The organism is Enterococcus sp. DIV0756 (genome assembly GCF_051710745.1).
Classification (GTDB): Bacteria; Bacillota; Bacilli; order Lactobacillales; family Enterococcaceae; genus Enterococcus_A.
Window position 1 is genome coordinate 1,136,201 of sequence record NZ_JBIOLF010000001.1, and the last position, 51,300, is coordinate 1,187,500.

The following is a 51,300-nucleotide window of genomic DNA, read 5'->3' on the forward strand; positions in this document are numbered from 1 at the left end:
ATGCCACCACCAGGCAAAATAATGATCCGTCCAGCTGCGTAATCGACTAATTCTTTCAAATGAGGCAAGTTATCCTCGATGGAAGCGGTCAATGGACCGCCATGAGTCAGAATGCGATCAATCCCCAAGCGTGCAAACCAATCGATGGTTTTAAATTGCTCTTCTTTAGAGAGCTCATCAAAAGCCATATGGAACGTTGTTAACAATCCTTCGCTATTGCCCAGCAGCATTTCTAGGGCTTCTTCATCCACCTCATTTTCTTCAGTGAGACAGCCGAAAACAACTCCATCAGTCCCTGCATTTTTTGCATGAATCAAATCATTTTCCATAATCTTTAATTCAATATCATTATAAACAAAATCTCCACCGCGAGGGCGAATCATGGTCATGACAGGTACATGCTTTTCACCAGCATAGGCCAAGACTTCTTCGATTACGCCCATGCTTGGAGTCGTTCCGCCAACAGCGAGATTATCACATAATTCGATTCGTCCAGCGCCAGCTTGGATAGCTTTGGGAATATCGGTATAATTTTCTGCGCAAAATTCTTTAATCATGATTGTATCCTCCAATTTAGCTCATTCATTTTAATAAAAAGTGATGATTACGACGTCTAGTTTAGCACATCTTGACGATAGTAGGAATAGATGAACTATGCTATGATAGGAGAGCGAAAAGGAAGTGAAAAGATGCTTAAAAAAATTGATCGGGGCGCCTTATTTTTGGAAAAGCAGCAAAAGATATTTCGTTGTCCAAAATGCCACCGAGAAATGACTCAAAAGGAAAAAAGCTTGATTTGTGTAAATGGGCATCGGTTTGATCTAGCAAAAAAAGGGACGCTCTATTTTTTGGATCATCAGATAAAAACAGAATATGACAACGAAATGTTTGCTCCCCGTGGACGGATGATCCGGTCGGGCATGTATCAACCAGTGATCGAGAAAATCGCGGACGTGATCCAGCTAGGGAATATGCTTGATGTCGGCTGTGGTGAGGGAAGCTTTTTGCAGCAGATCAATCAATTAAAGGCCAATCCAGTGAATATCGGTTTTGATATCGCCAAAGAGGGAATCTATTTGGCTAGCAATCAACCGGTGGATGCTTTCTGGTGTGTAGCTGACTTGACCAACCTACCTTTTACAGATCAATCATTTGATACGATCTTAAATATTTTTTCTCCTTCACATTACCGTGAATTTAAGCGAGTGATGAAGCCAGATGGATGTGTAGTCAAAGTAATTCCTCAAGCTGGATACCTGAAGGAGCTTCGAGCAGTGTATCATCCTGATGGAGAAGCCTATTCAAATGAAGCGGTAATTCAACGTTTCACAGAAGAACTTCATATTGACCATCGTGAACGTGTGACTTATGAATTTCAGATACCGGAAGAAAATCGTTTAGATCTATTAGAAATGTCGCCCTTGGAATGGCAGGTTTCAGCGGATGTAAAAAGCAATTTAGCAAAAAATCCTTTAAAGACGATAACGGTTGATATTGAAATATTAAAAGGACATTAGAGAATACGCTTTCATTCAAATTACTGAAAATAGAAGGTTGCATTTGTGACTTCGTGATGTTATAGTACAAACAAGTTGTTTTTCATTGGTTTTTATCAGGTTCCTGTTCTGATAAAAGTTAGTGAAAAGTGCTTCACTAACGTAGCGACTCGCCGTGCTAGACACCGAGTTGGTACGTTTTTTTTTTGCGAGTTTCACTTCGCGTCTTTAGCGTGATTAGTGGAATCGTATGCGAAACGGAGCTGGAAGCATTTTTCGTTTTTTTGAAAAATACATCATTACGAAATTGAGGTAGCTGTCAGTTCTGCTTTTTGCAGTTTTGCTTAATTCGAGAAGGATATAAGGTGTGAACGTCTTACCTTTTAACGAGCGGTTTAGCAGAATGATATGCGTACGAAAATCGCTTCATTTTTCCGATCTTTGGAAAAATGATTTCTATATTTATGAGATAGCTGCGAGTTTCACTTCGCGTCTTTAGCGCGATTAGTGGAATCGTATGCGAAACGAAGATGGAATATTTTTCGTTTCTTTGAAAAATACCTCACTATGAAATTGAGATACCTGTCTGTTACACTTTTCTGAATTTAAACTACTTAATAAGAACGTCTTATTGAATGAAATATTTAAACTAGATTGAGGGAAATAATCATGACAAATCATATCGTATTATTTGAACCACAAATTCCCGCGAATACGGGAAATATTGCACGAACCTGTGCGGCAACGAACTCACCGCTACATTTGATTGAACCTTTGGGATTCTCAACGGATGATAAGCACTTAAAACGGGCAGGTCTGGACTATTGGAATGACGTGAATATCACTTATCACAAAGATCTGTCGGCATTTCTTGAATACTTGGGAAATCAACAACTTCATTTGATTACTAAGTTCGCGAATGCGACCTACTCAGAGATTGATTATACAGATAATGCTGATCACTTCTTTATGTTTGGGAAAGAAACAACGGGATTACCAGAAGAATTTATGCGGGAGAATGAGGACAAATGTTTGCGAATTCCAATGAACGATGAGCATGTTCGTTCATTGAATCTTTCAAACACTGTTGCTTTGGTGGTCTATGAAGCGTTGCGTCAGCAAAATTTTCCAAATTTGGAATTGACGCATCATTATGAAAACGATAAGTTAGATTAGATAATAAGGACTTGGAAAGGGATTTTTATGAAACTTTATTTTACTCGTCACGGAAAAACCCGCTGGAATCAAGAGAAACGTTTCCAAGGAATGATGGGGGACTCGCCACTATTGCCGGAAAGCTTAGAGGCAATCAAGGCGTTAGGTATGGAATTAAAGGATATCCCCTTTGAAAAAATTTATACAAGTACGTTAAAGCGAGCGTATTTAACGGCTGAAGGGATCAATAAGCAATTGTCTCATCCGACTGAAATTGTTCGATCAGAGGATTTGCGGGAACTCGGTTTAGGTTCTTTAGAGGGACAATTGATTCCAGTCATTGAAGAACGTTACCCGAAAGATATGGTGAATTTACGCCATCATCTAGAGCTTTACGACCCAACCCCATTTGAGGGAGAAAAGATTGAAGATATGCTGAAGCGAATCAATGATCTAGTCGAAAAAGCGGTGGCTGAAGCAAAGGAAGGCCCATTACTTTTTGTCGGTCACGGTGCCGCCTTAACAGCGGCGATTCAAGCGTTAACTGGAAAACCATTAAGTGAATTACGTGAAATGGGCGGACTATTTAATAATAGTTTAACGATTTTAGAAGCTGATAGCAGCAAGCCACCGTACCAAATGCTACAGTGGAATGATGTGAGTTTTTTAGAAGGTACAGGGACCAAACCAGATTCCTTATTATAGGCAGAAAGGCGGGCGCAAAATGTCAGAAGAACAGCTATACATCGTAGGGACACTAAAGGCGATCTTTTTTCAAAACCCTAGTAATTTCTATAAAGTCTTGCTAGTCAAGGTTAGTGAGACCAATAGTGATTATCTTGAAAAGGAAATCGTTGTTACGGGAAGTTTCGGCGATATGCAGGAAGATGAAGATTATCGCTTCTTCGGACATTTTGTCGACCATCCTCGGTATGGCAAACAATTTTTAGTCGAAAGCTATGAGCAGGCGCATCCGACTTCAGCAAACGGTTTGATCAACTATCTTTCAAGCGAAAAGTTTCCCGGTATCGGCAAGATAACTGCTGAAAAGATTATTGAAGTTTTAGGTGAAGATGCCATTGATCAAATTATGGAAAACCCTGCTGTATTGGCGCAGGTTCCGAATTTGAATGCGAAAAAACAAAAGGTAATTGTTGAAACGATTCGGCAGAATCATGGCATGGAGCAAATTATTGTTGGCTTGAGTCGCTATGGTTTTGGCAGTCAGCTTTCATTTGCCATTTTTCAAACCTATCGAAATGAGGCTTTAGAAGTCATCGCAGAAAATCCGTATCAATTAGTTGAGGATATCGAAGGGATCGGATTCAAAAAAGCAGATAGTTTAGCTGAGCAATTAGGAATTGCGGCAGATAGTCCGCAACGGATTCGTGCAGCGATTTTTCATCAGGTTAATGAGGACGCCAATCAAAGTGGGGATACTTATGTCGAAGCACAACAATTGCTGACCGAAGTTTTGCAGCTTTTAGAAACGACTCGTCCTGTTGAGATTGCGCCGGATCAGATTGCCACTATGATTATTCAATTGGTTGAAGAAGAAAAAATTCAACAAGAAGCAACAAGGATTTACGAAAATACCTTGTTTTATAGTGAGTGGGGAATCGCTTCTTCGATCGAACGTTTATTGGCGCGAAAAAAGGAAATTAATTATTCGCAAAAAGCGATTGATAAGAATCTAAGAATCATTGAAAAGCAATTGAAGATCACGTATGGAGATTCACAGGATCAGGCAATTAAAGAAGCAATTCGTTCTCCGCTATTTATTTTGACAGGTGGTCCTGGGACGGGGAAGACTACCGTCATCAATGGCATCGTTAAACTATTTGCAGAGTTGAATGATCTTTCGCTAGATCCAAAAGATTACACGCAGGCTGTTTTTCCAATTCTATTGGCGGCACCGACAGGACGTGCTGCAAAGCGGATGAACGAAACAACAGGACTACCAGCAAGCACGATCCATCGCTTGCTGGGATTGAATGCCAATGATGAAACACCCGATATTGATGCTAAAGAACTGGATGGCGGTTTGCTGATCGTTGATGAAATGTCGATGGTGGATACATGGCTAGCGAATACTCTGCTAAAAGCCATCCCTGATAATATGCAAGTCATTTTTGTAGGGGACAAGGATCAGCTGCCATCAGTTGGACCGGGGCAGGTTTTTCATGATTTACTGCAGATCGAAGCCATTCCTAAGATGGAATTGACCGATATTTATCGGCAAGGGGATGGGTCATCGATTATTCCTCTAGCCCATGAAATCAAAGACGGAAAACTGCCACAGGATTTTAGAAAGAATCAACAGGATCGTTCGTTTATTGCCTGCCATGCTTTTCAGATGGAGGAAGTGATCAAGCAGGTCGTTGAACGTGCGAAGAAAAAAGGTTTTACCGCCCAAGACGTACAGGTCTTAGCACCAATGTATCGCGGACCAGCCGGAATCGATGCCATCAATAAAATGATGCAGGAAATTTTTAATCCCAATGACGGCAGAAAAAAAGAAGTGCAGTGGAACGATGTTGTCTATCGAATTGGTGATAAAGTCCTACAGTTAGTTAATAACCCCGAGTTAAATGTGTTTAATGGCGACATGGGGATCATTGTCGGAATCATTCCAGCAAAGGAATCTGAGGATAAAGTCGATGAACTGGTGATCCAGTTTGATAGCAATGAGGTCAGCTATAAGCGCACAGAATGGAATAAGATTAAACTTTCCTATTGCTGTTCAATTCATAAGTCACAAGGCAGCGAATTTAAAATGGTTCTTCTACCGATGGTTAAACAATATTCGCGAATGCTGCAACGAAACCTATTATATACAGCTGTTACGCGAAGCAAAGATTTATTAATCTTGTTGGGAGAAGAAGAAGCCTTTCAAGCCTGTGTCACCCGGGAATCAGCCGTAAGAAAAACAACATTGATTGAACGAATCATGAAAGAAAACAACGGAATTCCGGAAAAGCCAAAAGCGGAACCGTTTGAAGCTGTTAAAGAGAAGCAACCGACGATAAATGAACCGACAATTCTGACCCCTAAATTAATTGCCGCTCAAACAATTGATCCAATGATCGGAATGGAAGATGTTACACCTGCGATGTTCATGTAAAAAAGGACTGAAAAATAAATCCGCGGATTTATTTTTCAGTCCTTTTATCTGCGTACCAAATATATTGTGTGGCTGTAGAGAAGTTCATATCAAAAGAGCGTTCTCCCATGTCTTCGCCGTCTGCTTGACCATGCTGAGGAACGACGGAGACGATTCGTATTTTACTGCTAGTAAAATGCTGATAGTGTTTATTTCCCATATGTTTTTTTCGAACAAGCTGAATTAAAAAGCGCAGGATAGCGAGAAGATTTGGTTTCTCAACAACGACCAAATCAATCGTGTCTTTTTTAGGATCAGCCATTGGTGCGATCGCCACTCCGCCACCGAAATAAGGAATATTTGTTGTCGTGCATAAAAAGGTTCGTTCAAAACTCAATGACTGGCCGTTTAGTTCTACTAGAATAGGGAACGTCTTTTGTGTAAAGATCGCTTTGACTAAATACAGTGCATAAGAGGCAGATCCTAGATGATATTTATTCAACACCTTTTTTGAGGTAGAGGCATTCGTCGTTGCAACAATCAATGCATCTAAACCAATTCCAACATTGTTTAAAATGATTCCATGCTCTTCACGAATTTTTTCCTCGTAATGAAAAACATTGATCGGTTGTGGTTTTAATGCCGTCGTAATTTGCTCGAAGGCTTTCTCCGGTTCACGTGACAGACCAATTCCTCTTGCAAAATCATTTCCAGATCCGGCCGGAATATAGCTGACAGGGAGTTGAAGATCTAAAGCAAAAAATTCATTCACTACTTGATGAAGTGTTCCATCGCCACCGATCACCACCAATAAATGAAAGGAATTATCAATATGATCCTTCTCACAGGTATCTGACCATGGGCTTAGCAATTCTGCGAGACGGTCTACGATGGCTCTTTCATCGCCAGGTTCTTCAGTATAGTAAGGGGTATATGTATAATCTCCGTCATCAAGCAACTGGATAATTTTTTCTGCTGTCTTTGCCGCGTTTCCGCTACCTGCAGCAGGATTGATTAAAATGTGATAGTGAAAATTCATGTCCTCGATCCTTTCAAAAACTGATTATAACAGAGTCACGAAAGGAACAGTAGAAAATTGATCATTTTTTTCGGAAAGCTGATTTGCGTACATCTATTTCCACACGAGTATGGCTAATTTTCGTAAATATTCTTTGCTTCATTATTTTGGTGATACGTGACTAATGAAATGCTCTCGATAGTTTATCAAAATTGTATCCTTTGAGCCTCAGATGATACAATTAATTTGTAAAACCGTTTTGTAAAAAAGGAGAATTAGCAATGCGATTAGGAATCGATGATGAATTAGAACTGCTCTATAAAAAGGCAGAGTTGGAAGGGGAGGCGATTATTAGGGATCGATGGACTTCTGGGAACTACGGATGTTGTAGTACTCGAGCACCATTGATTGAAAAATATAAGATTAAAAATGAAAGTAAGGAAATATCACTTTATCTATGGGGGAATCAAGTGGTGAAAGTAAATCCTAAAAACCAAAGAACAACTGTAAACACTGAGTATGAATCGACGAACTATGAAAAAAAGATCATTGAATGGTTTGTTCAAAAAGCACAAAAAGCTTAGAAGTTTCCAGTATCTATTCATCTGTTAAGATATTTTATAGTGCACTTTCTTTAGAGTGAGCAAGTAATTATGGGCAGTCTAATTAACAAGTTGATCCATACTTAAAAATAGTACTTTCAATTTAGTAGGGGTTAAAGTAGCTATAGTATTCTAAATGCCAAAAATATCGTGTAAACGTTTTTATAAAATTTGATTAAGAAAATTTATGATGTTATCATTTTATTAAGCAGTAAATAATTATTTTTTGAATATCTTTAGGGTTATGCATAGACTAGGAAAAATGAAAAATGTAGGGGGCAGTATTATGAAAAGAAGAAGGTTTTTGGTCATAGTTTTAGTTATCTATTTAATGTTTTCTCAGTTGGCGGGAACGGTTGCTTATGCAGTCGCAAAAAATGATTCACAGGGATCGTCAGCAAGTAGTACAGTAATCGATTCTACCGATTCATCAACGGCAGATATCTTACAAACAGTACCTGAGAGTCCCACTTCAACTGAAAAGACGGAGGAATCCATTCTCACTGATGAGTCGACAGGAGATACGGAACAGACGAAAGATTGGATTGCTGAAGGAGAGTTTGGTAATAGTGCTTGGCATATTACAAGTGATTTTACCTTAGTTATTCAAGCTGGAAAACTTGCTGATACGGAAGGTGAATCTCCATGGGTATCTTATAAAGATAAAATTCAGAAAATTCAGATCGAAGGTGAAGTCACTCTAGGAAGCGAGTCGAGCCATTTATTTCAAGGGTTAACGAAGCTTGTTGAAATTGATTTGATTGAAAATCTGAAAGTCGCACAACCGACAAAGATGAATCATTTTTTTGAGGGCTGTGAATCACTAAAAGAGTTAGATTTTTCGAAATGGGATACGAGAGAAGTAACGGAGAATGAAGCTTTTCTAAACAAATGCGACAAACTAGATACTATTGTTATAGGTGTTGATTCGATTTTTCGACCTTACGAAGAGGAAGCGCAAGAAGAATCAGAGCAAGGCTCATTTATCTGGAAAGGACAACAACAGGGCAAAACATTTAAAAGTATTCCGGAGTTATTAACTAATACCGATGGGGATTCTGATGTTTATTCGAAAGAGCCTGCTCCAGAAAAAGCAGAGATCACTCTAAAATACCTAGATGAAAATGAGAAAGAAATCCACGAAAGTAAAATAGTAACCGGATTAATTGGAGAAAGCTATGATGTTGGTAACGAAGAGTATCAACTAAAAATTGATGGCTATTTACTGGATGATAGTCGATTACCGAAAACAAAAGGAACATTTCAAGAAACAGAACAGACCATTGTTTTCTATTATAAAAAAGTCGCTTCACGTGCGAAAAAAACCGTTGATAATCCAAGTGTTCTTTATAAGTCTTACGTTCAGAAGACAGGTTGGCAAGATTTTGTGAAAAATGGTGAACTATCTGGATCTACAGATCAAAAGAACACTATAGAAGCAGTAGAAGTCAAGTTAGAGGACATTGATGAAAATAGTGGAATCGAGTATCGAACAGCTACAAAACAAGATGGCTGGGAAAAGCAATTTACAACTGATAGTCAAATGAGCGGAGTACCAGAAAGTGGAAAAAAACTTGAAGCGATTCAACTTCGCCTTACAGGTGAAATTGCCAAGACCCATGATGTTTTTTATCGTGTAACTTCCGAAACTCTTGGGAAGCTTGGTTGGGCAAAAAACGGGGAAAGTGCTGGAACGGAAAACCTAGACTATGGTTTACAATCCATCGAAGTTAAATTAGTTGAGAAAGGGAAGAATGAGTTAGAGAGTAGCCCTAAAGCATTTGTCCGCCTGCCGTCAGTAGCATATCGTTCACATGTAGAGTCGATCGGATGGCAGAACTATGTTAAGGATGGACAGCAATCAGGAACAAGCGGTCAAAAGAAACGTTTAGAGGGTGTTCAGGTTCGAATAGAGAATACTAGTTTAGATGGCGGCATTCAGTATCGAACACATATCCAAGATATCGGTTGGGAATCCTCATTCAAGTCAAACGATGCAGTCTCTGGGACGACAGGTAGAGCTAAGAGATTGGAAGCGATACAAGTTAAACTAACAGGGGATATCGCCAAGTATTTTGATGTTTACTATCGTGTGCATGCTCAAGGGTTTGGCTGGCTTGATTGGGCGAAAAATGGAGAAAGTGCTGGAACAGAAGGATTGGCCTATCGCTTAGAATCGTTGCAGATTCGCTTGATAAAAAAAGGCTCTAATGAATTAACCAGTAGTCCAAAAGCCTTTGTGAAGAAGCCAGTATTGTCTTATCGTTCACATGTAGAATCCTCTGGTTGGCAAAAATATGTAAAAGATGGGCAAATTACTGGGACGAATGGACAAAAGAAAAGATTAGAAGCAATTCAGATCAAACTGGAAAACAGCGGATTGTCCGGCAGTGTTCAATATCGAACGCACATCCAATATGCTGGTTGGGAATCTTCTTTTAAATCCAATAATGCTGTTTCTGGAACAACTGGTCAGGCAAGAAGATTAGAGGCTGTTCAAATAAAACTAACTGGAGACATTGCTAACTATTTTGACATCTATTATCGCGCTCATGCACAATCACTGGGCTGGCTTAGTTGGGCGAAAAATGGAGAAAGTGCTGGAACAGAAGGAATGGGTTGTCGAATGGAAGCACTGGAAATCAGATTAATGCCAAAAGGTTCCAATCAATTAACAAGCAATCCAAAAGCATTCGTACGAGCACCAACAGTATCTTATAGAACACACGTGCAAGGCATTGGTTGGCAGAATTATGTGAAGAATGGTCAAACGGCGGGGACTAGCGGTCAAAGGAGACGGGTAGAGGCAATTCAGATTCGAACGGAAAATACAACCCTTACAGGCGGTATTCAGTATCGAACACATATCCAAAATATTGGCTGGGAGTCTTCCTCTAGGTACAATAATGCCGTTTCTGGAACGACGGGACAGGCTAAGCGACTGGAAGCAATTCAAATACAGCTTAATGGAGAAGTTGCTAAGTATTTTGATGTCTATTACCGAGTGCATGCGCAAAACTTTGGTTGGTTAGGTTGGGCGAAAAATGGAATGAACGCGGGAACGGAAGCATATGGTTATCGCTTAGAAGCGATTCAAATCAAATTAGTACCTAAATGGGGCACACCACCATCGCCGACATCAAATACTTACAAAAAGAAACCATCAAAACCTACTCTTTCCAGTTTTCTAGGAACAACAAAAAGTAGAGTTTTAAACGAGTTATTGAGGCATCAAAATGATTGGTATTACCTTACAACTCCTTTCGTAGGTACGCTAGGGAATAATGCATCTGTAATGAGTCCACGAGGAAATCCGACAAGTTATGGTCCTGGAATGAACTGTACCGGCTTTATTGCTACTGTGACAAGAAATGGTGGCGGGAACCTTTCAAATATTACACGGAAATCCAATAGATATGGCGGACCTTGTAATGGCTATAATTGGCGTGATGCGTTAGTACCAACTGTTCAATACCATAGTTATCGAACAGTCAGCGACATGTTAAGAGGAGGGAAAGCAGAAAAAGGGGATTTGATTTATTTTGAAGCAGATTTTTCTCGACCAAATCCTGACTGCCATCTCGGATTTTTCTGGGGAAATTCTCCTTCTCAGGATCGTTTTTGGCATCAAACGTTCCCAGCAAATAAAATGTCAAACATTTATTCAGCAACACCTTATTCAAAAGTTTATCTTTTCAAATTGTAATAACTCAAGAAAAGCAGCTAAAAAAGGGCTGCTTTTTTTGTTGTCTGGATTTTTTTGTGTGGGCATGCTGAAAGTTGACTTCTTTGAGTAAACACCGTATGCTGTAAAAGGTTCTCAGCGGTTCATCAACCATCCCGCTTTAAAAAAACTCGGAGAAAGAAGGACAATTATGAATATGGTAGAAAGAAAACGCGTCACTTTAGTAGTGACCAATGGTATTATTATGGCGCTCTATTTAGCGCTAACGATTTTAGTGTCACCAGTTGCATCAGGAGCGATTCAATTTCGTATCTCAGAAAGTTTAAATCACTTAGTTGTATTTAATCGAAAATATTTATGGGGCATTTTTGGCGGAGTTGTCGTTTACAACGCGATCTTCGGTATGGGCTGGCTCGATGTCGTTTTTGGCGGCGGGCAAACCTTACTAGCGTTAACATTGACAGCTGTTTTACAAAATGTCATTAAAAATACAAAGGTTCGTTTGGCTTTGAATGTGGTATTCTTCAGTGCCAGCATGTTTCTAATAGCCTTGATGTTGAATCTGACAGCACAGCTACCTTTTTGGCCTACGTATGGTTGGACGGCCTTAAGCGAAGCGATCATCATGACGATTTCGGCACCAATAATGTACTATCTAGATAAGCGTTTGAATTTTGCAAAACAAATATAAAAAAAGCGGCGGTCCTAAATTTTAGGACCGCCAACTTCTATTTTAAAAGATTAATCTTGCATGGATAGCGCTTCAACCTCTTGGATTTCAAAATGTTTGCGTTCAAGATGGTCAATAATTTGATTCATTTTATTCTCATCTACACCAGCGGGTAAAGTGAAAAGAGTGCGCCGACCTTTGAAATCTTTACCAACATCTAACGTGATGCAGCTGGCGATTGTCGTAAACTTCGAGATGATCTTTGCCATTGCGGCTAAGTCACCACGTTTGCCAGTAGAAACAACAGTGATCACATAACTCCCGGTTTGAATATTCCAAGATTGAGAGAGCATATTTAATAGTGTACTGTGAGTTAAGATACCATAGAAATGATGATCCTCATCTAACACAGTAATATATGGTAATTCTTTAATTGTGAAAAAGATTTTGAAAAAAGAAGTATCTAATGAAATAAATTTTGTTGCGTTTTTCAGCAAATGAGTAACAGGCAGATCCATGTCGCCACCATTTGCTTTGTGCCGGTAAATGTGCATTTTGTAAATATTGCCTCGGAAAATTTGATTGCTTTCATCAAGGATTGGAACACAGCGAAAACCGGTGCCTTCTAATATGTCCAATGCCTCTTGCAACGTCGTTGACTCATTGATCGTTGTCAAATTCTCTTTGGGATAAACGAGACTTTTTAATAACATCCAATAACCCTCCAATAAAGCGATTCATTCTTTCATCATATTATCATATTCTGCTAGAGAAAGAAATTTATTTTAGCAACAAATCCAATCCATAAAACGGGTGCGAAAGAAACGTTTATTGTTGGAATGGAAGATTGACAGACAAAAGGATAGATGATAATGTAACTATGTGACTTTGTGAGGATGCGAAGTCAATCTAGCTTAGAATACATTAATAGGAATTAGGATGCCAGTCCAACTTTTAGCAGGAGGCATCGTGTCATGACCTAAAGGATCAAAACTAAGGTGATTAAGGGATGCTTCACTTAGTTGGATGGTATACGGCATGACAAACAAACTCATTTTTTATTAGAAAAATGAATACATCAATAGGAATAAGGATGCCAGTCCAACTTTTAACAGGAGGCATCGTGTCATGACCTAAAGGATCAAAACTAAGGTGATTAAGGGATGCTTCACTTAGTTGGATGGTATACGGCATGACAAACAAACTCATTTTTCATTAGAAAAATGAATACATTAATAGGAATTAGGATGCCAGTCCAACTTTTAGCAGGAGGCATCGTGTCATGACCTAAAGGATCAAAACTAAGGTGATTAAGGGATGCGCCACTTAGTTGGATGGTATACGGCATGACAAACAAACTCATTTTTCATTAGAAAAATGAATACATCAATAGGAATTAGGAGTAGATCGCTATGGCAACGAAGAAAGCGGCTCTAGCCTGCACTGTTTGTGGTTCGAGAAACTATACAAAATCAGTGAGCGAAGGCAAACGCGGAGAGCGTTTAGAGATTAATAAATTTTGTAAACATTGTAATCAATACACGATACATAAAGAAACGAAATAGGGGGATTATCAATTGAACTTTTTACGCAGTGTCAGAGAAGAAATGAAGCTTGTTTCATGGCCTTCAAAAAAACAATTACGTCATGATTCATTGGTCGTTATCGAGACAGCGATTATTTTTGCTTTGATGTTTTTCATCATGGATACAGCGATTCAAGCACTGATCAATTTGATCATTCGCTAGTAGCCAATTCAAAAAAAGCATGTTATACTGTTTGAGAGAAAAAACCTTGGGATTGCTGAGGTTTTTTTATTTTAGAACGAGGAGCCGATGGCGAAAATGGAATCTTTTGAAAAACAATGGTATGTGTTGCATACTTATTCCGGCTATGAAAACAAAGTAAAAGCAAACTTAGAATCACGTGCACAAAGTATGCGGATGGAAGACTATATTTTCCGTGTAGTTGTCCCAGAAGAAACAGAAACGGAAGTAAAGGGCGGTAAGGAAAAAGAAATCGTCCATAAAACGTTCCCTGGCTATGTCTTAGTAGAAATGGTCATGACCGATGATTCATGGTATGTGGTTCGTAATACACCAGGTGTAACAGGATTCGTTGGTTCTCACGGTGCCGGAAGCAAGCCAGCGCCATTGATGCCAGAGGAAATTAACCATATTTTGCGTTCGTTAGGTATGAGCACACGTCAACATGATCTAGAAGTTGAAGTTGGGGAAACGGTGAAAATCATCGAAGGTGCTTTCGCTGGTCTTGAAGGTGTGATCACTGAAATCGACGAAGAACGTGACAAGATCAAAGCGAACATCGATATGTTTGGTCGTGAGACAAGCACTGAATTAGACTTTGATCAAGTCGATAAAATTTAAGTATCTATTCGCCGAGGTGGCTGCCTCGGCTTTTCTTTTTTTGCCAGTTATGCTTTTCGCAGTTGTTGAATGCTGAGCTATAAGTATCAAATATTGTAGTAGTTATGGTACAAGTTGTTTAGCAAAATGGTATGCGTGGCGAAAATCAAAATCATTTTTCTGGTCTTTATAAAATGAATACCTCGAATCGAGATAGCTGCTAGTTATGCTTTTCGCAGTTTATGAAAAACAGACTTGAAATAAACGTGTTGCTAAATTTCTACAAAGTTCTTAGCTTACAGTTGAGTTGTTCAATGGTTGTGCCTATAGTAAGGAGAAATACAAGATATAGATAGTGAAGTGAGGTAAAGCAGGATGAAAAAAGTATTTTTTAGTCTTTTTGCATTAGCGACAGTCTTATTACTTGTTGGCTGTGGTAACAATCAAACGAAAGACGCAGAAAAAACATCAGCTTCTGCAGTAACTGGCCAGAAGGTTAAGGACACCTATTCGAAAAGTAATGTTCCAACAGTCTTTATTCACGGGTATGGCGGAACCCTCAATTCTTTTGGTGGGATGATCCAACGATTGTCTAGTGAAGGAAAAACAAAGAAAGAAATGGTGATTACGGTTCAGCCAGACGGAGCATTGAAAGTCGATGGACAGTTAAGCAAGAAAAAGGACAATCCGAGTATTCAAGTTTTATTTACCGCAAATAAGGATACTGAATGGAATCAAACGGAGTGGATTTATGGCGTCCTAAAATATTTGAAGCAGCAAGGTGTAGAGCAGGTAAATTTGGTTGGACATTCAATGGGCGGAGTTAGTTCTTTACGCTATTTGACGACCTATGGTCAACCAAACGATGCGTCAACCATCAAGAAATTTGTCTCGATTGGTGCGCCATTTAATGACTTTACAGAATCATCTGAATCAAGGGATGATGTATTGAACAAGGGTCCGAACGTACAATCCAGTCGATACACGGATTATCGAAATGGGATTACCAACGTTCCTAGCACCCTACCGGTATTGTTATTGGCAGGAAAATTGGATGCCAGCACAGCGTCTGATGGCACTGTCCCGCTTAATAGTGCGCTGGCAACCTATTCGTTATTGAAGGCACACGGAAATCCTATTACGTATCAAGTTTTCACTGGTGCCAATGCACAACACAGCCAGTTGCATGAAAACTCTTCTGTTGATAAGGCAGTTGCAAGTTTTTTGTGGGAAAAATAGTGCCTGATTATAGCAATAAAATAGGACGTTATCGTTCAGAAGACAAATTACTTGCTTACTTTTTGTAAGAGTATTAAGATAACTCATGTATTCAAAAGAAAGAAGGATTTATCATGACTTATCAAGCAAGTAACGAAGAACATCCAATTGAAATTGTAAACATTGCTTCACTTGAAGGACGCGTAAAAGAGCGTATGGAAAAAGGTGCGTTTGGTTATATTCGCGGCGGTTCTGAAGACGAATGGACAATGAAAGAAAATACTTCTTCATTTAATAATAAAACGATCATGCCGCGGGTTCTACGTGGAATTGATCATGCTGATTTGAGCACAAAACTTTGGGATATTGATCTTGCAACACCAATTATTCAAGCACCATCGGCCGCACAAGGCTTAGCTCATGAAAAAGGCGAAGCGGATACTGCTAAAGGGGTCGCTGATGCTGGTTCGATCTTTTCGATTAGTACCTACGCTAATACAACGGTTGAAGATGCGGCTGCCGCAGCACCAAATGCACCACAATTCTTCCAATTGTATATGAGTAAAGACGATGGATTTAATGAATTTATTTTAGATAAAGCTGTTAAAGCCGGAGCAAAAGCCATTATTCTAACTGCAGACTCAACACTTGGCGGATACCGTGAAGAAGATATTATCAACAACTTCCAATTTCCGCTACCAATGCCAAACCTAGCTGCTTATAGTGCACAAAGTGCTAGCGGTGACGGTGAAGGAAAAGGCATTGCAGAAATCTATGCGGCAGCGAAACAAGGTTTAGTTCCAGAAGATATCAAGAAGATCAAAGACTTAACAAATTTACCCGTTTTTGTTAAGGGAATCCAATCACCTGAGGATGCGGAAGTGGCGATCGCAGCTGGTGCGGATGGTATCTGGATCTCAAATCATGGTGGTCGTCAATTAGATGGTGGCCCTGCATCATTCGACGTGTTGCCATTAATTGCTGGTGTCGTGAATAAGCGTGTGCCTATCGTCTTTGATAGTGGTGTACGTCGCGGCGAACACGTCTTTAAAGCCTTAGCCAGCGGTGCTGACTTAGTTGCTATCGGACGTCCGGTGATTTATGGATTGAATCTTGGCGGAGCGGAAGGGGTAAAATCGGTCTTTGATCATTTGAACAAAGAACTGTCTATCACGATGCAACTTGCAGGGACAAAAACAATTGAAGAAGTAAAAAATACCAAACTTCATAATGCATAATAGTTTTTCAAAGACTTTATCAAGAAATTCGTTTTTCTTGATAAAGTCTTTTTTTTTCATTTTTCTTGCGCGCGCTTTCTTTTTCGGTTATTATGTATATAATATTTAGGCTAACCTAAAATAGAAAGAAGGGATAACTATGAATAGGATTCGGGTAGAAAATTTATCCGTTGCTTATCGCGGGAAAATCGCTTTGCGGCAGATTGATTTTGAACTAGTGCCTGGAAAATTAACGGGGATTGTAGGTCCAAATGGGGCCGGAAAATCTACCTTGATGAAGGGAATCTTACAACTAGTAAACATTCGGTCAGGAAAAATTTCGTATGGTGATCAGCCGTTAGCAAAACAAAGAAAGAAGATCGCTTATGTGGAGCAACGACAAGATATTGATTTAAGCTTTCCTATTGATGTTTTCGGAGTGGTATTGTTCGGAACCTATCCGCATTTAAAGATGTTCCAACGCCCAGGAAAAAAAGAAAAAGCTTTTGCCTACGAATGTTTAGAAAAAGTAGGTTTAACAGAATATGCCGATCGTCAAATCAGCGAATTATCTGGCGGACAGCTTCAACGTGTCTTTATTGCACGAGCGCTGGCGCAAAAAGCAGAATGGATTCTATTGGATGAGCCGTTTGCTGGAATTGACGCAACCAGTGAGAAGATCATTATTGAATTATTAAAAGAAATACGTAACGAGGGAAAATCAATTGTGATTGTCCATCATGATTTGCATAAAGTCACCGATTATTTTGACGAAGTAATTCTGCTGAACAAGGGTTTGATTGCCTCAGGACCGGTTGAGCAAACGTATACGACGAGGAATATGGAGAAAACCTATGGTAGTGAAATTACGCAAATGCTAAGAAATGGGGGTGCAAACTTTGCTACATGAATTTTTTAAAGGATTAATCGACTATCAGTTTTTACAAAATGCATTGATCACTTCGATCATGGTAGGAATCTCAGCAGGAGTCATTGGGTCATTTATTATTTTACGAGGGATGTCCTTGATGGGTGACGCCATTTCGCATGCTGTTTTACCAGGTGTCGCGATATCGTACATGCTGGGCAGTAGTTACATCATAGGTGCGACCATTTTTGGGATTTTCTCAGCAGCGTTGATTGGCTTTGTTGGAAAGCATACAAGGTTAAAAAATGATACTGCTATCGGGATTGTTTTTAGTTCCTTTTTTGCACTAGGCATCATTTTGATTTCATTTGCCAAAAGTGCCACCGACCTTTATCACATTCTTTTTGGAAATGTGCTGGCGGTAAGGGATTCAGATATGTATTTAACAGCAATCGTCATGGTAATCGTTGTCTTGGCTGTCGGGATTTTTTACAAACAATTGAAATTAACCTCTTTTGCTCCGACAATGGCGCAGTCTTATGGGTGGAATATTAGTTTGATCAATTATGGCTTGATGTTTCTACTGACGTTAGTGGCAGTTACGTCTCTGCAAACGGTTGGAACGATTCTGGTTATTGCGATGCTGATCACCCCGGCTGCTACAGCCTATCAGTTAACAAACAAGCTTTCAGTAATGGTGGGTTTGTCTACTTTATTTGGCGTTTTAAGTGCCATTATCGGTTTGTATTTTAGTTATAGCTACAATCTTCCTTCTGGTGCAACAATCGTGATGACAGCGGCAGTCTTTTTCATCGCAGTTTTTCTTTTTTCACCTAGCAAAGGTTTGATTCAACAATTACGAAAGGAACGAGCATATGAAGCATAAAAAAATACTTTTCGCAGGGATCATCGGACTATTGCTCCTTGCAGGCTGTGGAGCCAAAAAACATGATAATAGCGAAGCAGGAGACTCAGAAAAACTATCTGTAGTGGCGACAAATTCGATCATTGCGGACATGGTTAAGGAAGTTGGTAAAGATCAGGTAAGTATTCATAGCATTGTACCAGTCGGAACCGATCCTCATGAGTATGAACCGCTGCCGGAAGATATTAAGAAAGCAAGTGAAGCAGAGATCGTTTTCTATAATGGCTTGAATTTAGAAACCGGCAATGGTTGGTTTGATAAGCTGATGGAGACAGCAAAGAAAAAAGAAAACGAGGATTATTTCGCTGTCAGCAAAGAGGTGACACCAATTCATTTAAGCGGCAATAGTAAACAAGAAGATCCTCACGCCTGGCTGGATATTTCTAATGGTATTTTGTATGTGAGGCAAATTCAGGCAGTTTTGAGTGAGAAAGATCCAGATAATAAAGGGAATTACGCCAAAAACGCGGAAGCCTATATCCAAAAGTTGGAAGAATTAGATGCTTCAGCCAAGGAAGAATTCGCGGATATTCCGAATGAAAAGAAATTATTAGTAACCAGTGAAGGGGCGTTTAAATATTTTTCCAAGGCCTATGAGTTAACCGCGGCCTACATCTGGGAAATCAATACAGAAAGTCAAGGTACACCAGAGCAAATGAAACAGATCGTTGAGAAAGTCCGCGCGTCTAAAGTACCTTCATTATTTGTTGAAACAAGTGTAGATAAGCGCAGTATGGAACGATTGTCAAAAGAAGTCGACTTGCCAATCTATAGTGATCTATTTACGGATTCTTTAGCGAAGAAAGGTGAAACAGGAGATAGTTACTATAGCATGATGAAATGGAATTTAGATAAAATTCACGAGGGATTGATGAAATAGAAAAAGCAGCTGATTTGATTTCAGCTGCTTTTATTCTGTTTAAACAGTCGCTTTTTCTGGTTCACCAAAAACTTGTTTTTGCAAACGCAAACCAGTTGGTGTCGTAGCTACTCCGCCTTCTGCGGTTTCCTTGAAGATCTGCGGCATTGCCCGGCCAACCTTGTACATCGCTTCAACGACTTCATCGGGCGGGATGACACTGCGGATTCCGGCTAGCGCCATATCTGCGGAGATAAAGGCTTGCGAAGCCCCCATTGCATTTCGTTTTACACAAGGAACTTCAACTAAACCAGCAACGGGATCACAAATGAGGCCCATAACATTTTTTAAGGTAATAGCAAGTGCATTTGCGGCCATTTCTGGCGTGCCGCCGTTGGCAGTAACTAAAGCAGCTGCTGACATCGCGCTGGCAGAACCGACCTCAGCTTGACAGCCACCTTCCGCACCAGAGATCGACGCGTTGTTTGCCATAACGAGTCCAAATGCGCCAGCGGTAAATAGGAAATCAATCTGTTGTTCATGTGTTAATTCTAGTTTTTCACGGGCAGCCATCAAGACACCCGGCAAGACGCCGGCACTACCGGCAGTAGGGGTGGCACACACTAAGCCCATCTTAGCATTGACTTCATTGACGGCGATTCCGTTACGCACGGCTTTAAGAATCGTATCGCCGCTCATGAATTTGCCGCTTTCGATGTAATCATTCATGCGCTTTGCATCGCCGCCGGTGATTTTCGTTACGGAAGTCACACCTTGGATACCTTCTTCAATGGAGCTTTCCATTACTTCCAAATTGCGTTCCATCAACGCAATGATTTCTTCACGTGTACGATCAGTTAACTCCATTTCGGTCGCGATCATTAATTCGCCAACTGTTGGATAATCCTTTGCTTGCTCTACCAGCTCCTGGATTGAATAAAACATGACAATTCCTCCTATACTATTTGAAATAAGTGACGCTCAGTACATCGTCTTCACGTTTGATCTCTTGTCTTAAGCCTTCTGGATCGTCTGGGGTATCATCGATCTCTAACAGAACGATGCCGTTTTCACCACGTGTTTTTCGTGTCATCGTGACTTTTCCGATGTTCAATCCATGCTTCATGAAAATCGTAGATACCCGAGAGAGCAAACCAGGCACGTCTTTATTGATAATGATATAGGTAGGATTGCCCATGCCAAGCGATATGCTGTAGCCGTTCATTTCTGTAATTTGGATGTTGCCGCCACCAATCGAGACCCCAGTAATTGACATCTCTAGATCACCTTTAATCATACGAAGGGTAACCGTGTTGGGGTGGTCAGAAATTTCTTTTTTTGGAACAAAGAGAACTTCCATTCCTTGTTCGTGAGCGATCTTCAATGAATCGGATAAACGAGGGTCATCTGGTTCCATCCCTAAAATACCGCCAACGAGGGCGATATCTGTTCCGTGTCCACGATAGGTTTTGGCAAATGATTCAAAGAGATCAAATTCGACTGAATCGGGACGCTCCCCAAAGATCATACGACAAACTTTTCCGATTCTGGCTGCGCCAGCGGTATGTGAACTGCTTGGCCCCACCATTACTGGACCAATAATGTCAAAAACACTGCGATATTTTAATACTTCCATTATTTTATACCTCCCTGAATTATCCGATGAAAATCCTCATCAAGTCGATCATAGTGTAACATATACGCTTTCTGAAAATAGGAAGATTAATAATTTATTTTGTTATTCTCATAATAGTTAAAGAGATTGTGAAGCGTTTTATTATTGTCAGAAAAGTTTGAACAGGTGATTTTCGTCTTGCGTTAGCAGAGAAATTCTGGTATGATACCAAAGTGTGTCTTTACGCACATGGTTTTAAAGTGGGAGGAGAAATTTTGATCTCCAATTAACCACATCACGGACTCAAGGAGGTATGTCTCGTGGCAAAGAAAGTAGAAAAATTAGTTAAACTGCAAATTCCTGCAGGGAAAGCAACACCAGCTCCCCCAGTAGGTCCTGCACTAGGTCAAGCGGGTATCAACATCATGGGATTCACGAAAGAATTCAATGCTCGTACAGCTGATCAAGCAGGTTTGATCATTCCAGTTGTGATCTCTGTATATGAAGACCGTTCATTTACATTCATCACAAAAACACCGCCAGCTGCCGTATTATTGAAAAAAGCAGCGAAGATCGAAAAAGGATCAGGCGAACCAAACAAAAACAAAGTTGCAAAAGTTACTAGCGATCAAGTAAAAGAAATCGCTGAGTTGAAAATGCAAGACCTAAACGCAGCTAACGTTGAGTCAGCTATGCGCATGGTTGAAGGAACTGCACGAAGCATGGGTATCACTGTCGAATAATTCTCGATGACCCAAGAAAGTAGCTTCTCAGTTGGCTCCCTATCTAAAGATACGGAACACGTGGGAGGTTCTACCGTTATAACCACATCAAGGAGGAAACAAAATGGCTAAAAAGAGCAAAAAAATGCAAGATGCATTGAAAAAAATCGACGCTACTAAGGCTTACCCTGTTGCGGAAGCTGTAGCATTAGCAAAAGAAATTAACTTCGCGAAATTTGACGCAACGGTTGAAGTTGCTTACAAATTGAACGTAGACCCTAAAAAAGCAGACCAACAAATCCGTGGAGCAGTTGTGCTTCCAAACGGAACTGGTAAAACACAAACTGTTTTAGTATTCGCGAAAGGCGAAAAAGCAAAAGAAGCAGAAGCTGCTGGCGCTGATTTCGTTGGCGACGACGACATGGTTGCAAAAATCCAAGGTGGATGGTTCGACTTTGACGTTGTTGTTGCGACACCTGACATGATGGCTACAGTTGGTAAATTAGGTCGTGTGCTTGGACCAAAAGGTTTAATGCCTAACCCTAAAACTGGTACTGTAACGATGGATGTTACAAAAGCAGTTGAAGAAGTTAAAGCTGGTAAAGTAACGTACCGTGTGGATAAAGCTGGTAACGTTCATGTGCCAATCGGTAAAGTATCATTTGATGATGCGAAATTGGTTGAAAACTTTAACACAATCAACGAAACTTTAGTAAAAGCAAAACCTGCTACTGCTAAAGGTCAATACATTAAAAACATTTCAATGACAACAACATTTGGACCTGGTATCCATGTTGAACAAACAGCTATCTAATTAATTTTAGAAAAGTACTTGACTCGGCTAGCTTATCTATGGTAAGTTAGTCGAGGTTAAATATTAACTGTACCGAAGACAGTAGGTGACGCAAGTCTTAATTTCCTACCGAGGACGTTTATTGAGAACATTCAATAGTCCCTCTATGTCTGCGGTGGCATAGGGTATTTTTTTGCTTCCAGCAAAAAATGCTCTTCCATCAAAATCAGGAGGTGAAATATATAATGAGTGAAGTAGCAATCGCTAAAAAAGCCGCTATCGTTGAAGAAGTCACTGAAAAATTCAACGCTGCAGCTTCAGCCGTTATCGTCGATTACCGTGGTTTAACAGTAGAACAAGTGACTGAATTACGTAAACAACTACGCGACGCTAACGTTGAAATGAAAGTTATCAAAAATTCTATCTTAGTTCGTGCCGCTGAAAAAGCTGGTTTGAACGGATTAGAAGAAGTATTCTCAGGACCTACTGCTGTTGCATTTAGTAATGAGGATGTAGTTGCTCCAGCTAAAATTATCGACGAGTTCGCTAAAACAGCTGAAAAACTAGAAATCAAAGGCGGTATCATTGAAGGAAAAGTAGCTTCTATCGAAGAAATTACTGCTCTTGCAAAATTACCGAACCGCGATGGACTTCTTTCTATGCTATTATCTGTCCTTCAAGCGCCAGTCCGCAACGTGGCTTACGCTGTGAAAGCAGTCGCAGAAAAAGAAGAAGAAGTAGCTTAATCGCTGCATAACATATAAACTAAAAAAAACTTACCTAAAACGGAGGAAATTTAAAATGGCATTGAACATTGAAAACATTGTCGAAGAACTTAAAGGCGCGACAATCTTAGAATTAAACGACTTAGTTAAAGCTATCGAAGACGAATTTGGCGTAACTGCTGCTGCTCCTGTAGCTGCTGCTGGCGCTGCTGCTGGTCCAGCTGCTGAAGAACAAACAGAATTTACTGTTGAATTAACAGCTGTTGGCGATCAAAAAGTTAAAGTTATCAAAGCAGTTCGTGAAGCAACTGGCTTAGGCTTGAAAGAAGCTAAAGCTGTAGTTGATGGCGCTCCTGCACCAGTTAAAGAAGATGTATCTAAAGAAGACGCTGAAGCACTTAAAGCTGCTTTAGAAGAAGTTGGCGCATCTGTAACATTAAAATAATCATTGTTGATTATTCGAAAAAGGACCTAATTATAGGTCCTTTTTTTGTTGTTTAAATATCAATTTGAACTGGTTTGATTTTAAGCATTGTGAAGGGATGAGAATTATTTCAATTGTTCTCATTACTCGAATTCTTTTCAATAATAGGGATTTTAGAATAGTGCGAATAAGTTCATAGCTTGTTTAGATTTGTACTGCTTGAGATAACGTCTTCTTTTCTGTAACTATCGTTATTAATTAACTGATTTAAAGATCTAGAGTAAGTTATTATAAATATCTAAGTTATCATACAGTTTTGTTGTATCACTAAAATAGTATCGTTACTATTATAAGTGAGCTAGCTCGAAAACATGTTTTTTAATAAGTGTTATAGGTTCATAAAAATCTAGGAGGCGTATTATGGAAAAACTGAAACGATTGCTTGCTGTTAGCGTTGTATGTATTAGTATGTTTGGCTTTACTTTACCGGCCTTTGCCCACGGCTATGTGACATCACCAGGAAGTCGTGCTTATTTAGGTACAGCTGCAGGTGGAAATCTCAATCAAAATGTGGGACGAGCGCAATGGGAACCTCAAAGTATTGAAGCAAAAAAGGGGACTTTTATAGAAGGGAAAATAGCTAGCGCTGGAGTCAGTGGCTTTGAGCCTTTGGACGATCAATCCATTAATCGCTGGCATAAAAATCGTATTTCTTCTGGTGCATTGACGATTTCATGGTATCTTACAGCGCCGCATAGAACCAGTACGTGGGATTATTACATTACTAAACCTAACTGGAATCCAAATAAACCATTGAAATTTACTGATTTTGAATTAATAAAACAAATTGATGATCATGGAAAAATACCATCAAAAGTTGTGAATCAGCAAATTACAATTCCAAAGGATCGAAAAGGAGACAATGTGATTTTGGCAGTTTGGAATATCAGTGATACTGTCAATGCTTTCTATCAAGTAGTTGATGTAACTATTCAATAATAATTTCAGAAATGGAGGGAGGGTCAACCGACTCTCCTTTTTTGCGAGGTATTGCCAGAAAGTCTTTAATTTATTCGAAAAGAGTTACTTTGCTTTATGAGTATTATCAGCTGTTAATGAAAATACTTGTATAGACTCTGACTTACAGGGAAATAGAAATAAAAAAACCGAGCACTGAAAATGCTCGGATGGAAAGCTTTTGATAAATTTATTGCAGAACTTCGATCATAACATCTGTTTGGTCGGCGGGCACATTTCCAGCATAGTTTGGTGTCGCTAAGGAGAGACCACCGTGCTTATTATGGAATAAATAGAGATTTCCGGACTGATTGTTAGTGTTCGTGGGACCAGATATTTGAACATCAATCGAAAGCATAGTACTTACCTTAACAGTTCGAATCTCATTAGTATTTGCTGAAAAGATTCGAACGGATTTTTCTGGAACATCTTGCATCGTAAAACTATAAACAGCCTCCCTATTGGTATCTCCATTGAAAGTCATTCGGTTTGTATTTGTGTTAATATTTATTGAATCAGGTACGTTCATACCATTAAAGTAGAATGTCGCGTATCCTCCAAACTCCTCTGCAGAAACGGTATCAACTTCAGATTGTTCAGAAGAAGTAATCGTACTTGAAGACGTTGTTTCAGATGAAGACGACTGACTACTAGAAAGATCGGACGAGGATATTCTTGATGTTTGCTTAAGTCTTGATGAAGCTGATGAGCTCTTTGTACTACTTGTCTCGCGAGTAGATTTTTCTGTTGATTCTTGTGATGGACCACGATTGCATCCGACGAGTAAGAAAGATGCAATGAGACAGATCATAAAGATTTTTTTCAAAGACAATCCCCCCTTCATAATAAAGTATAACACTAAATAATTAGCTTGTAATCGTTTACACGTAGTTTGCTGGTTTCCTTCAAAGATTAGACATTTATCTACCAATCGGCTTCTTTCGTGAGCAATATCTTTGTGCGATCAAATAATAACGCGTAGACTATTAATCAAGAAGAAGAAAAGGACTGATGATTTTTGAAAAAAATGTATGAAACAGCAATGATTAATCATGGCGGACGTACCGGAGATGTGCAGGCGCCAAACGGCAGTATGAGAATGAAGATTGAACCACCTTCTATTCATGCGGAAGGAACGAACCCTGAACAGTTATTTGCGGCGGGCTATGCTTCATGTTTTAATGGTGCCGTTCATCACATGTTAAAAGAGCATAATATCGAATCAGATGCAGAAGTGAAAGCACGTGTGTCTTTGTATCAGTTGGATGACGGTGGTTATCAAATCGGAGTGATTTTAGAAACTTCACTACCTGGTGTAGAAAAAGAAGAAGCACAAAAAATTGTTGAAGAAGCTCATGAGTTTTGTCCATATTCAAAAGCAACTCGCGGAAACATCGATGTAGAAGTTGTATTGGTATAGCCTGAAGATCCCTCGAATGATCGAGGGTTTTTTTCTTTTCATTTTTTTTCATAAGTTATTGCAAATGGATGAAATAACACTCGATATCGAAAAGAATCTTTCTGACAATTAGCAAAAAAGAGAGAAAAATAAGAGGCGTTGCATATCACTTTACAAAAATTTAGGAATTAAATAAACTAAAGTCTCAATTATTTTGTAAGGGATGTGTAATGAAAATGAAAAAATATTTGGCAGAATTTATCGGTACCTTCATGCTTGTTTTTTTAGGAACTGGTACAGTAGTTGTTGCTAAAGGTGGTACGTTGACGATTGGATTAGCATTTGGTTTAGCGATAACGATCATGGCCTACGCAGTGGGAGGCATTTCTGGTGGAAACTTCAATCCAGGTGTATCTATTGCAATGATGATCAACAAACGTTTGGAAGTGAAAGAGGGTATTTTTTACATCATCGCTCAGGCACTAGGCTCAATTGTAGCTTCAGCAATTTTATACATTTATGTTCATGCTTTAGAATTACCTAGCGATGGCTTTGGTCAAACTGATTTCCCAAACATTAGTGTAGCGCAAGCATTTGGCGTGGAAACATTGATCACTTTCTTATTCGTATTTGTGATCTTAATGGTTACGAGCGAAAAATATGGCAACGCACAAATGGCTCCAGTAGCAATCGGCATCACGTTAGCATTCTTAATCATCGTCGCTCTAAACTTAACGGGTGGCTCATTGAATGCAGCTCGTAGCTTGGGACCAGCGATTTTTGCTGGTGGCAGTGCACTATCACATTACTGGGTTTATCTATTAGCGCCAACATTAGGAGCGATTATCGCAGCTTTTGTAGCGAAATATATGGGTAGTGAAGAAAAATAAATGAAGTAATACGAAGAAAGAGCAGAAAGTCGATTTCTGCTCTTTTTCTGTATTATTAGCTATAATGATTTTTCGATTTTTGAGCGATGATAGATGGAATAACCAATGACAAATAAGTAAGCTATCACCATTGGGATGATAACAGTGAAGGTGATGCCCATCAACGCGAAAGTTAGCAATAGCGCAGAATAGACATAAAGCATCATATCAAAGGCTTTTGCCTTAGCCATATTACCGATCATGACATTTCGTTCGTCTTTTGTATCGATCTCAATTTGTTTGGCCAATTGGGGATTACTTTCAATTGTCTTTTTACTGATAAACTCGCCAAAACCATATCCAAATAAACCACATCCCAACCCTAGGCAAAGATAAGGCAGGCTGGTCATAACCGTGTGGGAATCACCTAATGTTTTTATCAAATAGAACCCGACCCCGATCAACAACACACCTAAAAAGGCAATGAGCAGTTCTTTTGTCTTAGTTTTCTTCATTTTTACTCCCTCCATTTCAGATATTCTCTTCATTAACTAAATTCTTAATTTATCAATTTTTACAGAAACAGGGTTGATTTAATCTGTTAACGGAAAGTTTACTTTACATTTATAGTATAGAGTATAAACCGTTTTATGTAAAGCTTGCTTTCCATAATGTAAATAAAAAATCGTACCAATCTAAAAATGATTGATACGACAGGTTTTAAAGTTGTTCGCTTATAGTGTTAATTTGTTTTTTACGATAGCTGAAAAGAATGACTAAATAGATACATGCAGTGAAGAGAGTGACACCAATCGGGTTATTCATCAGAATGCCAATGAAGATCAATCCCAATACCAGAATCACTAAACCACTAAAGAAACGTTCGGTCTGCGTCCCTTTTTTAAGTGCTAGTACAAAGGCTGCTACGCTGATCAGTAACCAAGTCAATAAGACAGAATAGGAGAGAGAGCCGACGAGATAATTAAACAATTTATTCCCTAAGAAGTACGATAGGATGACACCAAGATAAAGTGTTCCGGTACAGAACAAAACTGCCCGTTGCGGTACTTGGTGTTTGTTTAAAACAGCCAACTTAGAAGTAAATCCAGGATTGTCCTTCACTCTGAAGTACAACGTTCTTGATGAGGCATAGACACCAGAGTTTATCGAAGAAAACAGGGCTAGTACGATTACAAAATTTACGATATCAGTAGCAAAAGGGATATGCATTTTTTGGAAGACCATTACGAAAGGGCTAGCTGTTGTTGCTGCCAAAGTATCCCAACGATAAATGATCAAAAGCAAGAACATTGGCACAAGGTAAAAGGAAATGATTCTTCCCATTACGCCCTTAATGGCTTTAGGAATCGCTGTTTTAGGATCTTCAGTTTCACTAACGGTAATCGCGATCAGTTCTGACCCACCATAGGAATAAATAACCACTAAAAGAGAATTAACCAAACCTTTTAGCCCGTGAGGAGTAAATCCACCATGACTGTTCATTCGAGAAATTGTATCAACAAAGCCGATATTGAAAATTTCATGAGCAACTAGATAAGCACTGAAGGCAATCAATAAAATGATTACAGCAATTTTAACAAAAGCTAGCCAATATTCAGTTTCTGCAAACAATCGAACTGAGTATAAATTGATAACAGTCGTCAATAGAGCTAGGATTAAAACGAATACCCAAGATGGCACATGAGGAAACCATAATTGCATAAAGCTGGCAGCCGCCACTGCTTCAGCAATGATGTTGACCATCCATAATGACCAATATAGCCAATCAATAAAATCAGCAGTTCGTTCGCCAAGAAAAGGTTTAATGATGCCAGATAATCCTTGTACATTGTCACTAGCTAGTACTAAACGTCCTAAGCCGTTCATTACGATAAAGAGAACTAAGCCGCCTAGCAGAAATGCGAGAATAACTGAAGGTCCTGCGATACCGATTGCTTCTCCACTACCCTTGAATAAACCTGCACCAATTGCCCCACCTAGCGCAAGCATCATGATATGTCGAGAAGTCATTTGCTTCTGTAATTTATTTTCCATAAAAATTCCTCGTTTCTAAAACAGATAGAATAGTTTGTAGATTTGAAATATTCTGATAATTATTTGACTATAATACCAAAATATTCTGACAATTCCATTTTTGTGAAAAATGTTTCATTTTGTTTTCATCAAAAAGCTATAAAACGTTCCTGTTAGTTATTTTATCGTTCAAATCTAACGGTTTTTGAATAAATAAACGGCAAAAACTTTTTTTGTTAACTTAGTTAGATAAAAATCTTCATTTACTAGTATAAAACTGTTTTTTTACTTCAGAATTTTCCTAACTAAAGAAATTTTTGAAACGTCTTATAGAATGGATTGAAATACCTATAAAATAGGATTTGATACCGATGATCACTGAATCGATCATGAAGTAATGAGCAAGTTAATAGAAAAAAAGGAAGATTATTTGTAACATAATAATGTAATTATTCTATATAGAAAGAGGGAGAGAAGAATGAGTTGGTTATGGACTTTAATCATTGGAGCGTTAATTGGTGTGATTGCAGGAGCGATCACTAAAAAAGGCGGTTCAATGGGCTGGATTGCTAATATCGTGGCAGGTTTAATTGGTTCTGCGATTGGTCAAGCTTTACTTGGCTCATGGGGCCCTAGCTTAGCAGGTATGGCATTAATTCCTTCTATTATTGGTGCTGTGATTGTTGTTGCAGTAGTTTCATTCTTTATTGGAAGAAAGTAACATTTTAACCCAAAATAAAAAAGCGCCTAGGCGCTTTTTTATTTTGCATTCAACAATTCTTCTTTTCCATGAATCAATTGGGTCAAAAAGCTACAATAGGGGGTCTCAATCTGATGTTTCTTCCCTTTTTCCCAAACTGCACCGTTAATGTAATCAATCTCAGTCTTACGATGGTTTCTTATCAGATCTTGGTACATAGATGGAAAATGCAGTCCTTGTGTTTTAATATCATACGTAGCCTCGACAGCTTGAATGACTTGGGGCTGATCAAGCCTGATTCCTTCTGCTTTTGCTACCTCTGCGAATTCTCCAACAATCGCTTCAATCAGATTTTTTGCAACACTTAATGATCCGAAATCAGCGATATTACAATCCAAAATCGTACACAATCCATTCAGCGTACCGTTGATACAAGCTTTTTTCCAAATTGAATAGCGCACGTTATTGCTATAAATGGGGTTTAATTTCGCTTTTTGGAAAACTTCTAATACCTTTAAAGTAAACGCTTTGCCTTTGGGATCTAAATTCTCCATTTCAATACTACCCGAACCGACTAATTTTGCATGACCAGGTCCAGCTAGTCCAGCGGTCCAAGTAGTTGTTCCGAAAATAATATTTTCTTTTGGAACAAATTTAGCGAGTGTCTCTTCATGACCTAAGCCGTTTAGCAGACAAAAAACGAAGGTCTTTTCACCGATGATCGGCTGAATGTCTTGAAACATTGCTTCAAGCTGCATGGATTTCGTTAAAGCAATAACTAATTCAACATTTGCATGATCTTCGACAATCTCTTCTGGTGAATAGATTGGCAGGTGAGCGACTACCTCATGGTCTTCAAACTCTCCGATCAAGCCCTTTTCACGGATCGCATTGATATGATCCGCCCAGCGATCAATTAAAATGACCTCGTTTCCTGCTTGATGAAGCATTAATCCGATGCGACTCCCCATAGCACCAGCTCCAGCAATTGCAATTTTCATAATCAGAATTCCCCTTTCAAGTTCCACAGAACAGTATACCTAAAAAGCTGTAAAATGAGCGCTTAGGTGCTCAGTTAAGAAATGATATTTCATAAAATATAAATTAAACGTGAAATAGTATTGCGTTTTTAAGTATTAGCGTTTATAATCACTTCATAAAGTTGAAACGGTTTCAGAATGGAATCTTTGGTTTACTAAATAACGGGAAACACATCGTTAGTTGAGTTAAAAAAGGAATTCTTTAATAAAGGAGGAAGCAGATGTTTGGCTTTTCAATTTTTTTAAATGAAGGTTTAACAAGTGAAACGATCCATTATATAAAAACAATGTCACAAAATGGTTTTTCAGGTATCTTCACATCGTTGCATATTCCAGAGGATGATGCAGCGCAATATCGTAAGCGCTTGACTGAGTTAGGTGCGATTGCCAAAACCTGTGAATTGGAATTAATGGTGGATATCTCAGGGGAGGCATTGGCCCGCGCTGGATTTTCCTTCGATCGGATAGATGAGCTGAAAGAAATTGGTGTAACCGGCTTGCGGATGGATTATCACATATGCAATCAACAAATCGCGAAACTTTCACAGCAAATGCTGATCGCGTTGAATGCATCCACGATTACTGAAAAAGACATTCAAGAATTACGAGACGCTAATGCCGATTTTAGTCAATTAGAGGCTTGGCATAACTATTATCCAAGACCTGAGACGGGTTTGGATAGACAGTGGTATCGTAAAAAAAACCAGTGGCTACAAGACTATGGTTTCACCATTCAAGGCTTTGTTCCTGGTGATGAACAGTTGCGCGGGCCTTTGTATCAGGGGTTACCAACTTTGGAAGAGCATCGCGGGCGGCATCCTTTAGCGGCTGCACTGGATTTATTAGCAGATACTGATAAGGTTTATATCGGCGACAGCGGCTTATCAGATGAGACCTTAAGGCATTTTTCTTTCTATATAAAAGAAGAAACGTTAAAACTAAGGGTACAACCATTCGATAAACAAGTTGAGTATGTCTTGGGAGATCATGTCAATAGACAAGATGAAGCACGTGATGTGATCCGCAGCGCAGAAGCCCGTTTCAAAAAAATTCCGCATGTCGAACCGTTACCAGTTAGAGTACGCGAGAGCGGTTCTGTAACGATTGACAATGCAAATTATTTACGCTATATGGGTGAAATTCAGATTGTAAAACGAACACTGCCTGCCGATGAGAAGGTCAACGTTGTCGGCCAAGTGATTGAAAAGGATATAGATTTGATCCAACATATTAAAGCAGGACAGAAATTTAGTTTAGAGAGTGTGGAAAAAAATGATTAATTTAGAGAACTTAACAACCGAACGACGTAATGAAACAACTTTTGGCTTAGATGAAATGAGCGTGGCGGAAGCCGTACGTTTGATGAACCAAGAAGATCATAAAGTACCTGATGCCGTAGCAGAACAATTACCACAAATTGAAAAGGTGATTGAAGCAACGATTACAGCCTTTAAAAAAGGTGGACGTCTGATCTATATGGGGGCTGGAACCAGCGGACGTTTAGGCGTTTTGGACGCAGCAGAATGTGTACCGACTTTCGGTGTTGAAGCTGAAATGGTGGTAGGCTTGATCGCAGGCGGCGAACAAGCTATGACCGTAGCCGTTGAAGGCGCAGAAGACGATGCGGAACTAGGCACGCAAGATCTAGTTGATTTGAAATTAACTGAAAATGATATGGTGATCGGGATCGCAGCTAGCGGCCGCACACCTTATGTCATCGGCGGACTAGATTATGCTCGCTCGATCGGTGCAGCAACTGGAACGATTTCATGCAACAAAGGTGCTGAGATCAGCAAGCATGCGGATCTGCCAATCGAAGTTGATTGCGGACCAGAGTTTTTAACGGGCTCTACTCGTTTGAAATCAGGGACAGCGCAAAAATTGATCTTGAATATGGTCTCAACTATCAGCATGATCGGGATCGGAAAAGTTTACAACAATTTAATGGTCGACGTGAAGCCAACCAATGAAAAATTAGTCGAACGTTCAAAGCGCATCATCATGCAGGCGACCGAAGCAGATTACGAAACAGCGGCTCGCTATTTTACTGAAGCGGATCAAAATGTGAAATTAGCAATCGTGATGATTTTGACAAATAGTTCGAAAGAAGAAGCAGCTGAAAAACTAATCCATGCCGATGGATTTGTAAAGCGAACAATTTAGGAGGTAAGCACAATGGCGAAAGAAGAATTAAGCTTGAATCAAATTGCTAAAGAAATCTACGACGGCGCCGGTGGTATGGAAAATGTCCAAAGCGTCGTTCACTGTATGACTCGTGTACGGATGAGCGTACGTGATGACAGTAAAGTTGATCAAGCGAAGTTGAAAAGTATCCCGGGTGTACTAGGTGTTGTTGATGATGAACAATTACAAGTCATCATCGGTCCAGGAAAAGTCAACAAGGTCGCAAAAGAAATGGTCGACATGGCAGGTGTAACTCTTGGTGAAGAATTGCCTCAAGGTTCTGGTAAAGATAAAGTCAACGCTAAAGCTGCAGAAATGAAAGCGGCACAAAAAGCAAAACAAAAGAATTCACCGTTTAAAGCAGTTTTAAAAGACATTTCAAACATTTTCGTTCCAATGATTCCAGCCTTTGTTGGGTCGGGTTTAGTTGCTGGTATTGCAGCTATCCTAACAAACTTAGTCACTGCTGGAACCATCGATGCAGCCAATTGGCGGCAGATTATCGATGTTATGAATATTTTGAAAAACGGAATGTTTACTTACTTAGTGATCTTCACAGGGGTAAATTCCGCCCAAGTATTTGGTGCGAATCCGACACTTGGTGGAGTAATTGGTGCGGTCGTGCTATTAACAGGAATGAATCCTGAAGCCCCGATCAAGAACTTATTTACCGGTGATGCATTAGCTGCCGGGCAAGGTGGGATCATCGGTGTCATTTTCGCTGTTTGGTTATTATCCATCGTTGAAAAACGTTTGCACAAAATTATTCCAGACGCAGTCGATATCATTATCACACCAATGCTTTCCTTATTAGTGATCGGTTTGCTAGAAATCTTCTTGATCATGCCATTAGCCGGTTTTATTTCGAACGGTATGGTTGGCGGGATTAACTGGGTATTATCCGTTGGTGGTGCCTTCTCTGGTTTTGTTTTAGGAGCACTGTTCTTACCGATGGTAATGTTCGGTCTGCATCAAATCCTGACCCCGATCCATATCCAAATGATCGGTGAAACAGGCAAAACTTTATTGTTGCCGATCCTAGCGATGGCTGGTGCTGGTCAAGTCGGTGCGGCGTTTGCCCTATGGATCAAATTACGCAAAGACAAAGAATTAACTGAAATGATCAAAGGTGCGCTGCCAGTTGGTATCCTTGGTATCGGCGAACCATTGATCTACGGTGTTACCCTGCCATTAGGTCGTCCATTCATCACAGCATGTATCGGCGGCGGTATCGGTGGTGGCGTACTCGGAGCACTTGGCGGAATTGGCGCGATTGCGATCGGACCTTCAGGTGTTGCCTTAATCCCGTTAATCGCGAATGGTCGCTGGTGGGGCTATGTCCTTGGCTTGTTAGCTGCGTACGCAGGCGGTTTCGTTGCAACGTATTTCTTTGGTATTCCAAAAGATAAATTAGCTGAACAAGAATTAGCAGAAACAACAGTTGCTAAAGCAAATGATCCCATTGTCAGCACACCTTTAGCTGCACATGCAACAGATATTTTTACTTCAGTAGCAGAAGGTATTGTTCATCCACTAGAAGAAGCGTCTGATCCTGTATTCGCTGAAAAAATGATGGGTGAAGGCTATTTCGTTGAACCGAAGAACGGTGCGATTTTTGCTCCAGTTGCAGGGAAAGTTTCAACGATCTTCCCAACAAAACACGCCATTGGTATCACGACTGACAGTGGGTTAGAAGTTCTATTACACATGGGAATTAACACAGTCGAATTAAATGGGACACCATTTGACGTACTAGCAAAAGAAGGACAAATGGTCACTCCTGAAACACAAGTTGCTACAGTTGACTTAGCTGGAATCAAAAAAGCAGGTAAAGGAACCTCGATGATGGTCTTAATTACCAATATGAATGATGTAGCCACTCACGTTCTTGAAAAAACTGGAGCGGTTCATGCGTCAGAAGAAGTATTTAAAGCGACAACAGTATAATTATGCGAAAAGCGGTGCCTTGGTTGGCGCCGCTTTATTTATTTAAGAGCAAATGATTTGGCTGTAAACTGACATCTGTTGTCATATTACCTATGCTACACTTTTCTAAAGATGAGGAATTAGGATGTCGGTTCAACTTTGCCAGTTTTTCTTAGTGCTTTGTCAGTGCTACTTCCTGTTTTAGCAGCTTAGTAGAAAGATATGACTTCGAAAGTCCAGACAAATTCTTAGAAAAGACGAGTGTAATTAGAAAAATGGTATTCGAATGGGAATTTTTTGAATTTTTACGTTAAAAAAAGCGGTGTTACTTACGAGCTAGTTCAATATAAGTACATGTGCGCTTAAGTTGAATGAAACACGACATTCAAATCAAACTACTTTTTTCTAAGAGAAAAAAGTAGTCCTTTCGAATGAATAAGGAGGCATATAGATGGATGAACAAGGGATGAAATATGAGTTTGCGGCGAAGGTTTATCATCATTCATCCTCGCCTGAACTGGCAGGCTGGATGTTTGTTAAACTTCCAAAAGAATTATTAAGAGAAATTCGCAAGCTATTCAAAGAACTGGAAGAAGGTTGGGGAAGAATGCGAGTGAGTGTTAAAACAGGTGATAGTCAATGGAAGACATCAATTTGGTTCGATACGAAACAAGATAGGTATTTATTACCGATCAAAGCAGCGATCCGAAAAAAAGAAAAGATCGTAAAGGATGCGCTTGTTGAGATTGCGATTTGGATCAATGTTTAATCAACGAAATGAGGAGCTGGAAGAATTCGATTCTTTTAGCTTTTTTGCTAGTCATTCTGATGTAGAAGACCACGAAATTTTCAGATTAAAAAAATAAAACGAATCCTAATAAAAGTATTTAGTAAAAAGGAATCAATAGATAATGAAGTTTTTCACAATTTGTGATATTCAAGCAGTCTTTTTTGTGCTATTCTCTAGGATAAGAATTTTTTTAAAATTATTATCGGGATTGTAGGGGACAAGGAAGAGAGGCTTGATAGATGGAAGTTCTGCTAGAGAAAAAAGAAATCCTGCGTTACCTCGGTTATCGACGCAAGCAGGAGCTGACACCAGAAGTGGAGCAGCAAATCCAACAATTGATGCTAGAGGTTATGCAAGTCGCCAATCCACGCTACACATTTCTGATTTTTCCTTGCCAGCCGAATGAATCCAAACAACAGATTCAAGTCGTTGGAACAGATCTACTGTTGGAAGGTAAAGCCATATACAGTCACTTGAAAAATGCTAAAAAAGTTGCTTTACTGGCAGCGACCTTAGGATTAGAAGTGGAACGGCAGATTCGTAAATATGAATTGACAGAGATGAGCAGGGCCATGATTTTAGATGCCTGTTGTGTGGAATATATCGAAAAAATCTGCGACTTGGCTGAATGTGTCATTGAACAAGAAGTGGCTACTGAACACTTGATCTTAAATCGACGCTTCAGTCCCGGGTATGGCGACCTCCCAATTGAGACACAAGCAAAGTTTCTAGCAGTGACAGATGCCACGAGACGGATAGGAATCAATCTATCGGAAAATTTCTTGATGACTCCACGCAAATCCGTCACAGCGATTATCGGTCTCTTTGATGACGAGGCCGTTGCCCGACCGCGCCGAAAGCGTCCTGCTTGTAACGACTGCTCTATGAATAAAATCTGTGAATATCGAAGGTGAGAAAATGACGATTATCGAAGAATTAAGGGAAAATAGATTGCTCTTTGATGGAGCGATGGGAACGATGTTGCAAAAAATGGGACTGCCTGTTGGACTGGAGCCAGAATACTTCAATTTGAGTCATCCTGAGACGATCACACAGATTCATCAGGAATATGTATCCGCTGGTGCAGATGTCGTTACGACCAATACCTTTCAGGCAAATCGAGGGAAATTAAAACAAGATGAGCTGCCAGCGATCATTCAAGCTGCTGTTAAACTGGCAAGAGCTGCTCAGCCTAAATATGTCGCGTATGATATGGGCCCTATCGGTCAATTGATGGCCCCGATGGGAACCTTGAGTTTTGATCAAGCCTACGAAATGTTTCAAGAGCAGGCTGTATTAGCTGAAAAGTCCGGAGCAGATGTGGTCGTGGTTGAAACGATGTCGGATTTGTTAGAAACAAAGGCAGCAATATTAGCGATCAAGGAAAACACAAACCTGCCGATCTTTTGTACCATGACTTTTCAAGAGGATGGTCGGACATTTGTTGGCACGGACCCTGTGACAGCGGTCTTGACGCTCCAATCATTAGAAATTGACGCTGTTGGGGTGAATTGCTCGCTAGGACCGAATGAACTATTACCGATCGTAGAAGAGATTTTAAAATTTGCAAGTATACCAGTGATGGTGCAAGCCAATGCCGGTCTGCCTGAAATGAAGGACGGACAAACTTATTACTCGCTAACAGTGGCAGAGTATTGCTCTGCTGTCGAAAAAATGTTAGCGAATGGTGTACGAATCGTGGGTGGCTGTTGCGGGACAAACCCTGATTTTATTTTGAAATTACGGCAATTGGTTGATGAGGTACCAGCAGTGGCTGTATCTCCAAAAAAAGTTACAGCTGTGACTTCTGGCAGTCAAACAGTCATTTTAAATGATGGTCTACATCTAATCGGTGAACGGATCAATCCAACCGGCAAGAACCGGTTAAAAGAAGCGCTGCGTAAAAAAGATATTAGCTATGTTCTAAAGGAAGGCTTAAAGCAAATCGAAGCCGGTGCGGATATCTTGGATGTCAATGTCGGTTTACCGGAAATCGACGAGGCAGATATGATGCAAAAAGTCGTTCAAGAGCTTCAAGGAATCGTGACAGCTCCTTTGCAGATTGACAGTGTGAATATCGCCGCGATCGAGACTGGCGCTCGTTATTATAATGGTCGGCCATTAATCAATTCAGTCAATGGCAAAGCAGAAAGCATGAGTGAAGTGTTTCCTATCGCCAAAAAGTATGGCGCAGTTGTATTGGGCTTAACACTCGATGAGACGGGAATTCCAGATACGGCAGAAAAGCGCTTGGCAGTGGCGGAAAAAATTATTAAAACGGCCGCCAGCTACGGAATACCTAAAGAGGATGTCATGATTGATCCGCTGGTGTTAACAGCCTCTGCGCAGCAAGCTCAAGTGCAGGTGACGTTAGATACGATCAGATTGATTAGAGAGAAATTAGGCGTATTGACCGTCGCTGGTCTGAGTAACGTTTCCTTTGGTTTGCCAAATCGTGAAGTATTGAATGGTGCTTTCCTAGCTGTAGCAGTGGGTGCTGGACTCAATGCGCCAATCGTTAATCCACTTTCGGAATTTCTTATGCAGATGGTACAATCCCTGAAAGTCATTAATAATCAGGATCGTGATGCTGCAGATTATATTGCCAAAAGTCAGCATTTAACACTGACAAACCATCAATCAAACACTTCTGTTGAAATTGAACAAGGGCGAGAAAACGATTTGAAATCGTTGATTTTAAAGGGACAAAAAGAAGATACGCCTAGTTTAACGAAGCAATTACTAGAACGCATGACACCGCTTGAGATTGTCAATCAATATTTTATTCCAGCCTTAGATGAAGTGGGCTCAAAATTTGAACAGGGGATGTTGTTTTTGCCGCAGCTGATGCAGTCTGCGGAAGCTGTGCAACGCTCTCAGGAAGTGTTGAAGCAATACTTTGATGCTCATGGGCAAGAATCGGAATCAAAAGGAAAGATCCTTTTAGCTACCGTTCAAGGAGACATCCATGACATTGGCAAAAATATTGTTAAGATGGTGCTGGAAAATTATGGCTTTGAGGTAATCGATCTAGGCAAAGATGTGCCGATCGCAACGGTTATCGACACACTAAAAGAGCAAAAGATTCCGTTGGCGGGGCTGAGTGCACTGATGACTACTACTGTTCAGAACATGAAAGCGACAATCGAAGCGGCTAAAGAAGCCAATTTGGAGACAAAATTCATGGTGGGTGGCGCTGTTTTGAATGAAGAATACCGAGAATTCGTTGGTGCAGATTATTACGCCAAGGATGCCCTTAGTAGCGTAACAATCGCTCAAGAATTTTTCTCAGACAGAAAATAAAAATAGCCGCGTGAAATGATTACGAGCTTTTCATTTCACGCGGCTATCTCTACAGTTAATTGGTTTAAAAATACTTTTTACGATACTCTTGGACCACTGCGCGCGTAGAATAAATCTTTTCGGCATTTTCTTGATTTCGACTAATGTAAACATAGAATAGCAGGTCAATCGTAATGAACTGCGCTAAGATCGAATCAGTTGCGGCGCTGCGATACGTTGCTTCGGTTGGTCGAGAGGTTTGCAGACTCACATCAGAAAGCTTGGCCAATGGATTTTGTCCAAACTGAGTCAATGTAATGATTGGGATGCCTAGGTCTTTAGCCGTTTCTGCCAACGCGATCAATTCTGAGGTCAAACCAGAATTTGATACCAGCCAAATCACGGCATCTGTTTGATGGAGAACCAGCTGTGGCAAAATCGTATTGTAATCCTGTTCGCTAATAACATTCTTCCCCAAACGGCTCCATTTTTGGACAATATCGGTAGCCGCTAAATTGGATGCTCCGATGCCTAGAACGTAGCAAAATTCTTTTTCTTCCATTAACTTGCAGGCATCGAGAAATACGTCTTCATTGAATAAAGCGGTGGTTTCATCAATTGTAAAGCGTGCATTGCTGGCTAATTTATTTTTTAAGCTATGAAAAGATTCATCGTGCCCGACATCACTATAGGTGTTCTTGCTACGCCCTTGCATGGTTTCAGCAGATAATTCAATTTTTAAATCAGTCAGGCTGCTATAGCCCATTTTTTTTGAAAAACGTACTACCGTTGGAGCGCTTGCGCCCGAGGCTTCAGCGATCTCATTAGCTGTCATACTTGAAGCTTTTTCGCTATTGTCGCGGATAAAGCAATAAATTTTTTTTTCGGCTGCAGACATTTCTTTCTGCATGCTTTTCATATGAGAAAGAACACTCATGTAGGGTTACTCCTTTTGATCTTTTTTCCCATTATACCATTTTCAGAATAAAATTTATTTTTTCTATAGAACAGCAAAACGGTCTTTCCTTTTTTTTGAAAAGTCGTATGATAATAAAAGAATCTTTTCTAAAGGAGTTTACTAAATGGCTTTGATTGATTTTATTTTGCACATTGATGCCCATATGGTGTCATTGGTTCATCAATACGGTGTAGGAATTTATCCAATTTTATTTGCAATTGTTTTTATTGAAACAGGCGTCGTGATCTTTCCTTTTTTGCCAGGGGATTCATTTCTATTTGCGGCTGGAGCACTGACTGCATTGGGAGGTAGTGTTCTGCATTTGCCTTATGTGATTGGTATTTGCATAATTGCGGCGATTCTTGGGGACATGATGAATTACTGGATTGGGCATACGATTGGGGTGAAAGCCTTGTATCATCGACCAATTTCTCGATTTATCAAGGAAGAAAAAGTACGTGAGGCAGAAAATTTCTTTAATGAGCGTGGGAAATGGACCATCTTCTTAGGACGCTTTATGCCTTTTGTTCGTACGTTTATTCCCTTCATTGCTGGTTCTAGTAGAATGAACTGGGGTATTTTCTCAAGCTTCAATGTTTTTGGAGCGATCGTTTGGGGGACAGTTGTTACTTTAGCTGGTTATTTCTTAGGTAATATCCCTTTGGTTAGTGAACACTTTTCATTGATCATGCTAATAATCGTTTTTGTTTCACTGATTCCGATTATGATTCCATATATCAAACAGAAAATTCGGGCATAAGAAAGAGCTTGGAGGTTTCCCAAAAAAGGAAGCTCCTAAGCTCTTTTTCACTATACGGAAAGTATATAATTTCGCTATACAGCAGGTATATCCTCGTTCGTAAATCTTTTCTTAATTACAAATGGAAATACAAAATTTCTGGCGTCACTCGAAAGCGCAATGGAGGTCCGGTGGTTCCTAAGCCAGTATTAACGACCAAGCTCGTTTTGGGTGTCAAAGCATAGATTCCTTGATCATACAGCTTTGATCCAAAATTCTTATAAGGAAAGATCGGAAAACGGATTTGTCCGCCATGGCTGTGCCCAGATAAGATCAGATCAAAGCGTCCGAGGCCATTCAGGTGTTGCACTTGATCAGGTTCATGAATCATCAAGATCGAAAAAGGAGCATCCTTTGGCAGGGTATTGTAATCAGGCTGACCTTCTTGTCCATCATCAATCCCTGTTAAACTTACCTGTTCCACTAGTGCACTTTGATTTTTTAACAAAGTGAAACCACCAGCAGCCAGTATTTCACTGACTGCTTCTTGTCCGTTGGAACGATAATCATGATTGCCTAATATAGCAAATTTTCCTTGCGAGGCATTAATTTTCGCTAATTGCTGACTAATTTTTTGGCAGTCCCGTGTTTCCCAGTAGCGATAATTTTCAATTAAATCACCAGTAAATAACACAATATCTGGTTTTTCATCATTCAGTTTTGCAACAATTTTGTCAAACCGTTTCGGCGAATAAAAAAGGGAAAAGTGACTATCGCTGATTTGCGCGATGGTCCATCCGGCTTTTTTTCCTTTCTGAACGATTAAGGTGTCTTCTTTTGTGATCTTAAAATGCTTTTCAACCAATTGATAGGTGGCGTATCGGCAATAGATCAGAAAGAGGACTGCAAGGGTAACAAAGAATAGAATCATTTCTACCACTTTCTTTCTGATTTTTTCGTCAGTATAGCCAAAAGAAAGACCTGTCACAAGTTGGACAGGTCGGATTTAATGATTATTTAAATCGTGCGAACCGTCTCCCGTTGAATCAAGTGATGAGGGACGACTAATTGAACACCGGTTGATTGTTTTTGATCAATTTTTTCCATCAGCTTTTGGGTCCCTAGGCGACCGAGATCAGAAATATCGATATCAATGGTTGTTAAATAGGGATGAACCAATGTGGCAAAAATTGAATTATTAAAGCTGATTACTGAGAGATCATCCGGTACTTTATACCCATGCAAACCTGCTAGCTGAATCATTCGTAGAGCAAAGATATCATCGATCACGACCAAGGCCGTCGCACCAGTTTCTTCAATCACTTCAGGAAACCTTGTGTAATCCTCGGGTTGAAGCATTGCTAATGGAGGATGCGTTGGCAATCCTTGTAGCATCATCGCTTCTTGATACCCGAAGTAACGTTCGAAGAAGATTACTTCTTGGTTTACATTCGAGACAAATAAGATATTCTTGTGTCCTTTTTCGATGAGATGCTCCGTTGCTTGTTTGCCTAGCAATTGATTGTCGTTATCGACATATAAGATGTCCGCTTCTCTTTTTGGGGGGCGCCCGATCAAAGTAAACGGAATTTTGTTTTGATACAGATAGTCGGCAATCGGATCATCTTTCTCGGAATAGGCTAAAATAAATCCGTCTACCTGCTTTTGACGATGCATTCGTGTAACGTTTTCTAAGAGAGTCTCACTATTATCTGAAGAAGCAACCGCGGTTGTCACTTGGAATTCAGCGGCAGTCTCATTGACCGCATTCAGTAGCTCTAAATAAAAGGGGTTGCCTAGGCGTTCACGAGAATTCAACGGTGGTAAAATTACACCTAGTGAATTAGCGCGCTGCTTTCCAAGATTTCGTGCGGTTACGTTCGGGAAGTAGCCCATTTCATCCATAACCTTGCGAACCCGTTGTTTCGTTTCGTCTGAAATACTGGGATGATCATTGATCACGCGGGAAACAGTAGAAGGAGAGACATTCGCTTTTTTAGCCACGTCTTTAACTGTTGATGTCATTTTCGCTCTCCTTTCTCATTAATAGTGATGAATTATTTATTCCATTGTTTTTCTAAAAATGCTAGTGTTAATTCTGAAGTGGAAGAAACCAAAGCGATATCCTCGCCTAATTGTTCCGCTTGTCCAACTCCCACAGGAAGGGCACCACAAGCTTTAATCGCAGCAATCCCAGCCTGAGCATCCTCGATTCCAACACATTCATCTGGATCTAAACCGACTTCATGTGCGGCAAGAATGAAGATATCTGGTGCTGGCTTTCCAGCGGCAACTTTTGCTGGATCAGCGATGCCATCAAAATATTCGGTCAAAGCCATTTGCTTTAATAGAAAAGGCCCGTTTTTACTAGCTGAAGCCAGAGAAATTTTGATGCCGGCTTCTTTTAATTCTTTTAATAGCGCCAAAATCCCAGGATAAACATCTTTAGGGGAAACTGCTTGAATCATTTCAACATAATTGTCATTTTTTGTCTTTGCCAAATTCTGAAATTCTGCTTCAGAAAAATCCTTTTCACGATTGCCGTGTTGAAGAATCAACCGCAAAGAATCTTCACGACTAACCCCTTTTAATTTTTCGTTAAATGCGCGATCAATCGTAATTCCTAAGCCATCAGCCAGTTTTTTCCACGCCAGGTAATGATATTCGGCAGTATCAGTAATTACCCCGTCTAAATCAAATAGAACTCCTTTAAACATTTGATGCCTCCTGTTCTAATGGAACCGTCACTGTCTCGCTTAAAGAAATTTCTTTCCCATAAAGCATCATAGCTAAGGTCGGTCCATCTTTCAAGTCAATTTGTACTTCTTTTTGATTTACACTAATAGCTAATAGTCGGCCACGGTAATTAATGTGGAATGAATAATGATCCCAATCTTTTGGCAATAATGGCGCAAAGCTTAACGTGCCAGTAGTTGTCTTCATTTGTGCGAAACCTTGGACGATAGCTAACCAGCTACCAGTCATGGAAGTGATGTGTAAACCGTCATCTGTGTCATTATTATAATTATCCAGATCCAAACGAGCGGTTCTTTGATACATTTCCATCGATTTATCGGTTAATCCAAGTTCAGCAGCCAAAATTGCATGAATGGAAGGAGATAAGGATGACTCATGAACGGTCATTGGTTCATAGAATTCAAAGTTTTTTCGTTTTTCTTCTATTGTAAATTGATCGCCGAAGAAATAAATTCCTTGGAGAACATCCGCCTGTTTGATGAAGCAAGAACGCAAAATTTTATCCCAAGACCAGTTTTGGTTCAATGGACGATCTTCGGGAGATAAATCAGAAACTGGCATTAAATCTTTATCTAAGAAGGTATCATGCTGCACAAAAATACCTAATTCTTCATCAGTCGGGAAGTACATATGCTCGATAATATCTTGCCATTTTGCTTGTTCTTCGACCGAAATTGAGACAGACGCTTGCGCCTGATATTTACGATAATTTTCCAAGGTGTAGGATAGGACCCAAGTTGCTAAATAATTGGTGTACCAATTGTTATTGATATTGTTTTCGTATTCGTTTGGTCCTGTTACGCCGTGGATCATATATTTTTGCTGCCGTTTTGAGTAATGCACGCGATCCGCCCAGAAGCGAGCAATCTCTGTTAAAACCTCAAGACCTTCCTTTTGGATGTAGCTTTCATCGCCAGTATAGGTTGTATAGTTGTAAATCGCGTGAGCAATCGCACCATTGCGATGAATTTCTTCGAAGGTGATTTCCCATTCGTTGTGACATTCGATCCCAGTAAAGGTAACCATCGGATATAAGGCGCCTTTTAATCCTTGTTGCCGAGCATTGTGCTGTGCTTGAGGTAATTGATTGTGGCGGTATTTTAATAAGTTTTTGGTTACATTTGGGTCTGAAATACCAAGATACATTGGTACCGCGTAAGCTTCTGTATCCCAATAAGTTGCACCCCCATATTTTTCTCCAGTAAACCCTTTTGGTCCGATATTCAGCCGATCATCTTCACCGTAATACGTAGAGAATAATTGGAAGATGTTGAAACGAATTCCTTGCTGAGCTTCATCATCCCCGCTAATTAACACATCCGCTAAAGCCCAACGATTTGCCCAAGCCTCATTTTGCTCTGCTAATAATTCTTCGTAAGGTGCGGCATATTCTGTTAATAAGGCGATAGCCTTTTCGCTTTGGTCAGCTTCAGGAATGTCTCGACTAGTTAAGACAACCACTCGTTTATCCAGCTGAATGGGTTGGTTAACTTTCAACTGATACGTAAATGTTTCAGCAACCTCTAGTGTATCATCCTGCTGCAAGCCAATTATAGAGCTAGTGTGCTGCATAGCACCAGTCACAGAGAATTGCTCAATCCCAAAATTATTTGGGATTGTTTGTGTGGTCAGGAAGCTGATGTCTTCTCGATGGCCGCGTTCCTTTTCTAGCCAAAACATTTCTTCGTAATTACTGTCTTCATTTTGGACGTTGCTATCTATTTTGGATGTAACTTTCAATTCGGCCTCACCAGTTAAACATTCTGCAGTAAGTCGAATTACAGCAAGTTCTTGCTTAACAACACTTAGAAAGCGCTGGAGGGTGAAACGAATTTTCGCAGTATCAATTGTTACGGTAAAGGTACGAGTTAGAACACCATTTTGCATGTTCAATTCTAAATCAAAATCTTCAACATCCATCACCGCTAAGTCAATTTCTCGGTTATTTACGAATAACTTCATTTGAATAAAATCCAAAGCGTTGATTACTTTACCAAAATATTCAGGGTACCCGTTTTTCCACCAACCAACACGAGTTTTGTCAGGGTACCAAATGCCTGCAAGATAGGTTCCTTGATGGTGGTCTCCGCTATACGTTTCTTCAAAATTTCCACGCATCCCCATATAACCGTTTCCTATACTAGTTAACGATTCCTGTAAACGACGGTTTTCTTTATCTAACTTAGTAGTTCTAATTTTCCAAGGGTCAATTTCAAAAAGACGCTGAACTGTTTTCATAATAAATCCTCCTTAATGATTTCCTAGTTCCATAATAAACGCAACCGGTTGCGCAAGTCAAGTATTAGTTGACTATTTCATTTTGTCAATTTATTCATTGGGTCAGTAGTTTTTAAAATAATTTTACTGAAAGAGTTTACAAATTGTAATTATGAGTATATAATGCGAATTAACGAAACCGATTGCGTAATTGTTCGCAACATTAAAAATTAGGAGGAACAAGCATGAAAGGAATCAAAAAGCTCTTTAGTTTTGAGTTTTGGCAAAAATTTGGAAAGGCGCTAATGGTGGTAATTGCGGTTATGCCGGCAGCGGGGTTAATGATCAGTATTGGGAAATCTTTACCATTAATCAATGAGAATATCGCGTGGTTGGCTACGACTGGTGGTGTGGTTGAAAACATCGGTTGGGCAATCATCGGAAATCTACATCTACTATTTGCTTTGGCAATAGGGGGTAGTTGGGCGAAAGAGCGAGCAGGTGGTGCATTTGCGGCAGGGCTATCATTCATTTTAATTAATCGAATCACCGGCTCGATTTTTGGGATTACTTCAGAGATGCTGGCTGATCCAAATGCAATGACACATACGTTGTTTGGCCAAAAGATTATGGTTGATGGTTACTTTACTAGTGTTTTGGAAGCACCTGCATTAAATATGGGTGTTTTTGTCGGAATCATAGCTGGTTTTGTGGGGGCAACCGCGTACAATAAATACTACAACTTTAGAAAATTGCCAGAGGTACTAACGTTCTTTAACGGAAAACGGTTTGTTCCATTTGTGGTTATCTTACGTTCAGTTATCGTTGCATTGGTTTTAGCTTTCTTATGGCCGATTATCCAAACAGGAATCAATGAATTTGGTAAATGGATCGCAAACTCACAAGAAACTGCTCCGATATTAGCGCCGTTTCTATATGGGACACTGGAACGGTTGCTGCTGCCGTTTGGATTGCATCACATGTTGACCATTCCAATGAACTATACACAATTAGGTGGTACCTACGAGATTCTAACCGGAGCACAAGCTGGAAGCCAAGTGTTGGGACAAGATCCGCTATGGTTAGCTTGGGCAACAGATTTAGTCAACTTAAAGAACAATGGTGACATGTCTCAATATCAACAGGTATTGACTCAATGGACACCGGCCCGTTTTAAAGTGGGACAAATGATTGGTTCTTCAGGAATCTTAATGGGGTTGACATTAGCGATGTATCGTAACGTTGATCCAGATAAGAAGAAAAAATATAAATCTATGTTCCTTTCAGCAGCAGTAGCTGTATTCTTAACCGGGGTAACCGAACCGTTGGAGTTCATGTTTATGTTCGTGGCTGTACCACTGTATGCTTGCTATGCAGTGATTCAAGGAGCTGCCTTCGCAATGGCTGATTTGATCAATTTGCGTGTTCACTCATTCGGGAATATTGAATTGTTGACCCGTGTACCAATGGCTTTGCGAGCAGGTTTAGGCAATGATTTACTCAACTTTGTATTAACAAGTATAGCGTTTGGGGTATTTACTTATTTCTTTGCGAACTTTATGATTAAAAAATTCAACTTTGCTACACCGGGAAGAAACGGAAATTACGAGGTTGATAGCGAAGAAACAGTGAGCGCTTCAGAAGACGGATCTGTCTCAGCAGATTCACAAATTGTAAAGATTATCAATCTGCTAGGTGGTCCGCAAAATATCTCTGATGTGGATGCTTGCATGACTCGTTTACGGGTAACAGTAGCAGACAAAACAATTGTTGGTGATGAAGAAGCTTGGAAGAAAGCAGGAGCAATGGGGCTTTTGGTCAAGGACAATGGCGTTCAAGCAGTATACGGACCTAAGGCAGACATACTAAAATCAGATATTCAAGATTTACTAGATTCAGGTGTAAAGATTCCAAAGAATACGAGTCAATCTGACTTGTCGAAACCTGATAAGAACGTTGTTTCCTTCAAAGGCTTGCACGCAGAATTTGTTGCACCAGCAAATGGTGAACTGATTCCGATTGATCAGGTACAAGATGAGGTATTCTCGCAAAAAATGATGGGTGAAGGCTTTGCTGTTATCCCAGAAAACGGTGAGATTGCTAGTCCAGTAACGGGAACAATCGTTTCGGTCTTTCCAACTAAACATGCCATTGGAATCAAAACGAATGATGGGATTGAAGTGCTACTTCATATGGGGATCGATACCGTGGATTTAGGTGGAGAAGCTTTCGATATTAAAGTTCGAGAAGGCGAAATAGTCAAAGCAGGAAAAATTATAGCCACTGCTGATTTAGCTAAAATCCAAGACTCTGGCAAAATGACGACCATGATTGTCGTGTTCACAAATGGTGACAAGATCGAAAATTACCATTATGATAAAACAGGACTCGTTTCTCGTGGGGAAACGATTGGAACAATCGATTATTAAAGTGGGGCGAGAGCAATTAAAGTATTGACCTTGAACACTCATAGCTGGATGGAAGATAATGATCACCAGCAAATAGAGGTGTTGGCAAGACGTATTGCAAAAGAAAACTATGATTTGATTGGTTTGCAAGAAGTGAATCAACTGATTGCAAGTCCGCTAGCAGAAGTGGATAAGTCTTTTCAACCAACCAAAGAGCAACAGGCGATTCATCAAGACAACTTTCTTTTCTGTTTAACCAAACGACTAAGGGAGCTGGGGTGTTACTATTATTGGAGTTGGACCTATAATCACATTGGCTATGATATTTATCATGAAGGCATCGGTCTAATGTCGAAAACACCTTTCAAACCAAAGAGTTGTCTACTCTCAGTCAGTTCTGATCCGACTGATTACCATACAAGAAGAGCGGTGATAGGGGAAACAATTATCGATGCGCGTAAGGTAATCGTAGTAAGTAGTCATTTTTCTTGGTGGCAAGATAAAAAAAGTGCATTTGCCTACGAGTGGCGTTCATTGGAGCAAGTACTTTTAAGTGAACAAGGAAAGCTGATCGTAATGGGGGATTTTAATAATGATGCTACGAAAATCGATGAAGGCTATGACCTGATCAGAAATAGCGGATTAGAATTACAGGATACTTTCAGTTTTGCCAAATCTAAAATTGGAGAAAATACGGTTGAAGAAGCGATCGACGGTTGGGATGGAAATACGAAAGGGCTTCGAATTGATTATGTGTTTTGCTCTCAAGGTTTTGAAATAGAGAGTTATGTAGTCGTTTTTAATGGGGAAAATGAGGATATCATTAGTGATCATTATGGAGTAGAAGTAGCGATGGACTAGCAATTTGCTAGTCCATTTTCTATTCGAGTGAAATTTTTTTGAAAAAGTGTTGAAAAGTATTTGACATTATTTTTCAATATGATATTATCAATAACGTTGCTGAAACACGTTGATACAACAACGAAAAATAAGTGTTGACAAGTTTTTTATTCAATGCTATTATTTCGAAGTTGTCCATTTGATTTCAGAACTTTTTCAAAATTAAATGAAAAAAGTTGTTGACATCCATTCGGTAACCTGATATGATATAAAAGTTGCTGAAACAAAGCAACAAAAATGTAGACCTTTGAAAACTGAACGAATAAAACAAACCAAATGTGTAGGGCGCTTCTATTATAGAAGCAAACAACATAGCAAGCAATATGCTAGCAAGTCAATTATTACAATTGAGCTTAACAGTCGCAAGACTGTTTCAAACACTTTTTATGAGAGTTTGATCCTGGCTCAGGACGAACGCTGGCGGCGTGCCTAATACATGCAAGTCGAACGCTTTTTCTTTCACCGGAGCTTGCTCCACCGAAAGAAAAGGAGTGGCGAACGGGTGAGTAACACGTGGGTAACCTGCCCATCAGAAGGGGATAACACTTGGAAACAGGTGCTAATACCGTATAATAATCGAAACCGCATGGTTTCGGTTTGAAAGGCGCTTTTGCGTCACTGATGGATGGACCCGCGGTGCATTAGCTAGTTGGTGAGGTAACGGCTCACCAAGGCAACGATGCATAGCCGACCTGAGAGGGTGATCGGCCACATTGGGACTGAGACACGGCCCAAACTCCTACGGGAGGCAGCAGTAGGGAATCTTCGGCAATGGACGAAAGTCTGACCGAGCAACGCCGCGTGAGTGAAGAAGGTTTTCGGATCGTAAAACTCTGTTGTTAGAGAAGAACAAGGATGAGAGTAAAATGTTCATCCCTTGACGGTATCTAACCAGAAAGCCACGGCTAACTACGTGCCAGCAGCCGCGGTAATACGTAGGTGGCAAGCGTTGTCCGGATTTATTGGGCGTAAAGCGAGCGCAGGCGGTTTCTTAAGTCTGATGTGAAAGCCCCCGGCTCAACCGGGGAGGGTCATTGGAAACTGGGAAACTTGAGTGCAGAAGAGGAGAGTGGAATTCCATGTGTAGCGGTGAAATGCGTAGATATATGGAGGAACACCAGTGGCGAAGGCGGCTCTCTGGTCTGTAACTGACGCTGAGGCTCGAAAGCGTGGGGAGCAAACAGGATTAGATACCCTGGTAGTCCACGCCGTAAACGATGAGTGCTAAGTGTTGGAGGGTTTCCGCCCTTCAGTGCTGCAGCTAACGCATTAAGCACTCCGCCTGGGGAGTACGACCGCAAGGTTGAAACTCAAAGGAATTGACGGGGGCCCGCACAAGCGGTGGAGCATGTGGTTTAATTCGAAGCAACGCGAAGAACCTTACCAGGTCTTGACATCCTTTGACCACTCTAGAGATAGAGCTTCCCCTTCGGGGGCAAAGTGACAGGTGGTGCATGGTTGTCGTCAGCTCGTGTCGTGAGATGTTGGGTTAAGTCCCGCAACGAGCGCAACCCTTATTGTTAGTTGCCATCATTTAGTTGGGCACTCTAGCGAGACTGCCGGTGACAAACCGGAGGAAGGTGGGGATGACGTCAAATCATCATGCCCCTTATGACCTGGGCTACACACGTGCTACAATGGGAAGTACAACGAGTCGCGAAGTCGCGAGGCTAAGCTAATCTCTTAAAGCTTCTCTCAGTTCGGATTGTAGGCTGCAACTCGCCTACATGAAGCCGGAATCGCTAGTAATCGCGGATCAGCACGCCGCGGTGAATACGTTCCCGGGCCTTGTACACACCGCCCGTCACACCACGAGAGTTTGTAACACCCGAAGTCGGTGAGGTAACCTTTTGGAGCCAGCCGCCTAAGGTGGGATAGATGATTGGGGTGAAGTCGTAACAAGGTAGCCGTATCGGAAGGTGCGGCTGGATCACCTCCTTTCTAAGGAATCAGTTCATCTAAGATGAACGTTACGGAAACTACACAGGCTTGCTTTTATTCGTTCAGTTTTGAGAGGTTTACTCTCAAATCGTTCATTGAAAACTGGATACAGAAACAATAATTTAAACAAACCGAGAACACCGCGTTGAATGAGTTTTTTAATAAGTTCAATTGCTTATTTATTACTAAGGAACATGATCGCTCATGGAAATTAGTAAGACCCTTGACGAAAGTCAAGATAAGGTTAAGTGAATAAGGGCGCACGGTGGATGCCTTGGCACTAGGAGCCGATGAAGGACGGGACTAACACCGATATGCTTCGGGGAGCTGTAAGTAAGCTTTGATCCGGAGATTTCCGAATGGGGAAACCCAGCATCTTTTATAGGATGTTACTTTTCAGTGAATACATAGCTGATTAGAGGTAGACGCAGAGAACTGAAACATCTAAGTACCTGCAGGAAGAGAAAGAAAAATCGATTCCCTGAGTAGCGGCGAGCGAAACGGGAAAAGCCCAAACCAAGAGGCTTGCCTCTTGGGGTTGTAGGACTCCGATATGGTAGTCCAGTGAGATAGTCGAAGGACCTGGAAAGGTCTGCTAGAAAGGGTAAAAGCCCCGTAGACAAAATTTGACTGGCACCTAGGAGGATCCTGAGTACGGCGGAACACGAGGAATTCCGT

Annotated in this window: 46 protein-coding genes, 2 rRNA genes and 1 other annotated feature (2 of these 49 only partly in view); of the genes, 34 read left to right on the forward strand and 14 right to left on the reverse strand. The window is 40.3% G+C overall.

What is annotated here, in order from left to right; translation table 11 throughout:
* On the reverse strand, nt 1-557 hold the 5' portion of the coding sequence (locus tag IGI44_RS05440; RefSeq protein ID WP_438786790.1) for a copper homeostasis protein CutC. 79 nt of this gene lie to the left of the window's left edge; the window shows 557 of its 636 coding nt (coding positions 1-557); the start codon lies at nt 555-557; the stop codon falls past the left edge of the window.
* A 132-nt stretch (nt 558-689) separates the two neighbouring features.
* On the opposite strand from IGI44_RS05440, the gene IGI44_RS05445 reads away from it, so the two are divergent.
* From IGI44_RS05445 to recD2, 4 genes are all read left to right on the forward strand, one after another.
* Entirely contained in the window at nt 690-1,517 is an 828-nt protein-coding gene (locus IGI44_RS05445) for a putative RNA methyltransferase (RefSeq protein WP_438786791.1), read from the forward strand.
* Nucleotides 1,518-2,165: 648 nt separating this feature from the next.
* Nucleotides 2,166-2,672, forward strand: a complete 507-nt coding sequence (gene trmL / locus IGI44_RS05450) for a tRNA (uridine(34)/cytosine(34)/5-carboxymethylaminomethyluridine(34)-2'-O)-methyltransferase TrmL (protein WP_438786792.1) — start codon at nt 2,166-2,168, stop codon at nt 2,670-2,672.
* Between the two features lie 27 nt (nt 2,673-2,699).
* Complete coding sequence (locus tag IGI44_RS05455) at nt 2,700-3,356, forward strand: histidine phosphatase family protein (protein WP_438786793.1); 657 nt, start codon at nt 2,700-2,702, stop codon at nt 3,354-3,356.
* 19 nt (nt 3,357-3,375) lie between these two features.
* Nucleotides 3,376-5,775, forward strand: coding sequence for an SF1B family DNA helicase RecD2 (gene recD2 / locus IGI44_RS05460; protein ID WP_438786794.1), 2,400 nt, complete (start codon nt 3,376-3,378; stop codon nt 5,773-5,775).
* A 28-nt stretch (nt 5,776-5,803) separates the two neighbouring features.
* Here recD2 and IGI44_RS05465 read toward each other — a convergent pair whose 3' ends face one another.
* A complete protein-coding gene (locus tag IGI44_RS05465) occupies nt 5,804-6,793 on the reverse strand; it encodes a diacylglycerol/lipid kinase family protein (protein ID WP_438786795.1) in 990 nt (329 codons plus the stop codon).
* A 260-nt stretch (nt 6,794-7,053) separates the two neighbouring features.
* Between IGI44_RS05465 and IGI44_RS05470 the strand changes: the two genes are divergently transcribed.
* The 3 genes from IGI44_RS05470 to IGI44_RS05480 all read left to right on the forward strand — a co-directional run bounded on the left by IGI44_RS05470 (nt 7,054) and on the right by IGI44_RS05480 (nt 11,750).
* Entirely contained in the window at nt 7,054-7,356 is a 303-nt protein-coding gene (locus IGI44_RS05470) for a hypothetical protein (protein ID WP_438786796.1), read from the forward strand.
* Nucleotides 7,357-7,660: 304 nt separating this feature from the next.
* Nucleotides 7,661-11,080 (forward strand): MucBP domain-containing protein, encoded by a 3,420-nt coding sequence (locus IGI44_RS05475; RefSeq protein ID WP_438786797.1) that lies wholly within the window; start codon nt 7,661-7,663, stop codon nt 11,078-11,080.
* A gap of 169 nt (nt 11,081-11,249) precedes the next feature.
* Entirely contained in the window at nt 11,250-11,750 is a 501-nt protein-coding gene (locus tag IGI44_RS05480) for a QueT transporter family protein (RefSeq protein ID WP_438786798.1), read from the forward strand.
* A gap of 50 nt (nt 11,751-11,800) precedes the next feature.
* On the opposite strand, the gene cbpA is transcribed toward IGI44_RS05480, so the two are convergent.
* On the reverse strand, nt 11,801-12,442 hold the full coding sequence (cbpA, locus tag IGI44_RS05485; protein ID WP_438786799.1) for a cyclic di-AMP binding protein CbpA: 642 nt from the start codon (nt 12,440-12,442) through the stop codon (nt 11,801-11,803).
* A gap of 699 nt (nt 12,443-13,141) precedes the next feature.
* Between cbpA and rpmG the strand changes: the two genes are divergently transcribed.
* From rpmG to IGI44_RS05525, 8 genes are all read left to right on the forward strand, one after another.
* Nucleotides 13,142-13,294: a 50S ribosomal protein L33 gene (gene rpmG, locus IGI44_RS05490; protein ID WP_010739830.1), complete on the forward strand. Its 153-nt coding sequence runs from the start codon at nt 13,142-13,144 to the stop codon at nt 13,292-13,294.
* A 12-nt stretch (nt 13,295-13,306) separates the two neighbouring features.
* Entirely contained in the window at nt 13,307-13,477 is a 171-nt protein-coding gene (gene secE / locus IGI44_RS05495) for a preprotein translocase subunit SecE (protein ID WP_010746478.1), read from the forward strand.
* Nucleotides 13,478-13,573: 96 nt separating this feature from the next.
* Nucleotides 13,574-14,116, forward strand: coding sequence for a transcription termination/antitermination protein NusG (gene nusG, locus IGI44_RS05500; RefSeq protein WP_438788923.1), 543 nt, complete (start codon nt 13,574-13,576; stop codon nt 14,114-14,116).
* Nucleotides 14,117-14,470: 354 nt separating this feature from the next.
* Nucleotides 14,471-15,334, forward strand: a complete 864-nt coding sequence (locus IGI44_RS05505) for an alpha/beta fold hydrolase (RefSeq protein WP_438786800.1) — start codon at nt 14,471-14,473, stop codon at nt 15,332-15,334.
* Between the two features lie 113 nt (nt 15,335-15,447).
* Nucleotides 15,448-16,551, forward strand: coding sequence for a lactate oxidase (locus IGI44_RS05510; protein WP_438786801.1), 1,104 nt, complete (start codon nt 15,448-15,450; stop codon nt 16,549-16,551).
* 139 nt (nt 16,552-16,690) lie between these two features.
* Complete coding sequence (locus IGI44_RS05515; RefSeq protein ID WP_438786802.1) at nt 16,691-17,440, forward strand: metal ABC transporter ATP-binding protein; 750 nt, start codon at nt 16,691-16,693, stop codon at nt 17,438-17,440.
* A complete protein-coding gene (locus IGI44_RS05520; RefSeq protein ID WP_438786803.1) occupies nt 17,430-18,284 on the forward strand; it encodes a metal ABC transporter permease in 855 nt (284 codons plus the stop codon). Before IGI44_RS05515 ends, IGI44_RS05520 begins: the two co-directional genes overlap by 11 nt.
* The gene (locus IGI44_RS05525) at nt 18,274-19,203 is read left to right on the forward strand and encodes a metal ABC transporter substrate-binding protein (protein WP_438786804.1); all 930 of its coding nucleotides are present in this window, start codon (nt 18,274-18,276) and stop codon (nt 19,201-19,203) included. Before IGI44_RS05520 ends, IGI44_RS05525 begins: the two co-directional genes overlap by 11 nt.
* 39 nt (nt 19,204-19,242) lie before the next feature.
* Here IGI44_RS05525 and sdaAA read toward each other — a convergent pair whose 3' ends face one another.
* Both sdaAA and sdaAB read right to left on the reverse strand, forming a co-directional pair.
* Nucleotides 19,243-20,127 (reverse strand): L-serine ammonia-lyase, iron-sulfur-dependent, subunit alpha, encoded by an 885-nt coding sequence (gene sdaAA / locus IGI44_RS05530; RefSeq protein WP_316402469.1) that lies wholly within the window; start codon nt 20,125-20,127, stop codon nt 19,243-19,245.
* A gap of 16 nt (nt 20,128-20,143) precedes the next feature.
* Entirely contained in the window at nt 20,144-20,818 is a 675-nt protein-coding gene (gene sdaAB, locus IGI44_RS05535; protein ID WP_438786805.1) for an L-serine ammonia-lyase, iron-sulfur-dependent subunit beta, read from the reverse strand.
* Between the two features lie 299 nt (nt 20,819-21,117).
* On the opposite strand from sdaAB, the gene rplK reads away from it, so the two are divergent.
* The 5 genes from rplK to IGI44_RS05560 all read left to right on the forward strand — a co-directional run bounded on the left by rplK (nt 21,118) and on the right by IGI44_RS05560 (nt 24,460).
* Nucleotides 21,118-21,540 carry a 50S ribosomal protein L11 gene (rplK, locus tag IGI44_RS05540; protein WP_010739820.1) on the forward strand — a complete coding sequence of 141 codons (423 nt, stop codon included), beginning with the start codon at nt 21,118-21,120 and terminating at the stop codon, nt 21,538-21,540.
* A 103-nt stretch (nt 21,541-21,643) separates the two neighbouring features.
* The gene (gene rplA, locus IGI44_RS05545; RefSeq protein WP_010781346.1) at nt 21,644-22,333 is read left to right on the forward strand and encodes a 50S ribosomal protein L1; all 690 of its coding nucleotides are present in this window, start codon (nt 21,644-21,646) and stop codon (nt 22,331-22,333) included.
* 54 nt (nt 22,334-22,387) lie between these two features.
* Nucleotides 22,388-22,514, forward strand: a sequence feature (ribosomal protein L10 leader region).
* A 43-nt stretch (nt 22,515-22,557) separates the two neighbouring features.
* Nucleotides 22,558-23,058, forward strand: coding sequence for a 50S ribosomal protein L10 (gene rplJ, locus IGI44_RS05550; RefSeq protein WP_316402467.1), 501 nt, complete (start codon nt 22,558-22,560; stop codon nt 23,056-23,058).
* Between the two features lie 55 nt (nt 23,059-23,113).
* Nucleotides 23,114-23,482 (forward strand): 50S ribosomal protein L7/L12, encoded by a 369-nt coding sequence (gene rplL, locus IGI44_RS05555; protein ID WP_010781344.1) that lies wholly within the window; start codon nt 23,114-23,116, stop codon nt 23,480-23,482.
* A 399-nt stretch (nt 23,483-23,881) separates the two neighbouring features.
* Nucleotides 23,882-24,460 carry a lytic polysaccharide monooxygenase auxiliary activity family 9 protein gene (locus tag IGI44_RS05560; RefSeq protein ID WP_438786806.1) on the forward strand — a complete coding sequence of 193 codons (579 nt, stop codon included), beginning with the start codon at nt 23,882-23,884 and terminating at the stop codon, nt 24,458-24,460.
* A gap of 208 nt (nt 24,461-24,668) precedes the next feature.
* On the opposite strand, the gene IGI44_RS05565 is transcribed toward IGI44_RS05560, so the two are convergent.
* On the reverse strand, nt 24,669-25,304 hold the full coding sequence (locus tag IGI44_RS05565; RefSeq protein WP_438786807.1) for a hypothetical protein: 636 nt from the start codon (nt 25,302-25,304) through the stop codon (nt 24,669-24,671).
* Nucleotides 25,305-25,496: 192 nt separating this feature from the next.
* Between IGI44_RS05565 and IGI44_RS05570 the strand changes: the two genes are divergently transcribed.
* On the forward strand, nt 25,497-25,898 hold the full coding sequence (locus IGI44_RS05570) for an organic hydroperoxide resistance protein (protein WP_438786808.1): 402 nt from the start codon (nt 25,497-25,499) through the stop codon (nt 25,896-25,898).
* Nucleotides 25,899-26,113: 215 nt separating this feature from the next.
* Complete coding sequence (locus tag IGI44_RS05575) at nt 26,114-26,767, forward strand: MIP/aquaporin family protein (protein ID WP_438786809.1); 654 nt, start codon at nt 26,114-26,116, stop codon at nt 26,765-26,767.
* Between the two features lie 59 nt (nt 26,768-26,826).
* On the opposite strand, the gene IGI44_RS05580 is transcribed toward IGI44_RS05575, so the two are convergent.
* Together IGI44_RS05580 and IGI44_RS05585 are read right to left on the reverse strand one after the other, a co-directional pair.
* The gene (locus IGI44_RS05580) at nt 26,827-27,261 is read right to left on the reverse strand and encodes a hypothetical protein (protein ID WP_438786810.1); all 435 of its coding nucleotides are present in this window, start codon (nt 27,259-27,261) and stop codon (nt 26,827-26,829) included.
* Between the two features lie 205 nt (nt 27,262-27,466).
* The gene (locus tag IGI44_RS05585; protein ID WP_438786811.1) at nt 27,467-28,801 is read right to left on the reverse strand and encodes an amino acid permease; all 1,335 of its coding nucleotides are present in this window, start codon (nt 28,799-28,801) and stop codon (nt 27,467-27,469) included.
* Nucleotides 28,802-29,258: 457 nt separating this feature from the next.
* On the opposite strand from IGI44_RS05585, the gene IGI44_RS05590 reads away from it, so the two are divergent.
* Entirely contained in the window at nt 29,259-29,501 is a 243-nt protein-coding gene (locus IGI44_RS05590; protein ID WP_438786812.1) for a GlsB/YeaQ/YmgE family stress response membrane protein, read from the forward strand.
* A gap of 38 nt (nt 29,502-29,539) precedes the next feature.
* Here the strand turns inward: IGI44_RS05590 and IGI44_RS05595 are convergent, their stop codons facing one another.
* Nucleotides 29,540-30,481, reverse strand: a complete 942-nt coding sequence (locus tag IGI44_RS05595) for a 2-dehydropantoate 2-reductase (protein WP_438786813.1) — start codon at nt 30,479-30,481, stop codon at nt 29,540-29,542.
* Between the two features lie 260 nt (nt 30,482-30,741).
* Here IGI44_RS05595 and IGI44_RS05600 point away from each other — a divergent pair, with 260 nt between their 5' ends.
* The 6 genes from IGI44_RS05600 to IGI44_RS05625 all read left to right on the forward strand — a co-directional run bounded on the left by IGI44_RS05600 (nt 30,742) and on the right by IGI44_RS05625 (nt 38,723).
* Nucleotides 30,742-31,800, forward strand: a complete 1,059-nt coding sequence (locus IGI44_RS05600; protein ID WP_438786814.1) for a DUF871 domain-containing protein — start codon at nt 30,742-30,744, stop codon at nt 31,798-31,800.
* Nucleotides 31,793-32,683, forward strand: coding sequence for an N-acetylmuramic acid 6-phosphate etherase (gene murQ, locus IGI44_RS05605; protein ID WP_438786815.1), 891 nt, complete (start codon nt 31,793-31,795; stop codon nt 32,681-32,683). Before IGI44_RS05600 ends, murQ begins: the two co-directional genes overlap by 8 nt.
* Before the next feature lie 12 nt (nt 32,684-32,695).
* Nucleotides 32,696-34,651 (forward strand): glucose PTS transporter subunit IIA, encoded by a 1,956-nt coding sequence (locus tag IGI44_RS05610; protein WP_438786816.1) that lies wholly within the window; start codon nt 32,696-32,698, stop codon nt 34,649-34,651.
* A 430-nt stretch (nt 34,652-35,081) separates the two neighbouring features.
* Nucleotides 35,082-35,399 (forward strand): DUF1905 domain-containing protein, encoded by a 318-nt coding sequence (locus IGI44_RS05615; protein ID WP_438786817.1) that lies wholly within the window; start codon nt 35,082-35,084, stop codon nt 35,397-35,399.
* Between the two features lie 260 nt (nt 35,400-35,659).
* Nucleotides 35,660-36,334: a vitamin B12 dependent-methionine synthase activation domain-containing protein gene (locus IGI44_RS05620; RefSeq protein ID WP_438786818.1), complete on the forward strand. Its 675-nt coding sequence runs from the start codon at nt 35,660-35,662 to the stop codon at nt 36,332-36,334.
* A gap of 4 nt (nt 36,335-36,338) precedes the next feature.
* Complete coding sequence (locus tag IGI44_RS05625) at nt 36,339-38,723, forward strand: homocysteine S-methyltransferase family protein (protein ID WP_438786819.1); 2,385 nt, start codon at nt 36,339-36,341, stop codon at nt 38,721-38,723.
* Nucleotides 38,724-38,787: 64 nt separating this feature from the next.
* Here the strand turns inward: IGI44_RS05625 and IGI44_RS05630 are convergent, their stop codons facing one another.
* Entirely contained in the window at nt 38,788-39,639 is an 852-nt protein-coding gene (locus IGI44_RS05630; RefSeq protein ID WP_438786820.1) for a MurR/RpiR family transcriptional regulator, read from the reverse strand.
* A 145-nt stretch (nt 39,640-39,784) separates the two neighbouring features.
* Here IGI44_RS05630 and IGI44_RS05635 point away from each other — a divergent pair, with 145 nt between their 5' ends.
* Nucleotides 39,785-40,420 (forward strand): VTT domain-containing protein, encoded by a 636-nt coding sequence (locus IGI44_RS05635; RefSeq protein WP_438786821.1) that lies wholly within the window; start codon nt 39,785-39,787, stop codon nt 40,418-40,420.
* 115 nt (nt 40,421-40,535) lie between these two features.
* Here the strand turns inward: IGI44_RS05635 and IGI44_RS05640 are convergent, their stop codons facing one another.
* The 4 genes from IGI44_RS05640 to IGI44_RS05655 form a co-directional block, all read right to left on the reverse strand.
* Nucleotides 40,536-41,330 (reverse strand): metallophosphoesterase, encoded by a 795-nt coding sequence (locus IGI44_RS05640; protein WP_438786822.1) that lies wholly within the window; start codon nt 41,328-41,330, stop codon nt 40,536-40,538.
* Nucleotides 41,331-41,416: 86 nt separating this feature from the next.
* Nucleotides 41,417-42,424: a LacI family DNA-binding transcriptional regulator gene (locus IGI44_RS05645; RefSeq protein WP_438786823.1), complete on the reverse strand. Its 1,008-nt coding sequence runs from the start codon at nt 42,422-42,424 to the stop codon at nt 41,417-41,419.
* Between the two features lie 32 nt (nt 42,425-42,456).
* Nucleotides 42,457-43,116 carry a beta-phosphoglucomutase gene (pgmB, locus tag IGI44_RS05650; protein ID WP_438786824.1) on the reverse strand — a complete coding sequence of 220 codons (660 nt, stop codon included), beginning with the start codon at nt 43,114-43,116 and terminating at the stop codon, nt 42,457-42,459.
* The gene (locus tag IGI44_RS05655) at nt 43,109-45,394 is read right to left on the reverse strand and encodes a glycoside hydrolase family 65 protein (RefSeq protein WP_438786825.1); all 2,286 of its coding nucleotides are present in this window, start codon (nt 45,392-45,394) and stop codon (nt 43,109-43,111) included. The genes pgmB and IGI44_RS05655 overlap by 8 nt, the downstream gene beginning before the upstream one ends.
* Before the next feature lie 224 nt (nt 45,395-45,618).
* Between IGI44_RS05655 and IGI44_RS05660 the strand changes: the two genes are divergently transcribed.
* From IGI44_RS05660 to IGI44_RS05675, 4 genes are all read left to right on the forward strand, one after another.
* Nucleotides 45,619-47,802, forward strand: a complete 2,184-nt coding sequence (locus IGI44_RS05660) for a PTS transporter subunit IIBC (protein WP_438786826.1) — start codon at nt 45,619-45,621, stop codon at nt 47,800-47,802.
* Nucleotides 47,803-47,826: 24 nt separating this feature from the next.
* Nucleotides 47,827-48,642: an endonuclease/exonuclease/phosphatase family protein gene (locus IGI44_RS05665; protein WP_438786827.1), complete on the forward strand. Its 816-nt coding sequence runs from the start codon at nt 47,827-47,829 to the stop codon at nt 48,640-48,642.
* A 421-nt stretch (nt 48,643-49,063) separates the two neighbouring features.
* Nucleotides 49,064-50,622 (forward strand): 16S ribosomal RNA (locus IGI44_RS05670).
* A 242-nt stretch (nt 50,623-50,864) separates the two neighbouring features.
* Nucleotides 50,865-51,300: ribosomal RNA gene (locus IGI44_RS05675) — 23S ribosomal RNA — on the forward strand; it runs 2,476 nt beyond the window's last position.
* The 16S and 23S rRNA genes sit together here, the layout of an rRNA operon.

Coding starts and splice junctions, on each gene's coding strand:
- IGI44_RS05445 (WP_438786791.1), top strand. CDS start 690: ATGCTTAAAAAAATTGATCGGGGCGCCTTATTTTTGGAAAAGCAGCAA.
- trmL (WP_438786792.1), top strand. CDS start 2,166: ATGACAAATCATATCGTATTATTTGAACCACAAATTCCCGCGAATACG.
- IGI44_RS05455 (WP_438786793.1), top strand. CDS start 2,700: ATGAAACTTTATTTTACTCGTCACGGAAAAACCCGCTGGAATCAAGAG.
- recD2 (WP_438786794.1), top strand. CDS start 3,376: ATGTCAGAAGAACAGCTATACATCGTAGGGACACTAAAGGCGATCTTT.
- IGI44_RS05465 (WP_438786795.1), bottom strand. CDS start 6,793: ATGAATTTTCACTATCACATTTTAATCAATCCTGCTGCAGGTAGCGGA.
- IGI44_RS05470 (WP_438786796.1), top strand. CDS start 7,054: ATGCGATTAGGAATCGATGATGAATTAGAACTGCTCTATAAAAAGGCA.
- IGI44_RS05475 (WP_438786797.1), top strand. CDS start 7,661: ATGAAAAGAAGAAGGTTTTTGGTCATAGTTTTAGTTATCTATTTAATG.
- IGI44_RS05480 (WP_438786798.1), top strand. CDS start 11,250: ATGAATATGGTAGAAAGAAAACGCGTCACTTTAGTAGTGACCAATGGT.
- cbpA (WP_438786799.1), bottom strand. CDS start 12,442: ATGTTATTAAAAAGTCTCGTTTATCCCAAAGAGAATTTGACAACGATC.
- rpmG (WP_010739830.1), top strand. CDS start 13,142: ATGGCAACGAAGAAAGCGGCTCTAGCCTGCACTGTTTGTGGTTCGAGA.
- nusG (WP_438788923.1), top strand. CDS start 13,574: ATGGAATCTTTTGAAAAACAATGGTATGTGTTGCATACTTATTCCGGC.
- IGI44_RS05505 (WP_438786800.1), top strand. CDS start 14,471: ATGAAAAAAGTATTTTTTAGTCTTTTTGCATTAGCGACAGTCTTATTA.
- IGI44_RS05510 (WP_438786801.1), top strand. CDS start 15,448: ATGACTTATCAAGCAAGTAACGAAGAACATCCAATTGAAATTGTAAAC.
- IGI44_RS05515 (WP_438786802.1), top strand. CDS start 16,691: ATGAATAGGATTCGGGTAGAAAATTTATCCGTTGCTTATCGCGGGAAA.
- IGI44_RS05525 (WP_438786804.1), top strand. CDS start 18,274: ATGAAGCATAAAAAAATACTTTTCGCAGGGATCATCGGACTATTGCTC.
- sdaAA (WP_316402469.1), bottom strand. CDS start 20,127: ATGTTTTATTCAATCCAGGAGCTGGTAGAGCAAGCAAAGGATTATCCA.
- sdaAB (WP_438786805.1), bottom strand. CDS start 20,818: ATGGAAGTATTAAAATATCGCAGTGTTTTTGACATTATTGGTCCAGTA.
- rplA (WP_010781346.1), top strand. CDS start 21,644: ATGGCTAAAAAGAGCAAAAAAATGCAAGATGCATTGAAAAAAATCGAC.
- rplJ (WP_316402467.1), top strand. CDS start 22,558: ATGAGTGAAGTAGCAATCGCTAAAAAAGCCGCTATCGTTGAAGAAGTC.
- rplL (WP_010781344.1), top strand. CDS start 23,114: ATGGCATTGAACATTGAAAACATTGTCGAAGAACTTAAAGGCGCGACA.
- IGI44_RS05560 (WP_438786806.1), top strand. CDS start 23,882: ATGGAAAAACTGAAACGATTGCTTGCTGTTAGCGTTGTATGTATTAGT.
- IGI44_RS05575 (WP_438786809.1), top strand. CDS start 26,114: ATGAAAAAATATTTGGCAGAATTTATCGGTACCTTCATGCTTGTTTTT.
- IGI44_RS05580 (WP_438786810.1), bottom strand. CDS start 27,261: ATGAAGAAAACTAAGACAAAAGAACTGCTCATTGCCTTTTTAGGTGTG.
- IGI44_RS05585 (WP_438786811.1), bottom strand. CDS start 28,801: ATGGAAAATAAATTACAGAAGCAAATGACTTCTCGACATATCATGATG.
- IGI44_RS05590 (WP_438786812.1), top strand. CDS start 29,259: ATGAGTTGGTTATGGACTTTAATCATTGGAGCGTTAATTGGTGTGATT.
- IGI44_RS05595 (WP_438786813.1), bottom strand. CDS start 30,481: ATGAAAATTGCAATTGCTGGAGCTGGTGCTATGGGGAGTCGCATCGGA.
- IGI44_RS05600 (WP_438786814.1), top strand. CDS start 30,742: ATGTTTGGCTTTTCAATTTTTTTAAATGAAGGTTTAACAAGTGAAACG.
- murQ (WP_438786815.1), top strand. CDS start 31,793: ATGATTAATTTAGAGAACTTAACAACCGAACGACGTAATGAAACAACT.
- IGI44_RS05610 (WP_438786816.1), top strand. CDS start 32,696: ATGGCGAAAGAAGAATTAAGCTTGAATCAAATTGCTAAAGAAATCTAC.
- IGI44_RS05615 (WP_438786817.1), top strand. CDS start 35,082: ATGGATGAACAAGGGATGAAATATGAGTTTGCGGCGAAGGTTTATCAT.
- IGI44_RS05620 (WP_438786818.1), top strand. CDS start 35,660: ATGGAAGTTCTGCTAGAGAAAAAAGAAATCCTGCGTTACCTCGGTTAT.
- IGI44_RS05625 (WP_438786819.1), top strand. CDS start 36,339: ATGACGATTATCGAAGAATTAAGGGAAAATAGATTGCTCTTTGATGGA.
- IGI44_RS05630 (WP_438786820.1), bottom strand. CDS start 39,639: ATGAGTGTTCTTTCTCATATGAAAAGCATGCAGAAAGAAATGTCTGCA.
- IGI44_RS05635 (WP_438786821.1), top strand. CDS start 39,785: ATGGCTTTGATTGATTTTATTTTGCACATTGATGCCCATATGGTGTCA.
- IGI44_RS05640 (WP_438786822.1), bottom strand. CDS start 41,330: ATGATTCTATTCTTTGTTACCCTTGCAGTCCTCTTTCTGATCTATTGC.
- IGI44_RS05645 (WP_438786823.1), bottom strand. CDS start 42,424: ATGACATCAACAGTTAAAGACGTGGCTAAAAAAGCGAATGTCTCTCCT.
- pgmB (WP_438786824.1), bottom strand. CDS start 43,116: ATGTTTAAAGGAGTTCTATTTGATTTAGACGGGGTAATTACTGATACT.
- IGI44_RS05655 (WP_438786825.1), bottom strand. CDS start 45,394: ATGAAAACAGTTCAGCGTCTTTTTGAAATTGACCCTTGGAAAATTAGA.
- IGI44_RS05660 (WP_438786826.1), top strand. CDS start 45,619: ATGAAAGGAATCAAAAAGCTCTTTAGTTTTGAGTTTTGGCAAAAATTT.